The organism is Pseudomonas citronellolis (genome assembly GCF_900112375.1).
Taxonomy (GTDB): Bacteria; Pseudomonadota; Gammaproteobacteria; order Pseudomonadales; family Pseudomonadaceae; genus Pseudomonas; species Pseudomonas citronellolis.
Genome location: NZ_FOLS01000017.1, coordinates 54,727 through 110,822 on the forward strand (window position 1 = coordinate 54,727; position 56,096 = coordinate 110,822).

Below are 56,096 nucleotides of genomic sequence, written 5' to 3' on the forward strand. Positions count from 1 at the left end.
CACAACATAAGCGCATTCATCCTCCATCATTGCTTTGAGGTGGACCTCCTGAATCAGTCTATCGATACCAGGATCGGAAGAAACCAATTTGCTAGCATCCGAGGACGTCCCTAGCAATACAATCTTAAAATTTTTGCAATTAGAGTTTCCGAAACTCTTTATGAACTTGGAGAGATCGCTAGCAAAACTGTCTGAGGCTCGATGCAACTCGTCAATTAACAGAGCGGCACCAACCTCTTCACAAATTTCGATGAGCTTAGAGTCTGTCGGAGAAGTGACTATAAACTGATGTTCGGACTGAGTGGAGTCTGTAGTACTTTGAGTCTTCTTAGTGGCGATTAGTGCATTGAACTTCCCTGCGGCAGCACCGGCCTGCATGCTGCGTTCGGAAGAGCTTGTCTCCGAATTCGTTGTGGAGAACTTTGTTTGAACAGAGTATCCAAGCCTCTCTAAGCACCTGGTGAATACATCTTCTATGCTTTTATCTGCCACACTCTCAATGTTTATCAGCAGTCCTTGCTCATCTTTTTCCCGCAGAACATGGCGAGCCATTGATGTTTTTCCTACACCGTACTCGCCGAAGACAACGGGAATAAGATTTCTCCTCAGTGCCTTACGAAATATCTCCTCTGACTCGCCTCGAGCCGCGTAAATGTTCGTAGGTCGGATTGGAAGAGAGCCTGGTGTGAATACATCGTTTGGCGTGAGCATACTAGATCCTTTAAATTCTTTGTCAGTCTTTCAAGGTTCAATCTTGGAATCAGTCTCACAATATGGCGATTCCTTAAGCGTTTTACACCTGTAGCCAAATATCGATTTTTCGAGAAATGGGAATAGATTTATTTACTCTACTCTAATCCCTGCATTCCCCACCCATCCCCATACCTTAAGCATCTCGCCCAAACTCCTCGCCCCCCGGCCTCGTCTGCCCAACCTCAGGCGCCACCTGTCCACTCGCCAGCCAAAGCGCGTACTGCGGATACAAACGCACCAGCGCTTCCACTTCCTGGGTGCTGATCCGGGTTCGCTTGTCGTAGCGGACCGTGCGCCAGCGGGTGCCGCTGATCTCGGTGCGCTTCACCAGTTCGTCCAGGCCTGTCCTGTCGACAAGCGCTCTCACTCGGTCGTCTATCGAATCCATGTGAAATGGTATTTTACATTTGTAATATACAAATACCTCTATGCTTTTCGTATATTACAAAACGGGTGAGGTAAGCCTTCTGGGTTGAGGGGCCCGGCGCCGCTGAATCACGCCCGAATAGTGCAGCAAAAAGCCATGGAGATGGAAGAACGCCCACAAGGGGGAGTGCTATGAGCCAACCAGACCTGAATCTCGACCTGTGCACCATCGAAGCCTTTGGCGGGATGTGTGTTTTGCCTGATGAGGTGGTAGCCGAGTGGATCGAGGCTGGCGTGTTGCCAAGCCGCACTATCGCTGGCATTCGCTTGGTCGATTTGGGACGGCTGAACGCCGAATGCTTCAACGACAAGGTTTGCCGGCCAAGTGAAAGTGTTGATTAGCAAGCAGCGCTAATTGGCGTCTGTCAGGAAGTGGTGTGGAAGGAGGTTCTGATGGCCAGAAAGTTTTCTGAGCTCAAGGCTAAGATGTCGCAGCAAGCTCAGGCCCGCCTTGAGGCCAAAGCCAAGGCCTTGTTGGACGAAATGTCGTCGACGGACCAGCCAGAGCAAGAATCGCAGGCACAAAAAAGGCACTTGCGTGAGTCGCCAAGTGCCTGATCTGTCTGTTTGGTGGGGCTATAAAAAAATCTGTCCCCTTTTCGGAGCTAGCCGATAGGCTCCGAGATCACTGGAAAGCCAACGGGCCCTTAGTCCGTGCATCACGTCTTTCTGCCGTACCTTAGAGCGCACCACGATTCAGCTACCGGACGGGCAGGCAAGTCATGCGTTGCGCCACACCTTCGCCAGCCATTTCATGAGGAACGGGGGCAACATCCCCGCACTCCAGAAGATCCTGGGACATTCGACGCTGACCATACGCTACGCGCACCTCTCGCTAGATCACCGCTATGCGCCTTGGGTCAATGGCTGCGGTAGCGGGCCAAGCATCTACTACCTTTCGTTTGACGCAGCAAAGAAACGTGATAGATTCTAATAGGAATCTGAATAGATTCTAATTTGAGTCGAGGGCTCGGGAGGTAAGGTATGAGTGACTTTCTCAGTAGGCTGGAAGCGAAACGCAAAAAGAATTCGACAACTGAGTCGATGACCATTCGCGTAAGTGCGGAAGAAGATGCCGCGATCAAGGAGCTGGCCAATTACTACGAGTGCACGAGGCAGGACCTCATACATGAGCTAATAACCGAGTATCTGATGCCCGCATGGCAGGCGCTGCAAAGAGATCCTGTATCGGTAGCGGACTATTCAATCCAGGAGGGTAAGAGGGCTTTCTACGTTTTGAATACCAATAAGGCGAACGTGGCAGCAGATCACGACTTCATGCTGGCGGAGGGCGTAGCTGCAGCCTTTGAGGACGGTTACAAAGAGAAAATCGAGCGCTTCAAGAAGGGCGACGTAATTTTCTTGTATGAGTCTGGTGTAGGTATCGTTGCCTTCGGGGAGGCGTCCGGTGAAACGCTGAAGAAGGAACACCTGGGGCGTCCTGACAAGACTTATTATCAGAAGCTTGATCGGTTTGAGCGGCTTGATGAGCCTCTTGCTCCAAAAGGTATTAATCGCGTGCTTTCTAGAAGCATCAAGTTCGTTCAAACCCTGACGGGCCTGCCGGATGGTGATGTGCTGCTAAAAGCGGTGAAGAAAGCGTAGCCCTGCTGATTAGCGGAAGGGTTGGCACTCGACATTTTTTCGATGCCCAAAGAAAAACCCCTGAAAAACTCTAAGCTTTTCAGGGGTTTGTTTGGTGGAGCCGGGGGGATTTGAACCCCCGTCCGCCAGCTCTCCGCTATCGGTTCTACATGCTTAGCCATCTCTACTGAGTTAACTCCGCGCGGCCCGAGTGGCAGGGCGCTTGGAGCGAGCTGTATGAGTTTTAGCCGTTACGTCTACAGCGAACTTGGCGGCGATCCTGTTCTATCTGACAGACCTAATCTTCGGGTTTACAGGCATCCCCTAGGGTCTGCTGGCGCCCTTAGGCGGCCAGAGCGTAGTTGTCGTCGTTGGCAACTATGAATTGTGGCAGCGGATTTACGAGAACTGTCACCTACTCGGCATGCCCCTCAAGTTTTGTTACCGGCGTCGAATCCTAATCGGCCCCAGAACCTTTGAAGGTCCCGGCCAGTGTACGGTAAAGCCCCCGGCGAGTCCACCAGGGGGCTCTGCAAGCTCCTGTCAGCCCAGGAGTTTCAGCACGGCGGCGGCCACCGCTTCGCTCGAGGCGGGGTTCTGCCCGGTGATCAGCAGTCGGTCCACTTCCACGTGGCTCTGCCAGTCGTCGGCCTTGGCGTAGCGGCCGCCCTTGGCCTTGAGTTCGCTCTGCACCAGGAAGGGCACCACGTTGGTCAGGCCCACGGCTTCTTCCTCGCTGTTGGAGAAGCCGGTGACGTGGCGGCCCTCGACCAGCGGCTTGCCGTCGCCGTTCTTCACGTGGCGCAGCACGCCGGGGGCGTGGCAGACGGCGGCGACCGGCTTGCCGGCGCTGGCGAAGGATTCGATCAGGGCGATGGAGTACTGGTCCTCGGCCAGGTCCCACAGGGGGCCGTGGCCGCCGGGGTAGAAGACGGCGTCGTAGTCGGCCTCGTTCACCTCGGCCAGCTTGCGCGTGTTGGCCAGGGCGGCCTGGGCTTCGGGGTCCTTGCGGAAGCGCTCGGTGGCCGGCGTCTGGGCGTCGGGCTCGTCGCTTTTCGGGTCCAGCGGCGGCTGGCCGCCCTTGGGCGAGGCGAGCGTCAGCTCGGCGCCGGCGTCCTTGAACACGTAGTAGGGCGCGGCGAATTCCTCCAGCCAGAAGCCGGTTTTCTTGCCGGTGTCGCCCAGTTGGTCGTGGGATGTGAGCACTACCAGGATCTTCATGGCCTCTCCTTGCATGCAGCGGTGTGACGGCAGGCGCCGGCCGGGCGCCTGGCGGAACCGTCAGTTTAGGCGCTGCGCCGCGGCTTGCACGGCGGCGCCGGCGTTCAGCGGCCGAGGGTGATGGCCAGGTAGGCGACGTAGAGCGCGCCGTTGCCCAGCAGCACCCAGGCGGCGATGCCGTTGTGGCGGGCGTTGAGGCGCAGCCAGAGCGCCGCGCCGAGGGTCACCAGCACCCCGGTGAGCACTTCGATGCGTGGCTGCCAGGGCGTCAGCAGGATGCCGATGGCCGGCAGCAGGGTGCCCTGGAAGACCATGGCGCCGGTGATGTTGCCGAAGGCCAGGGTGTCCTTGCCGCGGCGCACCCAGAGGATGCTGTTGACCTTCTCCGGCAGCTCGGTGGCGATGGGGATGATCAGCAGCGAGAGCAGCAGGGCGGAGATGCCGAGCAGGTCGGACAGGCCCTCCACGCCGTGGATGAAGCCCTTGGCGCCGAGCACCAGCAGGGCCAGGCCCAGCATCAGTTGCACGAGGACGGTGAAGGCGTTGGTCGGCAGGCCCAGGCGCGACAGCCACATGGGGTTTTCCGCCGCGGTGCCGTGGCCGTCTTCCACCAGGTCGCGGGATGCGCGCAGGGTGAGGCTGATGTAGCCGACGTAGGTGAGCACCAGCAGCACGCTCAGGCCGATGCGGTAGCTGTGCAGTTGCGAGGGCACGAACATCGCCACCGTGGCCAGGCAGAAGGCCAGGAGGAAGAAGTTGAGGTCGCGCAGCAGGCCGCTGCGCTCGGGCACCAGGCGCCCGCGCAGGCCGCGGCCGCGGAGGACGAAGCAGGCCATCAGGCAGGTGGACAGGGTGGAGAGCATCAGCGGCGCGCCGAGGATGGCGCCCACGCCCACTTCTTCGTTGAGCGAGACGTTGCTGGTGCCGGCCAGCAGCGCCAGCAACGGCACCAGGGTTTCCGGCAGGGCGGTGCCGATGGCGGCGAACAGCGAGCCGGTGACGCCTTCGGAGATGCCCAGGCGCTCGCCCAGGTGTTCCAGGGCGTTGGTGAAGAGTTCGGCGGCGATCAGGATCAGCAGCAGCATGCCGAGCAGTTCGAGGACGAACGTCAGCATGGCGTGCGCTCCCCACGGGTGGAGGGCGATTCGGGACGGAGGCGGTGCATCACGGTGGAACTCCCGGCCGGTATGGTACCCATGACCATGCGCCTCCCCGGCCGTTGCGGAGGTTGCATGGTCAAAGGTCTTGCCAGGCTTTGCGCTGGCCACGCCATGGCCTGCCGGCCAAGGATGTTGACGTGGTCCCCGCCGGTGTTCCGGGCGGGCGGCTACTCCCCAATGACGCCGGGCATTCTAGCGGATTGCCCGGCGCGCTCAAGGGGTTGTTTCCTCATGTGTCGATTGCCGCGGCCCGGGGCCGCCGCGTTTCCCTGCTCGCGGCGGCGCCCGCCGGGCGTCGGTTCAGCTGCTGGACGAGGTTTTCAGCAGCTTGAGGGCCTTCTCGGTCATGGCGACGCAGGCCTGGGTATTGCCCTGTTCCTGGGCCTGGGCGGCCTTTTCCTGGAGCCGCATGGCCTGCTCCTGCACGCTGTCGCTGCGGTTGGTGCTCTGCATGCTCTCGTCGATTCTCTGCAGGTTGTCGCTGCAGCGGTCGGCGGCGAACACCGGCGACGCGAGCAGCGCGGCACTGATGAACAGGATGGTGGTTTTCATGATGCGGTACCTGTACGGCTGAACATGTCACAGGCGGCGACTCGCCAGGCGAGCGGGGCCTGAACGGTGGACTGCGCCGGTGCTGCCGGGGTTCAGGAAAGTTGCGCGGACGGCAGTTCCACCCGTACGCCCAGGCCGCGCCCGTCCAGGCCGGGGTGCAGGCTGATGTGGCCCTGGTGGATTTCCACCACGCGCTTGACGATGGGCAGCCCCAGGCCGCTGCCGCCGGTGCCGGAGGCAACGCCGGGGCTGCGGTAGAAGCGGGTGAAGATGGCGGCCTGCTCGGCGGCGGCCACGCCGGGGCCGGAGTCCAGCACCCACAGCTGCACCTTCGCGCCCTCGGTGCCCAGGCGCACTTCCACGTGGCCGCCCTCGGGGGTGTAGCGCAGGGCGTTGCTCACCAGGTTGCCGAGCATGATGCCCAGCCACACCGGCACGCCCATGACCACGGCGCCCTGGCTCTCCAGTGTCAGCTCGATGCCCTTGTCGATGGCCTGGGGCGCCAGGTCGGCGATGGTTTCCTCGCTGAGCTGGCCGAGGTCGACGGGGGTGAAGGTCTCGTGCAGTTCCTCGTTGTCCAGGCGTGCCAGCAGGAGGATCTGTTCCATCAGCGTGCCGATGCGCTCGACGCTGCGGCTGACCTGCTGCAGGCCGTGGGCGAGCACCGCCGGGTCGGAGGAGCGCAGCGCTACCTGGGCATGGGTACGCAGGCTGGCCAGGGGCGTGCGGATTTCGTGGGCGGCGTCGCTGGTCAGGCGGCGCTCGGCCTCCATGGCGGTGCCCAGGCGTTCGAGCAGCAGGTTGAGTTCGTTGACCAGGCTGTGCACTTCCACCGGCGCGCGGTTGAGCGCCAGCGGCTGCAGGCTGCGCGCGCTGCGCTGGTGCAGTTGCGCGGTGAGACTGCGCAGCGGCGCCAGGCCGTTGTTGACGCCGAACCACACCAGCAGGGCCAGCAGCGGCAGGGCCAGCAGCAGCGGGAAGAGGGCGCTGAGCAGTAGCAGGTGCAGGGTGTGGCTGCGGTGGTGGAGGTTTTCCACCACCCAGATGCGCGCGTTTTCGTCGCGGGTGCTCAGTTGCAGGACGCGCCAGGTGATGCCGTCGTGTCTGATTTCGGAGAGGCCGGTCTCCAGGGCTTCCAGGCCGGTGGGTAGGCCGGGCGTGGCGAACAGCGGCTGGCCCTGGTACCAGAGGCTGTAGCCCAGGGCGGACTCGCGCTTGACCAGCGGCAGCCCCTCGATGGCCTTGCGGCTGCGGGCGATCAGCTCGCCCTGGCCGCCGGCGACGTCCACCAGGCGCAGGGCGGCTTCGCCGAAGTCGATCATGTCTTCGTCGTAGAGCCGGTCGACCTGGCGCGAGGCGAGGTGGTAGGTGAGGGTGCCGGCCAGCAGCCAGCACAGCGTCACGCCGCCGATCAGCAGCGCCAGCAGGCGCCGGCTCAGCGAGCCGGCGCGGCGCGTACGGCCGGGCGTGGCGCTCAAGGTGCGTCCTTGGCCGGGCGGTCGATGCCGTAGCCGATGCCGCGCACGGTGCGGATCAGCTCGTTGCCCAGCTTGCGCCGCAGGTGGTGGACGTGGACTTCGATGGCGTTGCTTTCCAGCTCGCCGTCCCAGCCGTACAGGGCTTCCACCAGGCGGGTGCGCGAGAGCACCTTGCCGCGCTGTTCCAGCAGCAGGCGCAGCAGGGCGTATTCGCGCGGGGCCAGTTCCACCGGCTCGCCGCCCAGGCTGACCTGGTGGGTGGCCGGGTCCAGGCGCAGCTCGCCGTGTTCCAGCAGTGGCTGGGCGCGGCCGGTGTGGCGGCGGGTGAGGGCGCGCACGCGGGCCAGCAGTTCGTCGAGGTCGAAGGGTTTGCTCAGGTAGTCGTCGGCGCCGGCGTCCAGGCCGGCCACGCGGTCGGCCACCTTGTCGCGGGCGGTGAGGATCAGCACTGGGGTCATGTCGCCGCGCTTGCGCAGGCCGCGCAGCACTTCCATGCCGTCGCGCCGCGGCAGGCCGAGGTCGAGCACCAGCAGGTCGAACTCGTCGGTGGCCAGGGCCTGGTCGGCGGCCACGCCGTCGGTCACCCAGTCCACGGTGTCGCCTTCCAGGCCCAGCCCGGCGCGGATGCCGTCGCCCAGCAGCGGGTCGTCTTCAGCCAGCAGGATTCTCATCTTCGCCCCCATTCGCATGGTGTCGCCGAGCAGGATAGCCGCAGCGGCGGTTTCGCGGCAGAGGCTGGCAGGGCTCGCTTAACGTGGGGTTAAGACGAGGGGGGGGCTTTCTGTAGGAGTGAGCTTGCTCGCGAACAGACTCGGCAGCGGGGTTTGTTCGCGAGCAAGCTCGCTCCTACGAAGAGCGGAAAGGCGGCAGGGCCGGTTAGTGGCGGCGATGGGTATCGCTTCGCTCAACCCATCCTACGGGGAGCTCGCTGGATTGTGGGCGGAGTCCGCTGTTTTCTGGGTTATTCCCCTTCGGGCCAGCGCAAGCGCTGTTCGCGATGGAGCCGCGTCCCGCGTTCGCGGGAATGACGTCGGAAAATACGACTCTCACCCCGTCATTCCCGCGAACGCGGGAACCCAATAGACAGTTGCTCCTAGCGTTCCCGGAGGCAGAGGCATTCGGGGTTGGCTCCGCTCCCTCTCCCCAGCCCTCTCCCTGAAGGGGGAGGGGGCCGTTCGGTGCGGGCGGATAGGTGGGAGTCAACCTGTAGGAGCAACTGTCTTGCAGGCCGCGCTGGGATGCTCTTCGTAGGAGCGAGCTTGCTCGCGAACACACTCCGCTGCGGGGCTCATTCGCGAGCAAGCTCGCTCCTACAAGAAGCCATGCCCACCGGCGTGGTAAGCGCGGACTTATCCGCGATTCATTGCCTCCACGCGGGGGCGGGTCACGCGGTCCACCAGGTAGACCACGCCGTGGTAGTCGATGCCGCTGTGGGCGCTCAGGCCGATTTCGCAGGTGCGGCTGGTGGAGATGCCTTCTTCGCAGTACTGCACCGCGTCTTTCAGGCTGCGCAGCGAGTGGGCGTTGAGTTCCGGGGTGGTGAAGCCTTTGTCGCCGGCGAAGCCGCAGCAGTGGATGCCTTCGGGGATCACCACTTCGTTCGTGCAGCGGCGCACCAGGTCGATCAGCGCCTGGCTTTCGCCCAGGTGCTGGGTGCTGCAGGTGACGTGCACCGCCACTGGCTTGTCCAGCGGCTGGAAGTCCAGGCGTTCGACCAGGAAGCTGCGGATGAACTTCACCGGGTCGTAGATCCGCAGCCGGCTGTCGGCCAGGTCCTGGACCAGGCGCAGGGTGCAGGGGCTGGTGTCGCAGTAGATCGGGTCGAGCCCGCCGCGGCTGGCTTGCAGCAGCGCGGCCAGCAGTTCGTCGCGCTTGTCGTCGGCCTGCTGTTTGTAGCCCTTGGAGGCGAAGGGCTGGCCGCAGCAGAGGTTGTCGGTGTTGTCCGGGAACACCACCTGGTAGCCGGCTTTCTCCAGCAACTGGCGGGTTTTGTCGATCAGCGGCACCTGTTCCTCGTCGCCGGCCGCCGGGCCCATGGCGCGGGACACGCAGGCGGTGAGGTAGACCACCCGTGGCTTGTCGGTGGCGTCGCTGGCAGCCGGCAGGCTGAAGCGTACCGGCTGCGGCATGGCCGGCGTCCACTGCGGCACGCGGCCCTTGCTGGCGTGGCTGATGGAGGCGCTGAGGCTGGCCAGGCGCGGCGCGCCGAGCAGCCTGCGCGCGCCGTTGGCGGCATGCAGCATGAAGCGCGTGCCTTTCATCGCCATGGCGAAGTTGCGCGCCAGCCAGGTGGCGGTGCCGGGGTGGCGGGTTTCTTCGCCGCGCAGTTTCTTCACCAGCTCGCCGGTGTTGATGTTCACCGGGCAGCGCTGGGCGCACAGGCCGGTGGCGGCGCAGGTGTCGATGCCCTGGTACTGGTAGTCGCGCTCTAGTTGCGTGGTGTCGGCGCCGCTGCGGCGCTTGGCCTGGATGTCGCGCCACATGACGATGCGCTGGCGTGGGCTCAAGGTCAAGCCCTTGGACGGGCAGACCGGCTCGCAGAAGCCGCATTCGATGCACTTGTCGACGATCTCGTCGGCGGCCGGCAGCGGCTTGAGGTTCTTCAGGTGCAGCTGCGGGTCGTCGGTGAGGATGACGCCGGGGTTGAGGATGCCCTGCGGGTCGAGCAGGCGCTTGAGCTGCCACATCAGTTGATAGGCGTCGTGGCCCCATTCCAGCTCGACGAAGGGTGCCATGTTGCGCCCGGTGCCGTGCTCGGCCTTCAGCGAGCCGCCGTATTCCACCGCCACCAGGTGCGCCACGTCGTCCATGAAGGCCGAGTAGCGCGCCACCTGCTCGGGCGAGTCGAAGCCCTGGGTGAAGACGAAGTGCAGGTTGCCCTCCAGCGCGTGGCCGAACAGGATCGCCTCGTCGTAGCCGTGCTTGTCGAACAGCTCGATCAGCCGGTTCACGCCTTCGGCCAGTTGTTCGACAGGGAAGGTGACGTCTTCGATGATCACCGTGGTGCCGGTCTCGCGCACCGCGCCCACCGCCGGGAAGGTGTCCTTGCGGATGCGCCAGAGCTGGTTGTAGACGAGCGGGTCTTCGCTGAAGTCGACCTGCTTCTCCACCGGGAATTCGGCGATGGAGGCCATGATCTGCGCGAGCTGTTCGTGCAGTAGCGTCTGCGTCGCTGCGCGGGATTCGATGAGCAACGCGCAGGCGCCGGCGGACAGGCTCTTCACCCACACCGGCATGCCCTGCATGTTCTCCACCGAGCGCAGGCTGCGGCGGTCCAGCAGTTCCACGGCGGACACCGGCTGCTGCTTGAGCACCGGCACGGCCTTGCAGCAGGTCTCCACGTCGGGGAAGACGATCAGCGCGCTGGCCTTGTGCGGGTGGTCCGGCACGGTGTCGTAGGTCACCGCGCTGATGAAGCCCAGGGTGCCCTCGGAGCCGACCATCAGGTGGGTGAGGATGTCCAGCGGCTGGTCGTAGTCCACCAGGGCGTTGAGGGAGAAGCCGGTGGTGTTCTTCAGGCGGTACTTGTGGCGGATCTTCGCTGCCAGCTCGGTGTTGGCGCGGGTCTGCCGGCCCAGTTCGGCCAGCTGTTCCAGCAGCTCGCCGTGGCTGGCCCGGAAGGCCTCGACGCAGGCGTCGTCCTCGCTGTCCAGCAGGGTGCCGTCGGCCAGCACTAGGCGCAGGCCGGCCAGGGTGTTGTAGCTGTTCTGCGCGGTGCCGCAGCACATGCCGCTGGCGTTGTTGGCGACGATGCCGCCGATCTTGCAGGCGTTGATCGAGGCCGGGTCCGGGCCGATCTTGCGGCCGAAGGGCGCCAGCCAGGCGTTGGCCTGGGCGCCGATGACGCCGGGCTGCAGGCGGATCTGTCCGCCGCTGGCGCGGATGTCGCGGCCGTTCCAGTTGTCGCCCAGCACCAGCAGCACCGAGTCGCTGACCGCCTGGCCGGAAAGGCTGGTGCCGGCGGCGCGGAAGGTCACCGCCACCTGCTGGGCGTGGGCGGCGCGCAGCAGGGTGCGCACCTCGTCTTCGCTCTCCACGCGGATCACCAGCTTGGGGATCAGCCGGTAGAAGCTGGCGTCGGTGCCGAAGGCCAGGGTCGAGAGCGGGTCGTCGAAGCGGCGCTCGCGGGGGATCAGGTGTTCTACCGTGTCGAGGAACGCGGCGGGCAGGCTCATGGCGGCTCCAGTCATCATCGGTGAGCGTGGACCGCTGGACGGCCCATCGGTGTTCTTTTGATTTTGCAGGAGCGAGCTTGCTCGCGAACCCGGCGGGCTCGGAGCCGGGCAGGTTCGCGAGCAAGCTCGCTCCTACAGGGGGCGCTCTCAGGCGCCGAGTTCGCGCACCAGCGAATCGCGGGTGATTTCGCCGATCGACTTGGCGCCGGTGAGCACCATGGCCACGCGCATTTCCTTCTCGATCAGCTCCAGCAGGTTGCGCACGCCGGCCTCGCCATCCACCGCCAGGGCGTAGAGGAAGGCGCGGCCGAGCAGCACGCTGTCGGCGCCCAGGGCGATCATGCGGACCACGTCCAGGCCGTTGCGGATGCCGGAGTCGGCGAGGATGGTCAAATCGCCCTTCACCGCGTCGGCGATGGCCGGCAGGGCGCGGGCGCTGGACAGCACGCCGTCGAGCTGGCGGCCGCCGTGGTTGGAGACGACGATGCCGTCGGCGCCGAATTTCACCGCGTCCTTGGCGTCCTCAGGGTCGAGGATGCCCTTGATCACCATCGGGCCTTCCCAGAAGTCGCGGATCCACTCCAGGTCCTTCCAGGAAATCGACGGGTCGAAGTTGGCGCCCAGCCAGCCGATGTAGTCGGCCAGGCCCGTGGGGTTGCCGCGGTACCTGGAGATGTTGCCCAGGTCGTGCGGGCGGCCCAGCAGGCCCACGTCCAGCGCCCACTGCGGGTGGGTCATGGCCTGCCACATGCGCCGCAGCGGCGCGTTCGGGCCGCTCATGCCGGAGTGCGCGTCGCGGTAGCGGGCGCCGGGCACCGGCATGTCCACGGTGAACACCAGGGTCGAGCAGCCGGCGGCCTTGGCCCGCTCCAGGGCGTTCTTCATGAAGCCGCGGTCCTTCAGCACGTAGAGCTGGAACCACATGGGCCGGTCGATGGCCGGCGCCACTTCCTCGATCGGGCACACCGAGACGGTCGACAGGGTGAAGGGCACGCCCTTGGAGGCCGCGGCGCGCGCCGCCTGCACTTCGCCGCGGCGGGCGTACATGCCGGTCAGGCCGACCGGGGCCAGGGCCACCGGCATCGCCAGGGTCTCGTTGAACAGCTTGGTTTCCAGGCTCAGCTCGGACATGTTCTTCAGCACGCGCTGGCGCAGGGCGATGTCCGACAGGTCCGCCACGTTGCGGCGCAGGGTGTGCTCGGCGTAGGCGCCGCCGTCGGCGTAGTGGAACAGGAAGGGCGGAATCTTGCGTTGGGCCGCGGCGCGGTAGTCGGTGGAGGCGGAAATGATCATCTGGCAGGGCACCGGTTGGGGTGGACGGTGAAGGCCGGGCCCCGTAGCGCTGGGGCCCGGCAGGTACAGCTTAGTGAACGAGCATGCCGGTGAAGACATAGGCCTGCAGCAGGGTGATCACGCCGATCACCGCGGCGAACAGCAGGCTGTGCTTCAGGGTGAAGCGGAACAGGTCGGATTCCTTGCCGACCATGCCGGTGGCGGCGCAGGCCACGGCGATGGATTGCGGCGAGATCATCTTGCCGGTCACGCCGCCGGTGGTGTTGGCGGCCACCAGCAGGGTGTCGTTGACGCCGATCTGGTGCGCGGTGGTGCCCTGCAGGGCGCCGAACAGCGCGTTGGACGAGGTGTCCGAACCGGTCAGGAACACGCCCAGCCAGCCGAGGAACGGCGAGAAGAATGGGAAGGCCGCGCCGGTGCCGGCCAGGACCAGGGCCAGGGTGGTGGACATGCCGGAGAAGTTGGTGACGAAGGCGAAGGCCAGCACCATGCCGATGGACAGCACCGGCCACTTCAGTTCAACCAGGGTTTCCTTGAAAGTGGTCAGACCAGTTTTCGCGGCGATGCGCAGGATGAACATCGAGACGATCGCGGAGATCAGGATCGCGGTGCCGGTGGCGGCCAGCGGGTCGAACTTGAACACGGCCGGCAGCGCGGTGGCGGCGGCAGCGATCGGTGGGCCCTTGAACACCAGTTGGTCCAGGCCCGGGATCGGGAAGTTGAACACCAGGCTGTAGAGCGCGCCGCCGGGCAGGAACATGGCCTTGAACGGCTTCAGCGTCCAGATGGTGACCAGCACGGTGAGCACCAGGAACGGCGACCAGGCCTTGATGATCTCGCCGGTGCTGTAGGGCGAGGGTTCGGCGCGCGGTGCGCTGCCACCGCCGGCGACGGCTGCGCCACCGGAGACGCCGAGCACTTCCACGGCGTGGGCCGGTTGCCAGACCTTGAGGAACAGCGTCAGGCACACCAGGCTGATCAGCGCGGAGGTGATGTCCGGCAGTTCCGGGCCGATGAAGTTGGAGGTGAAGTACTGGCTGACGGCGAAGCTGCCGCCGGCGACCAGCGCGGCCGGCCAGGTTTCCTTCACGCCCTTGAGGCCGTCCATCATGAACACCAGCCAGAAGGGGACCAGCAGCGACAGCAGCGGCAGCTGGCGGCCGGCCATGGCGCCGATCTTGAAGGCGTCGATGCCAGAGACCTGGCCTGCGACGATGATCGGGATGCCCAGGGCGCCGAAGGCCACCGGCGCGGTGTTGGCGATCAGGCACAGGCCGGCGGCGTACAGCGGGTTGAAGCCCAGGCCGACGAGCAGGGCGGCGGTGATCGCCACCGGCGCGCCGAAGCCGGCCGCGCCTTCCAGGAAGGCGCCGAAGGAGAAGCCGATCAGCAGCACCTGCAGGCGTTGGTCGGAAGTGATCGACAGGACCGAGCTGCGGATGATCTCGAACTGCCCGCTCTTCACCGTCAGTTTGTACAGGAACACCGCCGCGACGATGATCCAGGCGATCGGCCAGAGACCGTAGAGGAAGCCGTAGAACGCGGCGCCCAGGGCCTTGCCGACCGGCATGCCGTAGGCGGCGATGGCGACGACGATGGAGAGGATCAGGGTGATGGTGCCGGCGACGTGGCCCTTGAGGCGGAACACGGCGAGGGCGAGGAAGAAGAAGACGATCGGGATCACGGCGACCAGCGCGGACAGGCCGAGGCTGCCGAGCGGGGTATAGATCTGCTGCCAGGTTTGCATGCTGTTTTGGCTCCTAATTGTTTTTTGATTGGAGTCTAGTCTTGCGCCGCGTCGTGGGTTTTGCGCCGCCCCGGGAAGGGTTGGCGGCAGGCTGACGACCGTCTCGGCGTATCTCTCGAAAATTGGTAATACCAATTTACAAAAGCGAGCGCCCAGAGTAAAAGCATCCCTGTAGGCTGTCAATTTGCGGCGCTACAACTTTTGTCGGACCGGGCGATCCAGGCGATCGTCGGGCTTGTTGTGGTTGGCGCCGCTGGTTAGGCTGCCGCCCCTGCGAAACGGGGCCTTCCGCCAGGCGGGCCGAGAGGTGGGGAAAAGATGGCTTTCAATCAGGTACGGCAGCGCCGCTTGTCGGACGATATCGTCGAGCGCCTCGAGGCGATGATCCTCGAGGGCACGCTCAAGGCGGGCGAACGCCTACCGGCCGAGCGCGTGCTGGCCGAGCAGTTCGGTGTCTCGCGGCCATCGCTGCGCGAGGCGATCCAGAAGCTGGTGGCCAAGGGGCTGCTGGTCAGCCGCCAGGGCGGCGGCAACTATGTCGCGCAGTCCCTGGGCTCGACCTTCAGCGACCCATTGCTGCACCTGCTGGAGAGCAACCCCGAGGCGCAGCGCGACCTGCTGGAGTTCCGCCACACCCTGGAAGGCTCCTGCGCCTACTACGCCGCGCTGCGCGCCACCGAGGTGGACCACCAGCGCCTGACCAGCGCCTTCGAGACGCTGCAGGCCTGCTACCAGCACTACGACAAGGTCAGCGACGAGGAGGGGACGGCCGACGCCAGCTTCCACCTGGCCATCGCCGAGGCCAGCCACAACACCGTGCTGCTGCACACCATCCGCGGCCTGTTCGACCTGCTCAAGCACAACGTGGTGACCAACATCGGCGGCATGTACGCCCAGCGCGCGGAAACCCGCGAGCAGCTGATGAGCCAGCACCGCGAGCTGTACGAGGCGATCATGCAGGGCCGGGCGGAAGAGGCGCGGGAGATTTCCCACCGGCACATTGCCTATGTGCGGGAAGTGCTGGAGGAGGCGCAGGACGAAGTGCGGCGCCTGGAGCGGGCGCAGCGCAGGCTGGGGGTTTAACGGCAGGAACCTGTAGGAGCGAGCTTGCTCGCGAACAAGGCCTGGCGCCGTGCCTGCCCTGTTCGCGAGCAAGCTCGCTCCTACGAAAAGCGGGGCTGATGTCAGCTTCGTAGGATGGGTTGAGCCTTGGCGAAACCCATGCTGGCATGGCGATGGGTATCGCTTCGCTCCACCCATCCTACGAAAAGCCTGGCGTCAGTCGTCCTTGCCGTGCCGCATGGCGCGCTGGATCTCGCGATTGGAATCGCGTTCCTTCTCGGTGTCGCGCTTGTCGTATTCCTTCTTGCCCTTGGCCAGCGCGATCTCGCACTTGATCAGGTGCTTCTTCCAGTACATCGACAGCGCCACGCAGGCGTAGCCCTTCTGCTGCACCGCGCCGAACAGCTTGCCCAGCTCGCGCTTGTGCAGCAGCAGCTTGCGTGTGCGCACCGGGTCGGCGATCACGTGGGTGCTGGCGGTGGTCAGCGGGGTGATGTGGCTGCCCAGCAGCCAGGCCTCGCCGTCCTTGAGCAGGACGTAGCTGTCGACCAGCTGGGCCTTGCCGGCGCGCAGGCTCTTGACCTCCCAGCCGGCCAGGGCGATGCCCGCCTCGAAGCGTTGCTCGATGAAGTAGTCGTGCAGAGCCTTCTTGTTCTGCGCGATGGTCCCCTGGGGGTGTTTCTTCTGTTTAGCCATAGGCCGCGCATTATAGGGAGTCGCTCGTCGCGCCGCCATCAGGGTCGGCCAATTCCGGGTGCGGCGGGATGCGCGCTTGAGGGTGGGTGGCTAATCTCGGAGAATGCGCGCTGTTTTTCGTACCGATGGACGCCGGTTCGCCGGCGTCCGCCACTGAAGAAGCGAGACCCCTATGAGCACGCATATCCAGCGTTCGGCCCTGCTGCCCTATCCCGCGAAGGCGCTGTACGACCTGGTCAACGATGTGGCGCGCTACCCGGAGTTCCTGCCCTGGTGCTCGGCGAGCAAGGTGCTGGAGGCAAGCGAAACGGCGATGCGCGCCGAGCTCAGTGTGGCCAAGGGCAACCTGTCGCAGCGCTTCAGCACACGTAACGTGCTGGTGCCCGGGCAGAGCATCGAGATGAACCTCGAGGACGGCCCGTTCTCCGAGCTGCACGGCGTGTGGACCTTCAAGGCCCTGGGCGACAAGGCCTGCAAGATCACCCTGGACCTGACCTTCGACTACGCCGGCGCCCTGGTCAAGGCGACCCTCGGGCCGCTGTTCACCCAGGCGGCCAACACCATGGTCGACGCCTTCTGCCAGCGCGCCAAGCAGCTGTATGGCTGATGCCCGGAGCATCGCCATCGAGGTGGTCTGCGCGCTGCCCGAGCGCCAACGCCTGCTGCGCCTGAGCGTGCCCTACGGCACGCGGGTGCGCGAGGCGGTGCTGCTGTCCGGCATCGCCGCGCAGTTCCCCGAACTGGACGTGCTCAACAGCCCGCTGGGCATCTTCGGCAAGGCGGTCGCCGACCCGGACGGCCGGGTGCTGGAAGAGGGCGAGCGGGTGGAAATCTACCGGCCACTGATCGCCGACCCCAAGGAAGTGCGCAAGCAGCGCGCCGCCCGCGCCAAGGCGGGCAAGAACTGAGCGAAACACGCAGACATGAAAAAGCCCGGTCGATGCCGGGCTTTTTCATAAATGCGCCTGTTACTGCGGGTTGGTTTCCAGCGGCTCCGGCGTGGGCACGGCGACCGGCTTGGCCTCGTCGACTTCGCGCTGCAGCTGTTCTTCCACCGAGCCCGGCTTGGCCGGCTCTTCCTTGGGCTGTTCCGGCTTCTGCTGCTGCGGCTGCTCGGGCGAGGCGGGAGTGGATTCCTTGCCGAGGATGGCCTCGTCGCGGCTGACGCCCGGGCGGAAGTCGCCGTTCAGGCCGATCAACTGGTCGTTGCCGTTGAACATCAGGCTGACGCGCTCCTGCTGGCGCTGGCCGCCGCCGGGCTGGATGCTGTACAGGTAGTCCCAGCGGTCAGCGTGGAAGGTATCCACGATCAGCGGGTTGCCCATGATGAAACGTACCTGCCGACGGGTCATTCCCGGCTTCAGTTGGTCTATCATGTCTTGTGTTACGACGTTGCCTTGCTGGATGTCGATCTTGTAGACCCCCGGGAACGAACAACCGGCGAGTGCGGCTAGTCCCATTGCGAATGCGAGACTGGTCAGCATGAGCTTGGTGTTTTGCATCAGGGGGTGACTTCCACTATCTTGGCTGGGCGACGAAACCCCGATCATACCCGCATTGAAGGATGCTGCGAAGCATTCCGCGCCGAGAAAGCACACATGGTTGAAAATAGCGAACTGCGCAAGGCCGGCCTTAAAGTCACCCTGCCGCGCGTCAAGATCCTGCAGATGCTCGATTCCGCCGAGCAACGCCACATGAGCGCCGAGGATGTCTACAAGGCGCTGATGGAAGCCGGCGAGGATGTCGGCCTGGCCACCGTGTACCGCGTGTTGACCCAATTCGAGGCAGCCGGCCTGGTGGTGCGCCACAACTTCGACGGCGGCCATGCCGTGTTCGAGCTGGCCGACAGCGGCCACCACGACCACATGGTCTGCGTGGATACCGGCGAGGTCATCGAGTTCATGGACAGCGAGATCGAGAAGCGCCAGAAGGAAATCGTCAAGGAACGCGGCTTCGAGCTGGTGGACCACAACCTGGTCCTGTACGTGCGCAAGAAGAAATAAGCCTTGCAACGAACGGAAAACGGCGGCCTTGGGGCCGCCGTTTTCATTTTCAGGGGGGATTTCAGGTGAGATTGGCGCGTAGGAGCAACTGTCTTGCCTACTGCGCCGAATCGCTTTTCGTAGGATGGGTTGAGCTTGCGAAACCCATGCGGTGGTGGTGATGGGTATCGCTTCGCTCAACACCATCCTACGGGCCTTGTGTTTGCCTGGAGTGTAGGTGCGGACAATCTGGCGCGATTCGCGGATGAGATCCGCTCCTACAGGTTGCCCATGCGCCGTGCCCATCTGGGAGCGCGCCCTGCGCGCGAATCGCAGGCAGGGCCTGCTCCTACAGTTGGCCACCGAGCAGCTCTTCGTAGGAGCGAGCTTGCTCGCGAACAGGCTCCGCTGCGGGGCTCATTCGCGAGCAAGCTCGCTCCTACGAGAATACGAGAAGCCGTTTCGTAGGGCTTTGTCCGCGGTCGTTCAGCCCTGCAGCGCCCGGTCCACCATCTTGCGGGCGTGGGCCAGGGATTCCTTGGTCATGTCCACGCCGCCGAGCATGCGGGCGATCTCTTCTATGCGCTCGGCCTTCTTCAGGTTGGCTACCGCGGTGCGGGTTTCGCTGCTGCCGCGCTCCTTGTGTACGAACAGGTGCTGGTGGCCCTGGGCCGCGACCTGCGGCAGGTGGGTGACGGTCAGCACCTGGCCGCCTTCGCCGAGGCGGCGCAGCAGTTGGCCGACCACTTCCGCGGTGGGGCCGCCGATGCCGACGTCCACTTCGTCGAAGACCAGGGTGGGCGTGCGCGAGGTCTGCGCGGTGATCACCTGGATGGCCAGGCTGATGCGCGACAGTTCGCCGCCGGAGGCTACCCGCGCCAGGCCCTTGAGCGGCTGGCCGGGGTTGGCGCTGACCAGGAATTCCAGCTGTTCCAGGCCGTTGGCCTGGGGCTCGTCGGCGGGGGCGTCGTTCAGTTCGATGGCGAAGCGCCCGCCGGGCATGCCCAGGCGTTGCATTTCGGTTTCCACCAGGGTGGCCAGGCGTGGGGCGGCCTGGCGGCGCAGGGCGCTCAGCTCCGCGGCTTTCTCCTGGTAATGGCGTTCATAGGCGGCCAGTTCCTCGCCCAGGCGTTCCGCGGCCTCGTCGTCGGCGTTCAGTGCTTCCAGTTCTTCCAGCAGGCGCTGTTGCAGGGCCTGCAGGTCGTGGGGCTGCACGCGGTGCTTGCGGGCCAGGCCGTAGATGGCGTCCATGCGTTCTTCCAGTAGCTGCAGGCGGCTGGGGTCGGCGTCGAAGTTGTCGACGAAGCGGTTCAGCTCGCCCACCGCTTCCTCTACCTGGATCTGCGCGCTGGACAGCAGGTTGACCGCCTCGGCCAGCGCCGCGGGCTGGCTCTGGAAGGCGGTCAGGCGGTTGAGGCTGGCGGTCAGCACCGAAAGCACGTTGCCGGCGTCGCTTTCGCTGCACATGTCCACGACCTGGCGGCAGGCGCCGAGCAGGGCGCCGGCGTTGCTCAGGGTCTTGTGTTCGGCTTCCAGTTCTTCCAGTTCGTTTTCGCCCAGGGCCAGGTTCTCCAGTTCGTCCAGCTGGTAGCTGAGCAACTGGTGGCGGGCGCGCTGTTCGTCGCTGCTGCGCGACAGGCGGTCGAAGTCGTGGCGCGTCTGCTTCCAGCGCTGCGCGGCCAGTTGCACCTGGCGCGCCAGGTCCTGGCTGCCGGCGTATTCGTCGAGCAGGCGGCGGTGGGTGTCGGCCTTGAGCAGCGACTGGTGCTCGTGCTGGCTGTGGATGTCGATCAGCAGTTCGCCCAGGGCCTTGAGGTCGCCCAGGGTGCAGGGCGTGCCATTGATGTAGCCGCGCGAGCGGCCCTCGGCGGTGATCACCCGGCGCAGGATGCACGGGCCGTCCTGCTCCAGGTCGCGCTCGGCCAGCCAGTCGCGGGCCTCGGCGATGGCGCCGACATCGAAGCTGGCGAGGATGTCGGCCTTGTCCGCGCCGGGGCGCACCACGCCGCTGTCGGCGCGGTCGCCCAGGGCCAGGCCGAGGGCGTCGAGCATGATCGACTTGCCGGCGCCGGTCTCGCCGGTGATCACGGTCATGCCGGCGGCGAGCTCGAGATCGAGGTGCTCGACGATGGCGTAGTTGTGCACGGAGATGTGAACCAGCATGGAGGCGGCTCCGGTGAAAAGGTCTGGTTATTTATACAGTATTTTTTGCCGCTGGCAATTCATCGCCCGCCCCTTGAACCGGCGCAAATGGCCCCCATATAGCCGGCAGAGCCGCGAGCCATTGGGTTCGCTTTGTTTTCAAAGGCTTTTTCTTTTTTAGGAGAGTGGCATGTCTGACGAGCAACAGACTCAGGATTCGCACCTGAACGAGCAGCCGGAACAGGTTGCCGGCGACGACCTGAACGCCCGCGTGCTGGACCTCGAGGAACAGCTGGCCGCGGCCAAGGACCAGAGCCTGCGCGTCGCCGCCGAGCTGCAGAACGTGCGTCGTCGCGCCGAGCAGGATATCGAGAAGGCGCACAAGTTCGCCCTGGAGAAGTTCTCCGGCGACCTGCTGCCGGTGGTCGACACCCTGGAGCGCGCGCTGGAGATGTCCAGCCCGGACGACGAGGCGATCAAGCCGATGCGCGAAGGCATCGAGCTGACCCTCAAGATGTTCCACGACACCCTCAAGCGCTACAACCTGGAGCCGGTCGACCCTCACGGCGAGCCGTTCAACCCCGAGCACCATCAGGCGATGGCGATGGAGGAGAGCGTGCACCTGGAGCCCGGCAGCGTGGTCAAGGTGTTCCAGAAGGGCTACCTGCTCAACGGTCGCCTGCTGCGCCCGGCCATGGTCGTGGTCAGCAAGGCACCCGAGCAAACCCCGCCTTCGATCGACGAGAAGGCTTGAAATCCGCCACCCGGTCCCCATCTGGGTAATCAACCGAGCACAAGGTCCGCAGCGGGATCAGCACGGAATCTAATTTCTGGAGAGTGAATATGGGCAAAATCATTGGTATCGACCTGGGGACCACCAACTCCTGCGTCTCCATCCTGGAAAACGGCAGCGTCAAGGTGATCGAGAACGCCGAAGGCGCTCGCACCACCCCGTCGATCATCGGCTACGCCAACGATGGCGAGATCCTGGTCGGCCAGCCGGCCAAGCGCCAGGCGGTCACCAACCCGAAGAACACCCTGTACGCGGTGAAGCGCCTGATCGGCCGTCGCTTCGAAGAAGACGTCGTGCAGAAAGACATCAAGATGGTGCCGTACAGCATCGTCAAGGCTGACAACGGCGACGCCTGGGTCGAGGCCAAGGGTCAGAAGATGGCCCCGCCGCAGGTTTCCGCCGAAGTCCTGAAGAAGATGAAGAAGACCGCCGAGGACTACCTGGGCGAGCCGGTCACCGAAGCGGTCATCACCGTGCCGGCCTACTTCAACGACAGCCAGCGCCAGGCCACCAAGGACGCCGGCCGCATCGCCGGTCTGGACGTCAAGCGCATCATCAACGAGCCGACCGCGGCTGCACTGGCCTACGGCCTGGATAAGGCCAAGGGCGACCACACCATCATCGTCTACGACCTGGGCGGCGGTACCTTCGACGTCTCGGTGATCGAGATCGCCGAAGTCGACGGCGAGCACCAGTTCGAAGTGCTGGCCACCAACGGCGATACCTTCCTCGGTGGCGAAGACTTCGACCTGCGCCTGATCGACTACCTCGTCGACGAGTTCAAGAAAGAAACCGGCATGGACCTCAAGGGCGACCCGCTGGCCATGCAGCGCCTGAAAGAGGCTGCCGAGAAGGCCAAGATCGAGCTGTCCTCGACCCAGCAGACCGACGTCAACCTGCCGTACATCACCGCCGACGCCAGCGGCCCGAAACACCTGAACGTCAAGGTGTCCCGCGCCAAGCTGGAGTCCCTGGTGGAAGACCTGGTGACCCGCACCATCGAGCCCTGCCGCGTGGCCCTGAAGGACGCCGGCCTGGATGTGTCGAAGATCGACGAAGTGATCCTCGTCGGTGGCCAGACCCGTATGCCGCTGGTGCAGAAGACCGTCGCCGAGTTCTTCGGCAAGGAAGCGCGCAAGGACGTCAACCCGGACGAAGCCGTGGCCATGGGTGCTGCCATCCAGGGCGCCGTGCTGGCCGGCGACGTCAAGGACGTGCTGCTGCTCGATGTCACCCCGCTGACCCTGGGCATCGAGACCCTGGGTGGCGTGATGACCGCGCTGATCGACAAGAACACCACCATCCCGACCAAGAAGTCGCAGGTGTTCTCCACCGCCGACGACAACCAGGGCGCTGTGACCATCCACGTACTGCAGGGCGAGCGCAAGCAGGCCGCGCAGAACAAGTCGCTGGGCAAGTTCGACCTGGCCGACATCCCGCCGGCGCCGCGCGGCGTACCGCAGATCGAAGTGACCTTCGACATCGACGCCAACGGCATCCTGCACGTCGGTGCGAAGGACAAGGCCACCGGCAAGCAGCAGTCCATCGTGATCAAGGCCTCTTCGGGCCTGTCCGAGGACGAGATCCAGCAGATGGTGCGTGACGCCGAGGCCAACGCCGAGGAAGACCGCAAGTTCGAGGAGTTGGCCGCTGCCCGCAACCAGGGCGATGCGCTGGTTCACGCGACCCGCAAGATGGTCACCGAGGCTGGCGACAAGGCCACCGCCGAGGAGAAGGCTGCCATCGAGAAGGCGCTGGCCGACCTGGAAGCCGCCGTGAAGGGCGACGACAAGGCCGAGATCGAAGCGAAGATGAACGCGCTGTCCCAGGCGTCCACCCCGCTGGCGCAGAAGATGTACGCCGAGCAACCGCAGCCGGGCGCCGAAGCCCAGTCCGGCGATGCTGACCACAAGGCCGGCGACGACGTGGTCGACGCCGAGTTCGAAGAGGTCAAGGAGAACAAGTAAGCCTCGTGCAAGCTTGCGCTCCGGCGCACCGACCAGCGTGTCGGTGCGCATGAAACGCCACGCGGGGGCTTGCTCCCGCGTCGGCGTGTCTGGGGGAGAGGTTTTCAAGGTGCAAAGAATTTATGGCCAAACGTGATTTCTACGAGGTACTGGGTGTCGAGCGTGGCGCCAGCGAGTCGGACCTGAAAAAGGCCTACCGCCGGCTGGCCATGAAGTACCACCCGGACCGCAATCCCGGCGACAAGGAAGCCGAGGATAAATTCAAGGAGGCCAACGAGGCGTACGAGATCCTGTCCGACGCCAGCAAGCGCGCGGCCTACGACCAGTACGGCCACGCCGGCGTCGACCCGCAGATGGGCGGCGGCGGTGCCGGCTTCGGCGGCGCGAGCTTCTCGGACATCTTCGGCGACGTCTTCAGCGACTTCTTCGGTGGTGGCGGCGGTGGTCGTGGCGGCCGCGGCGGCCCGCAGCGCGGCGCTGATCTGCGCTACACCCTCGACCTGGACCTGGAAGACGCGGTCCGCGGCACCACCGTGACCATCCGCGTGCCGACCCTGGTCGGCTGCAAGACCTGCAGCGGTAGCGGCGCCAAGCCCGGCACCTCGCCGGTCACCTGCACCACCTGCGGCGGCATCGGTCAGGTGCGCATGCAGCAGGGCTTCTTCTCGGTGCAGCAGACCTGCCCGCGCTGCCATGGCAGCGGCAAGATGATCAGCGACCCCTGCGGCACCTGCCACGGCCAGGGCCGCGTGGAAGAGCAGAAGACGCTGTCGGTCAAGGTGCCGGCCGGCGTCGACACCGGCGACCGCATCCGCCTCACCGGCGAGGGCGAGGCCGGGGCCTATGGCGGTCCGGCGGGCGACCTCTACGTGGTGGTCAACGTGCGCGAGCACGACATCTTCCAGCGCGACGGCAAGCACCTGTACTGCGAAGTGCCGATCAGCTTCGCCGACGCGGCCCTGGGCGGTGAGCTGGAAGTGCCGACCCTCGATGGCCGGGTGAAGCTGAAGATCCCGGAAGGCACCCAGACCGGCAAGCTGTTCCGCCTGCGCGGCAAGGGCGTGGCCCCGGTGCGCGGCGGTGGCGCCGGCGACCTGATGTGCCGCGTGGTGGTCGAGACCCCGGTGAACCTGGACAAGCGCCAGCGCGAACTGCTCGAGGAGTTCCGCAGCAGCCTGCAGGGCGACACCTCCCACTCGCCCCGCGCCAGTGGCTGGTTCGAAGGCATGAAGCGCTTCTTCGACGATTTATAAGTGATGGGCTGGAAGCTCGAAGCTGGAGGCTTGAAGCGGGCCGGCTCGGGCTTCCGGCTTCTGGCTTCCAGCTTGGAGCTTTCTGTTATGCGACGTATAGCCGTAATGGGCGCCGCCGGGCGCATGGGCAAGAACCTGATCGAGGCGGTGCAGCAGACCAACGGCAGCGCCGGCCTGACTGCCGCCATCGACCGTCCGGACAGCACCCTGGTGGGCGCCGACGCAGGTGAATTGGCCGGCTTGGGCCGCATCGGCGTGCCGCTGTCGGGCGACCTGGCGAAGGTGGTCGACGAGTTCGACGTGCTGATCGACTTCACCCATCCCACCGTGACGCTGAAGAACCTGGAAGTCTGCCGCAAGGCCGGCAAGGCCATGGTCATCGGCACCACCGGTTTCTCCGTGGAGGAGAAGGCCCTGCTGGCCGAGGCCGCCAAGGACATCCCGATCGTCTTCGCCGCCAACTACAGCGTCGGCGTCAACCTCTGCCTGAAGCTGCTGGACACCGCCGCCCGCGTGCTGGGCGACGAAGTGGACATCGAGATCATCGAGGCTCACCACCGGCACAAGGTCGACGCGCCGTCCGGCACCGCCTTGCGCATGGGCGAAGTGGTGGCCAATGCCCTGGGGCGTGATCTGGAGAAAGTGGCGGTCTACGGTCGCGAGGGCCAGACCGGCGCCCGTGAGCGCGAGACCATCGGCTTCGCCACCGTGCGCGCCGGCGACGTGGTGGGCGACCACACCGTGCTGTTCGCCGCCGAGGGTGAGCGCGTGGAGATCACCCACAAGGCCTCCAGCCGCATGACCTTCGCCCGTGGCGCGGTGCGCGCGGCGCTGTGGCTGGAAGGGCAGGGCAGCGGCCTGTACGACATGCAGGACGTGCTCGGGCTGCGTTGAGCGCCTGGCTGCGGCATGACGGGGGTAGAAATGACCCAGCGGTAGCGCCACACGTCGTGCAAAAGGTGGACCATTATGTCGCGTTTCTGTAAACTACAGATTTAGTGTGTCCACTAAAAGCAGTGCAGCATGAACCATATAAAAAGCGGGATGACCTCTTCTGATGTCATCCCGCTTTTTTACAACCTGCGTACGCCCAGCCAGGCTTGATTCACGGGAGGTCTTCTTGACTAAGCCAGCCATACTTGCACTTGCCGACGGCAGCATTTTTCGCGGTGAAGCCATCGGTGCCGATGGTCAGACCGTCGGCGAGGTGGTGTTCAACACCGCCATGACCGGCTACCAGGAAATCCTTACCGATCCTTCCTATGCCCAACAGATCGTCACCCTGACCTATCCGCACATCGGCAACACCGGGACCACCCCGGAAGACGCCGAAGCCAACCGCGTCTGGGCCGCCGGCCTGATCATCCGCGACCTGCCGCTGCTGGCCAGCAGCTGGCGCAACAAGCAGTCGCTGCCCGACTACCTGAAGGAAAACGGCACCGTCGCCATCGCCGGCATCGACACCCGCCGCCTGACGCGCATCCTGCGCGAGAAGGGCTCGCAGAACGGCTGTATCCTCGCTGGCGACGACGCCACCGAAGAGAAGGCGCTGGAGCTGGCGCGTTCCTTCCCGGGCCTGAAAGGCATGGACCTGGCCAAGGTGGTTTCCGCCACCGAGCGCTACGAGTGGCGCTCCAGTGTGTGGAACCTGGAAACCGACAGCCACCCGGAAATCCCCGCCGCCGAACTGCCCTACCACGTGGTCGCCTACGACTACGGTGTCAAGCTGAACATCCTGCGCATGCTGGTGGCCCGCGGCTGCCGCCTGACCGTGGTGCCGGCGCAGACCCCGGCCAGCGAAGTGCTGGCGCTGAACCCGGACGGCATCTTCCTCTCCAACGGCCCCGGCGACCCCGAGCCGTGCGACTACGCCATCCAGGCCATCCGCGAGTTCCTCGACACCGAGATTCCGGTCTTCGGCATCTGCCTCGGCCACCAGCTGCTGGCCCTGGCGTCGGGCGCCAAGACCATGAAGATGGGCCACGGCCACCACGGCGCCAACCACCCGGTGCAGGACCTGGATACCGGCGTGGTGATGATCACCAGCCAGAACCACGGCTTCGCCGTCGACGACCAGAGCCTGCCGGGCAACCTGCGCGCCACCCACAAGTCGCTGTTCGACGGCACCCTGCAGGGCATGGAGCGCACCGACAAGGCGGCCTTCAGCTTCCAGGGCCACCCGGAAGCCAGCCCCGGCCCGCACGACGTGGCGCCGCTGTTCGACCGTTTCATCTCGGCCATGGCCGAGCGTCGCTGAGATCTGCGAAGAGGTAAGCGAAGATGATGCCGACCCTGGGAATCACCGACCTCTGGACCTACGTCCTGGGTACGCTGTTCATCGTCCTGCTGCCGGGCCCGAACTCGCTGTTCGTGCTGGCCACCGCCGCCCAGCGTGGCGTCGCCGGCGGCTACCGGGCGGCCAGCGCGGTGTTCCTGGGCGATGCCATCCTGATGCTGCTCTCGGCCCTGGGCATCGCCTCGCTGCTCAAGGCCGAGCCGGTGCTGTTCCTCGGCCTGAAGTACGCCGGCGCCGCCTACCTGTTCTACCTGGGCCTGGGCATGCTCCGCGGCGGCTTGCAGAAGCTGCGCCAGCCGCTGGAACAGGCCGCCCCGGCGAAGGACGTGGACGTCGCCCAGCCGTTCCGCAAGGCGCTGCTGCTGAGCCTGTCGAACCCCAAGGCGATCCTCTTCTTCGTGTCCTTCTTCATCCAGTTCGTCGACCCGGGTTATGCCTACCCCGGCGTGTCGTTCCTGGTGCTGGGCACGATCCTTGAGGTCATCAGCGCCCTCTACCTCAGCTTCCTGATCTTTTCCGGTGTGCGCCTGGCGGCCTGGTTCCGCCGCCGGCAGCGACTGGCGGCCGGCGCCTCGAGCGGCGTCGGCGCCCTGTTCGTCGGCTTCGGCGTGAAGCTGGCCAGCGCAACCCTTTCCTGAATATTGCAACGAGAGTCCCATGCCCAAGCGTACAGACATCAAGAGCATCCTGATCCTCGGTGCCGGCCCCATCGTCATCGGCCAGGCCTGCGAATTCGACTACTCCGGCGCCCAGGCCTGCAAGGCCCTGAAGGAAGAAGGCTTCCGCGTCATCCTGGTGAACTCCAACCCGGCCACCATCATGACCGACCCGGCCATGGCCGACGCCACCTACATCGAGCCGATCAAGTGGCAGACCGTGGCCAAGATCATCGAGAAGGAGCGCCCCGACGCGCTGCTGCCGACCATGGGCGGCCAGACCGCGCTGAACTGCGCGCTGGATCTGGAGCGCCACGGCGTGCTGGAGAAGTTCGGCGTCGAGATGATCGGCGCCAACGCCGACACCATCGACAAGGCCGAGGACCGCTCGCGCTTCGACAAGGCCATGAAGGCCATCGGCCTGGCCTGCCCGCGCTCGGGCATCGCCCACAGCATGGAAGAGGCCTACGGCGTGCTGGAGCAGGTCGGCTTCCCCTGCATCATCCGTCCGTCCTTCACCATGGGCGGCACCGGCGGCGGCATCGCCTACAACCGCGAAGAGTTCGAAGAAATCTGCGCCCGCGGCCTGGACCTGTCGCCGACCAACGAACTGCTGATCGACGAATCGCTGATCGGCTGGAAGGAATACGAGATGGAGGTTGTCCGCGACAAGAAGGACAACTGCATCATCGTCTGCTCCATCGAGAACTTCGACCCCATGGGCGTGCACACCGGTGACTCCATCACCGTGGCCCCGGCGCAGACCCTGACCGACAAGGAATACCAGATCATGCGCAACGCCTCCCTGGCGGTGCTGCGCGAGATCGGCGTGGAGACCGGCGGTTCCAACGTGCAGTTCGGCATCTGCCCGGACACCGGGCGCATGGTCGTGATCGAGATGAACCCGCGGGTGTCCCGCTCCTCGGCCCTGGCCTCCAAGGCCACCGGCTTCCCGATCGCCAAGATCGCCGCCAAGCTGGCCGTCGGCTACACCCTCGACGAGCTGCAGAACGACATCACCGGCGGCCGCACCCCGGCGTCCTTCGAGCCGGCCATCGACTACGTCGTGACCAAGGTGCCGCGCTTCGCCTTCGAGAAATTCCCCAAGGCCGACGCCCGCCTGACCACCCAGATGAAATCCGTGGGCGAGGTCATGGCCATCGGCCGTACCTTCCAGGAGTCGGTGCAGAAAGCCCTGCGCGGCCTGGAAGTGGGCGTCGCCGGCTTCGATCCGAAGCTCGACCTGGCCGACCCGGAAGCCGAGGGCATCCTGCGCCGCGAGCTGACCGTGCCGGGCGCCGAGCGTATCTGGTACGTGGCCGATGCCTTCCGCGCCGGCAAGAGCATCGAAGAAGTCTTCGCCCTGACCAAGATCGACGAATGGTTCCTGGTGCAGATCGAGGACCTGATCAAGGAAGAAGAGAAGGTCAAGACCCTCGGCCTGTCCGGCATCGACGCCGACCTGATGCGCAAGCTCAAGCGCAAGGGCTTCTCCGACGCGCGCCTGGCCAAGCTGCTCGGCGTGACCGAGAAGAATCTGCGCAGCCACCGCCACAAGCTGAAAGTCGTGCCGGTGTACAAGCGCGTGGACACCTGCGCCGCCGAATTCGCCACCGACACCGCCTACATGTACTCGACCTACGAGGAAGAGTGCGAGGCCAACCCGTCCGGCCGCGACAAGATCATGATCCTCGGCGGCGGCCCGAACCGCATCGGCCAGGGCATCGAGTTCGACTACTGTTGCGTGCACGCGGCGCTGGCGATGCGCGAAGACGGCTACGAGACCATCATGGTCAACTGCAACCCGGAGACCGTCTCCACCGACTACGACACCTCCGACCGCCTGTACTTCGAGCCGGTGACCCTGGAAGACGTGCTGGAGATCGTCCGCGTCGAGCAGCCCAAGGGCGTGATCGTCCAGTACGGCGGCCAGACCCCGCTGAAACTCTGCCGCGCCCTGGAAGAGGCCGGCGTGCCGATCATCGGCACCAGCCCCGACGCCATCGACCGCGCCGAGGACCGCGAGCGCTTCCAGCAGATGGTCCAGCGCCTGAACCTGCGCCAGCCGGCCAACGCCACCGCGCGCAGCGAAGACGAGGCCCTGAGCCTGTCGAAGAACATCGGCTACCCGATGGTGGTGCGCCCGTCCTACGTACTGGGCGGCCGGGCGATGGAAATCGTCTACCAGGAAGAAGAGCTCAAGCGCTACATGCGCGAGGCTGTGAAGGTCTCCAACGACAGCCCGGTGCTGCTGGACCGCTTCCTCAACTGCGCCATCGAAGTGGACATCGACGCGGTCTGCGACGGCGAGACCGTGGTGATCGGCGCCATCATGCAGCACATCGAGCAGGCCGGCGTGCACTCCGGCGACTCCGCGTGCTCGCTGCCGCCGTACTCGCTGCCCAAGCACATCCAGGACGAGATCCGCGAACAGGTCAAGAAGATGGCCCTGGAGCTGGGCGTGGTCGGCCTGATGAACGTGCAGATGGCGGTGCAGGGCGAGGACATCTACGTGATCGAGGTGAACCCGCGCGCCTCGCGTACCGTGCCCTTCGTCTCCAAGTGCATCGGCGAATCCCTGGCCAAGGTCGCGGCGCGCGTCATGGCCGGCAAGAGCCTCGAGGAAGTCGGCTTCACCGAAGAGGTGATCCCGCCGTACTATAGCGTCAAGGAAGCGGTGTTCCCGTTCGCCAAGTTCCCTGGCGTCGACCCCATCCTCGGCCCGGAAATGAAATCCACCGGCGAGGTCATGGGCGTGGGCGACAGCTTCGGCGAGGCTTTCGCCAAGGCCCAGCTGGGCGCCAGCGAGATCCTGCCGAACGCCGGTTGCGCCTTCATCAGCGTCCGCGAGGACGACAAGCCGCAGGCCGTGCAGGTCGCCCGTGACCTGGTCGCGCTGGGCTTCGAGGTGGTCGCCACCGCCGGTACCGCCAAGGTGATCGAGGCGGCCGGCCTGCCGGTGCGTCGCGTGAACAAGGTGACCGAGGGCCGCCCCCACGTGGTCGACATGATCAAGAACGACGAAGTCACCCTGATCATCAACACCACCGAAGGCCGCCAGTCGATCGCCGATTCCTATTCGATCCGTCGTAACGCCCTGCAGCACAAGATCTACTGCACCACCACCATCGCGGCGGGGCAGGCGATCTGCGAGGCGCTCAAGTTCGGTCCCGAGAAGACCGTTCGCCGGCTGCAGGACCTGCATGCAGGAATCAACGCATGAGCAAATTCCCGATGACCGTCCAGGGCGCTCGCGCCCTGGAAGAAGAACTGAAGCACCTGAAGACCGTTCTGCGTCCGCAGATCACCCAGGCCATCGCCGAAGCGCGTGAGCTGGGCGACCTCAAGGAAAACGCCGAGTACCATGCCGCCCGCGAGCAGCAGGGCATGTCCGAGGCGCGTATCCGCGACATCGAGGCCAAGCTGTCCAATGCGCAGATCATCGACGTCACCGTCATCCCGCACACCGGCAAGGTGATCTTCGGCACCACCGTGGACATCGCCAACGTCGAGACCGACGAGACCGTGACCTACCAGATCGTCGGCGACGACGAGGCCGACATCAAGGGCGGCAAGATCTCGGTCAACTCGCCGATCGCCCGCGCGCTGATCGGCAAGACCGAGGGCGATGCGGTGCTGGTCCGCACTCCCGGCGGCGACGTCGAGTACGAGATCGTTGAAGTCCGCCACGCCTGAGTCGCGTCCGCTGAAAGCCGCCGCAGCCAGTTGGTTGCTGGCCCAGACCTTCTGGGTCGGCGGCCTCTGGCTGTTGCGTTTCGTGGTCCTGCCGGCGCTGCAGAAGGTCGGCCTGGCGCCGCTGCTGGTGCAGTCGGTGGCCGATGCCCTGACGCCGCTGCTGGTGGGTTTCGCCGGCTTCTGCGCGCTGCTCCAGGTATTGGTGCTGGTGACCGCGCAAGGCTTATCCAGCCTCTGGCGCGAGATGCGCGGGCAATTGCTGCTGACGGTGCTGGCGATGGTGGCGAGCTACCTGGTGGTGAACCAGCTGGCGCCGGATGCCCAGCGCTGGCTGCTGTTCAACTACCTGGTGCTGGCCCTGTGCGGCGTGCTGCTGGTGCTGCAGCCGGTACCTGGGCGGGACGCGGCGCGCTGAGCGCCGGAGGGAGCCTTGGCCGGGCGCCTGGGCGCCCGGCCTGCGCTGTCACAGGCCGCTGTAGCGGCTGACGTTCGACAGGTTGCGGTTCGGCTTGGGATTGCGGCGGTAGACCAGGGCCATCTTGCCGATGGTCTGGATCAGCTCGCAACTGCCGTTCCGGCACAGCTCGTCGATCAGCGCGCGGCGATCGTCGCGCTCGGTGATGCGGAACTGCACCTTGATCAGTTCGTGATCGTTGAGCGCACGCTCCAGCTCGGCCATGACGCCTTCGGTAAGACCGTTTTCGGCAACGGTCAATACAGGCTTCAGGTGGTGGCCGATAGATTTGAACTGTTTCTTCTGCTCCTGAGTGAGCGCCATAATCAGACCCCTGGGAAAAAAGGCGGATATTCTACCCGAGTTTCGGTTTACCGGGTGCCCGCTCAGACGAGGTAACAAGTGGCCCGTTCCAAGACTAGCCATCGCTGGCTGAAAGAACACTTCGACGATCCGTACGTGAAGATGGCGCAACGCGACGGCTACCGCTCGCGCGCCAGCTACAAGCTGCTGGAGATCCAGGAGAAGGATCGCATCCTGCACCCGGGCATGACCGTGGTCGACCTCGGCGCCGCGCCGGGCGGCTGGTCGCAGGTCACCAGCCGGGTGATCGGCGACAAGGGCACGCTGATCGCCTCGGACATCCTGCCGATGGACAGCATCCCGGACGTCACCTTCATCCAGGGCGACTTCACCGAGGACGAGGTCTTCGCCCGGTTGCTCGAGGCCATCGGAGAAAATCCGGTAGACCTTGTGATTTCCGATATGGCCCCCAATATGAGTGGACTGCCCGCCGTGGACATGCCCCGTGCGATGTTCCTCTGCGAGCTGGCGCTGGACCTGTGCACCCGGGTGCTGCGACCGGGCGGCGATTTCCTGATCAAGATCTTCCAGGGCGAGGGCTTCGACACCTACCTGAAGACGGTCCGCGAGAATTTCGAGAAGGTGCAGATGCGCAAGCCGCTGTCCTCCCGCGACCGCTCCCGCGAGCAATATCTGCTCGCACGGGGCTTCCGCGGGGCCTAGACTGCGACGAATGGGCCGTCTGTCCGTCCACTCCACGCAAGTAGGGCTTGTCCCGGCTCGCGCCGGGGTTCATAAAGGGTTACAGACGCCTCCTACGTCGCTAGGGGTTGTGTAGTAATTTGGCCGGAAGGAGTCTGGCCGTCGTGTGAAGCGGTTTCCAGGGCGGAGCCGGCTTCAGAGGGTAATCAATTGAACGACATGGCAAAGAACCTGATCCTGTGGTTGATCATCGCGGCGGTGCTGGTCACCGTGATGAACAACTTCTCCAGTCCGAGCGAGCCGCAGACGCTCAACTACTCGGACTTCATCCAACAGGTGAAGGAAGGCAAGGTCGAGCGGGTTACCGTCGACGGCTACGTGATCACTGGCAAGCGCCAGGACGGGGACACCTTCAAGACCGTCCGTCCGGCGATCCAGGACAACGGCCTGATCGGCGACCTGGTCAACAACAACGTGGTCATCGAGGGCAAGCAGCCCGAGCAGCAGAGCATCTGGACGCAACTGCTGGTCGCCAGCTTCCCGATTCTGGTGATCATTGCCGTGTTCATGTTCTTCATGCGCCAGATGCAGGGCGGCGGCGGTGGCCGCGGCGGCCCGATGAGCTTCGGCAAGAGCAAGGCGCGCCTGCTGTCCGAGGACCAGGTCAAGACCACCTTCGCTGACGTCGCCGGCTGCGACGAGGCCAAGGAAGAGGTCAGCGAGCTGGTCGAGTTCCTCCGTGATCCGGGCAAGTTCCAGCGCCTGGGCGGCCGCATCCCGCGCGGCGTGCTGATGGTCGGCCCGCCCGGTACCGGCAAGACCCTGCTGGCCAAGGCCATCGCCGGCGAGGCCAAGGTGCCGTTCTTCACCATCTCCGGTTCCGACTTCGTCGAGATGTTCGTCGGCGTGGGCGCCTCCCGCGTGCGCGACATGTTCGACCAGGCCAAGAAACACGCCCCGTGCATCATCTTCATCGACGAGATCGACGCCGTCGGCCGCCATCGTGGCGCCGGCCTGGGCGGCGGTCACGACGAGCGCGAACAGACACTCAACCAGTTGCTGGTGGAGATGGACGGTTTCGAGATGAACGACGGCATCATCGTCATCGCCGCGACCAACCGTCCGGACGTGCTCGACCCGGCGCTGCTGCGCCCGGGCCGCTTCGACCGCCAGGTGGTGGTCGGCCTGCCGGACATCCGCGGCCGCGAGCAGATCCTCAAGGTGCACATGCGCAAGGTCCCGCTGGGCGACAACGTCGACGCGGCGGTGATCGCCCGCGGTACTCCGGGCTTCTCCGGCGCCGACCTGGCCAACCTGGTCAACGAGGCCTCGTTGTTCGCTGCCCGTTCCAACAAGCGCATCGTCGACATGCGCGAGTTCGAGCTGGCCAAGGACAAGATCATGATGGGCGCCGAGCGCAAGACCATGGTCATGTCCGAGAAGGAGAAGAAGAACACCGCCTTCCACGAGGCCGGCCACGCCATCGTCGGCCGCCTGGTGCCGGAGCACGACCCGGTCTACAAGGTTTCCATCATCCCCCGCGGCCGCGCCCTGGGCGTGACCATGTTCCTCCCCGAGGAGGATCGCTACAGCCTGTCCAAGCGCGCCTTGGAAAGCCAGATCTGCTCGCTGTTCGGCGGCCGTATCGCGGAAGAGATGACCCTTGGCTTCGAAGGCGTCACCACCGGCGCCTCCAACGACATCATGCGTGCCACCCAACTGGCGCGGAACATGGTCACCAAGTGGGGCCTGTCCGAGAAGCTCGGCCCGCTGATGTACGCCGAAGAGGAGGGCGAGGTGTTCCTCGGCCGCAGCGCCGGCAGCCAGCACGCCAACGTGTCCGGCGAGACCGCCAAGCTGATCGATCAGGAAGTGCGGCGCATCATCGACGACTGCTACGGCACCGCCAAGCGTCTGCTGGAAGAGAACCGCGACAAGCTCGACATGATGGCCGACGCGCTGATGAAGTACGAAACCATCGACGCCGACCAGATCGACGACATCATGGCCGGCCGTGTGCCGCGCGAGCCGCGCGACTGGCAGGGCGGCGGTTCCGGTTCCTCCGGCTCGGCGACAGCCAGCCGCGACGAGGGTGGCCGCAAGGAAAACCCCATCGGTGGGCCCGCCGGCGAGCACTGAGAGCACTAGATGAGTTTCGAGCTGTACCCGACCCGGTTGCCTTGCGGCAACCGGGTTCTTGATTTAGGGCGTACCCATGTCATGGGTATCCTCAACGTCACCCCGGACTCCTTCTCCGACGGCGGCCGCTTCAGCCAGCGCGACGTCGCGTTGCGCCACGCCGTCGCGATGGTCGAGGCTGGCGCCAGCCTGATCGATGTGGGCGGCGAGTCGACCCGTCCGGGCGCGCGCCTGGTGTCGCCGACCGAGGAGCTGGAGCGCGTGGCGCCGGTGGTGGAAGCCATCGCCCGCGAACTGGACGTGGTGATTTCCGTCGATACCTCGACGCCTGCGGTGATGCGCGAGACCGCGCGCCTGGGCGCCGGGCTGATCAACGACGTGCGTTCGCTGCAGCGTGACGGCGCGCTGGATGCCGCGGTGGATACCGGCCTGGCCGTGTGCCTGATGCACATGCGCGGCGAGCCGAGCAGCATGCAGGACGACCCGCGCTACCCCGACATCCTGGCCGAGGTGCATGGCTTCCTCGCCGAGCGCATCGCCGTCTGCGAGGCGGCGGGAATCGCGCGCGAGCGCCTGGTGCTGGATCCCGGCTTCGGCTTCGCCAAGACCCAGGCGCATAACCTGGTGTTGTTCCAGCGCATGGAGCGTCTGCTGGAACTGGGCTGCCCGCTGCTGGTCGGAGTGTCGCGCAAGAGCATGATCGGCCGCGCGCTAGGGCGCGAGGTCGGTGACCGTCTGTATGGCAGCCTGGCGCTGGCGGCCTTGGCCGTGGCCAAGGGGGCGCGCATCATTCGCGTGCACGACGTTGCCGAAACGGTGGATGTGGTCCGCATGATCGATGCGGTGGAACAGGCTAAGGAAGAAGGAATGACAGCATGAGCAGGAAATATTTCGGTACCGATGGCATCCGTGGCCGCGTCGGCACGCCGCCGATCACGCCGGACTTCGTGCTCAAGCTGGGCTGGGCGGTAGGTATGGCTTTCCGCCAGCAGGGCAAGTGCCGCGTGCTGGTCGGCAAGGACACGCGGATTTCCGGCTACATGTTCGAATCGGCCCTGGAGGCCGGCCTGTCGGCCGCCGGCGCCGACGTGATGCTGCTGGGCCCGATGCCGACCCCCGGCATCGCCTACCTGACGCGCACCTTCCACGCCGAGGCCGGCATCGTCATCAGCGCCTCGCACAATCCCCACGACGACAACGGCATCAAGTTCTTCTCCGGCCAGGGCACCAAGCTGCCGGACGACGTCGAGCTGATGATCGAAGAACTGATCGACACGCCCATGACGGTCGTCGACTCCGCGCGCCTGGGCAAGGTCTCGCGGATCAACGACGCCGCCGGCCGCTACATCGAGTTCTGCAAGAGCAGCGTGCCCACCAGCACCGACTTCTCCGGCCTGCGCCTGGTCGTCGACTGCGCCCATGGCGCCACCTACAAGGTCGCGCCCAGCGTGTTCCGCGAGCTGGGTGCCCAGGTTTCGGTGATCGGCGCGCAGCCCAACGGCCTGAACATCAACGACAACTGCGGTTCCACCCACGTCGCCGCGTTGCAGGCGGCGGTCATCGCCGAGCAGGCTGACATGGGCATCGCCTTCGACGGCGACGGCGACCGCGTGATGATGGTCGACCATACCGGCGCGGTGGTGGACGGCGACGAGATCCTCTTCCTGATCGCCCGTGACATGCAGGAGCGCAACCGCCTGCAGGGCGGCGTGGTCGGCACCCTGATGAGCAACCTGGGCCTGGAACTGGCCCTGGCCGACCTGCAGATCCCCTTCACCCGGGCCAAGGTCGGCGACCGCTACGTGATGGCGGAAATGCTCGATCGCGGCTGGCAGTTGGGTGGCGAGAACTCCGGCCACGTGGTCTGCGCCCAGCACACCACCACCGGCGACGCCATCATCGCCTCGCTGCAGGTGCTGATGGCGCTGAAGAGCCGCGGCCAGACCCTCGCCGAGGCGCGCCAGGGCATCCGCAGGTTCCCGCAGGTGCTGATCAACGTGCGCTACCAGGGCAAGGACGTCGATCCCATCGAGCATCCGGCGGTCAAGGAGGCTTGCGCCCGCGTCACCGAAAGCATGGCTGGCCGTGGTCGCGTGCTGCTGCGCAAGTCCGGCACCGAACCGCTGGTGCGGGTGATGGTCGAGGGCGACGAAGAGACCCGGGTGCGTGCCTACGCCGAACAGCTGGCGAAGGTCGTAACCGAGGTATGTGCTTGATTTCTCTTGTCAGTCCGATTTTTGTCGAGTAACATCTGCGCCCACTTTGCTCAGCGAGGTACAGCATGCGTCGACCCTTAGTGGCCGGGAACTGGAAAATGCACGGTACCCGCTCCAGTGTTGCGGAGCTGATCAAAGGCTTGCGACAACTGGCTCTGCCTACAGGTGTCGACGTGGCGGTTCTGCCGCCCTGTCTGTACATCAATCAGGTTCTTCAGGGCCTGGATGGCAAGGCGGTTGCGGTCGGTGCGCAGAACTGCGCTATCGAGCCGATGCAGGGCGCCCTCACGGGCGAGATTGCTGCCAGCCAGCTGGCCGATGCCGGTTGTTCCCTGGTTCTGGTGGGGCACTCCGAGCGCCGCCAGGTGCTGGGCGAAAGCGATGGTGTCATCAGTCGCAAGTTCGCCGCGGCGCAATCCTGTGGCCTGGTTCCTGTGTTGTGCGTGGGCGAGACCCGCGAGCAGCGCGAAGCCGGCAAGACCCTCGAGGTCGTCGGGCGTCAGTTGAGCTCGGTGATAGAAGATTTGGGCGTCGGGGCTTTCTCCCGCGCCGTAGTGGCTTACGAGCCGGTGTGGGCAATCGGGACGGGGCTTACCGCCTCGCCTGAAGAAGCCCAGGAAGTACATGCGGCCATCCGTGCGCAATTGGCGGCAGAGAATGCCGAGGTCGCCCGCGGGGTTCGCCTGCTTTACGGCGGTAGCGTCAAGGCAGCGAACGCGGTCGAACTGTTCGGCATGCCGGACATCGATGGGGGGCTGATTGGTGGTGCCTCCCTGAATGCGGATGAGTTCGGCGCGATCTGTCGCGCCGCGGGAAGCTGAAGATGCTGGAAACAGTTGTAATCGTGATTCACCTGCTGATGGCGCTGGGTCTGGTTGTACTGGTCCTGCTTCAGCATGGCAAGGGTGCGGATGCCGGTGCCTCCTTTGGCGCTGGTGCTTCGGGTACCGTTTTCGGTAGCCAGGGTTCCGCAACCTTCCTCAGTCGTTTTACTGCTGTACTGGCTGCAGTTTTTTTCATTACCAGCTTGGGTTTAGCGTATTTCGCTAAAGAAAAAGCTGATATGATACGTCACATCGGACTTCCTGATCCGGCAGTGATGGAGCAGAAGCAGGAGAAGGTCCCGGCAACCTCCGACGTGCCGGCGACCCAGGGGCAGCAACAAGCCCCGGCAGCTGGCAACGGTGACGTTCCGGCAGCTCCTGAGCAGAAGTAAGGCAAAGGTTTTTGCCGAGGTGGTGGAATTGGTAGACACGCTACCTTGAGGTGGTAGTGGCCATAGGCTGTAGGGGTTCGAGTCCCCTCCTCGGTACCATATACGAAGCCCCGCATGCGGGGCTTTCGTTTCCGGTGCGTCGGTTGACCTGGATAGGGTGTAACCGTATAATTTCGCACCAGCTTTGACGCGGGATGGAGCAGTCTGGTAGCTCGTCGGGCTCATAACCCGAAGGTCGTTGGTTCAAATCCAGCTCCCGCAACCAGTTATGGCAGAGCCCCTTTTCAGGGGCTTTTTGCTAGCTGGACAGTCCGCGCCGCCGTTGCTGGGCGGCCCTTTAGGGATGGGCGTTTCGCCCATTTTTCGTTTCTACGGCATACGCGAGGCGATCAGGTGTCGAGCAAGCTAGAACAGTTGCAGGCCTTGCTGGCCCCTGTGGTAGAGGCGCTCGGCTACGAGTGCTGGGGCCTCGAGTTCCTGTCCCAGGGACGTCATTCCCTGCTGAGGGTTTATATCGACAAGGCCGACGGCATCCTGATCGAGGACTGCGAGACGGTCAGTCGTCAGGTCAGCGGCGTGCTCGACGTCGAGGACCCGATCAGCGGCGAATACACCTTGGAAGTTTCCTCCCCGGGTATGGACCGCCCGCTGTTCACCCTCGAGCAGTTCGCCCGCTACGTTGGCGAGCAAGTGAAGATCAAGTTGCGCGTGCCCTTCGAGCGACGCCGCAACTTCCAGGGCGTCCTCCGCGGTGTGGAGGAGCAGGACGTGGTGGTCCTGGTGGATGACCATGAATACCTGCTGCCGATCGATTCGATCGATAAGGCCAACATCATTCCCCGATTTGAGTGAGCCGCGGATCAAGCGGATTCCAATGGATTGAAAGGCGAGGCGTACGATGAGCAAAGAAGTACTGCTGGTTGTTGAGTCGGTATCCAACGAGAAGGGTGTACCGCCCGGCGTGATTTTCGAGGCGTTGGAACTGGCTCTGGCGACCGCCACCAAGAAGCGTTTCGAGGACGAGGTCGACCTGCGCGTGCAGATCAACCGCACCAACGGCAACTACGACACCTTCCGTCGCTGGACCGTGGTCGAGGACGAAGACTACTCCAACCCGGCCGCCGAGCTGACCGTCGAAGACGTGCAGGAAAGCCATCCGGGCACCAAGGCCGGCGACGTCATCGAAGAGAAGATCGAGTCCATCGAGTTCGGCCGCATCGCCGCCCAGACCGCTAAGCAGGTCATCGTGCAGAAGGTCCGCGAGGCCGAGCGCGCCCAGGTGGTCGACGCCTACCGCGAGAAGGTCGGCGAGATCATCTCCGGCACCGTCAAGAAGGTCACCCGCGACAACGTCATCGTCGACCTGGGCAACAACGCCGAAGCGCTGCTGGCCCGCGACCAGATCATCCCGCGCGAGACCTTCCGCGTCGGCACCCGCGTGCGTGCCCTGCTCAAGGAAATCCGCAGCGAGAACCGCGGCCCGCAACTGGTCCTCTCGCGCACCGCGCCGGAGATGCTGGTCGAACTGTTCCGCATCGAAGTGCCGGAAATCGCCGAGCAGCTGATCGATGTCATGGCCGCTGCCCGTGACCCGGGCTCGCGCGCCAAGATCGCGGTCCGCTCCAAGGACAAGCGCATCGACCCGCAGGGCGCCTGCATCGGCATGCGCGGTTCGCGCGTCCAGGCCGTGTCCGGCGAGCTGGGCGGCGAGCGCGTGGACATCGTCCTGTGGGACGACAACCCTGCGCAGTTCGTCATCAACGCCATGGCTCCGGCCGAAGTGGCAGCCATCATCGTCGACGAAGATACCCACACCATGGATATCGCCGTCGCCGAGGACAACCTGGCCCAGGCCATCGGCCGCAGCGGCCAGAACGTCCGCCTGGCCAGCCAACTGACCGGCTGGACGCTGAACGTGATGACCGAGGCCGACATCCAGGCCAAGCAGCAGGCCGAGACCGGCGACATCCTGCAGCGCTTCGTCGACGAGCTGGATGTCGACGAGGAACTGGCCCAGGTGCTGGTCGAGGAAGGCTTCACCACCCTGGAAGAAATCGCCTACGTACCGATGGAAGAGATGCTCAACATCGACGGCTTTGACGAAGACATCGTCAACGAGCTGCGCTCGCGCGCCAAGGACCGTCTGTTGACCAAAGCCATCGCGACCGAGGAAAAACTTGCCGACGCGCAACCGGCCGAAGACCTGCTCAGCCTCGATGGCATGACCAAAGAGCTGGCCTTGGACCTGGTGCTGCGTGGCGTAACCACCCGTGAAGATCTTGCCGAGCAGTCTATCGACGACCTGCTCGACATCGACGGCATGGACGAAGAGCGTGCCGGCAAGTTGATCATGGCCGCCCGGGCCCATTGGTTCGAGTAAGCATTCGCGGCCTGAGGAGAGAAATGCATGACGCAAGTCACGGTGAAAGAACTGGCCAAAACGGTCGATACGCCGGTCGAGCGCCTGCTGCAGCAGATGCGCGAGGCGGGCCTGCCGCACAGCAGTGCCGAGCAGGTAGTGACCGACAACGAAAAGCAGGCTCTGCTGGCGCACCTCAAGGGTAGCCACGGCGATCGCCTGGAAGAACCGCGCAAGATCACCCTGCAGCGTAAGACCACCTCCACCCTGCGGGTGGCCGGCAGCAAGACGGTGAGCGTCGAGGTCCGCAAGAAGAAGACCTACGTCAAGCGCAGCCCCGACGAGATCGAGGCCGAGCGCCAGCGCGAGCTGGAAGAGCAGCGTGCCGCGGAAGAAGCCGCACGCCTGAAGGCCGAGGAAGAAGCTCGTCAGAAAGCCGAGGCCGAAGCCCGTCGCGCAGCGGAAGAAGCGGCTCGCCGCCAGCCCGAACAGGCTCCCCAGTCGGCGGCGCCCGTGGCGGTTGCCGCCCAGGCTCCGGCTGCGGCTCCCGCTGCCCCCGTCGCGGCCCCGGCCGCTGGCGAGGAGCGCAAGAAGGAAGCCGAAGTACGCCGTCCGCCGAAGCGCGAAGAGGAAGACGAGCGCCGCGATCGCAAGCATGCCCAGCATCGCCCGTCGATCAAGGAAAAGGAAAAGACCACCGCTCCGCGCGTTGTCCGCTCCGGCGTGGATGACGATGACAGTTTCGGTCGTCGTGGCGGCGGTCGCGGCAAGGCGAAGCTGAAGAAGCGTAACCAGCACGGGTTCCAGAGCCCGACAGGACCGATTGTGCGTGAAGTGAGTATCGGCGAGACCATCACAGTTGCTGAGCTGGCTCAGCAGATGTCGGTGAAGGGCGCCGAAGTCGTCAAATTCATGTTCAAGATGGGCACCCCGGTGACCATCAACCAGGTGCTCGACCAGGAGACCGCCCAGCTGATCGCCGAGGAACTCGGCCACAAGGTCAAGCTGGTCAGCGAGAACGCCCTGGAAGAGCAACTGGCCGAGTCGCTGAAGTTCGAAGGCGAGGCGGTAGCCCGTGCGCCGGTAGTGACCGTGATGGGTCACGTCGACCACGGCAAGACCTCGCTGCTCGACTACATCCGCCGTGCCAAGGTGGCCGCGGGCGAAGCCGGCGGCATCACCCAGCACATCGGCGCCTACCACGTGGAAACCGACCGCGGCATGGTCACCTTCCTCGACACCCCCGGCCACGCCGCGTTCACCGCGATGCGTGCCCGTGGCGCCCAGGCGACCGACATCGTCATCCTGGTGGTGGCGGCCGACGACGGCGTCATGCCGCAGACCCAGGAAGCCGTCCAGCACGCGAAAGCCGCTGGCGTGCCGATCGTGGTCGCGATCAACAAGATCGACAAGCCCGACGCCAACCCGGACAACATCAAGAACGGCCTGGCCGCGCTCGACGTGATCCCGGAAGAGTGGGGCGGCGACGCACCCTTCGTGCCGGTCTCGGCGAAGATGGGTACCGGTGTCGACGAGCTGCTCGAAGCCGTGCTGCTGCAGGCCGAAGTCCTGGAACTCAAAGCCACCCCGTCGGCCCCCGGCCGTGGCGTGGTGGTCGAATCGCGCCTGGACAAGGGCCGTGGCCCGGTAGCCACCGTGCTGGTTCAGGACGGTACCCTGCGCCAGGGCGACATGATCCTCTGCGGCGTGAACTACGGCCGCGTGCGCGCCATGCTCGACGAGAACGGCAAACCGATCAAGGAAGCTGGCCCGTCCATTCCGGTCGAAATCCTCGGCCTGGACGGCACGCCGGACGCCGGTGACGAAGTGACCGTGGTCGCCGACGAGAAGAAGGCCCGCGAAGTCGCGCTGTTCCGCCAGGGCAAGTTCCGCGAGGTCAAGCTGGCTCGCCAGCAGTCGGCCAAGCTGGAAAACATCTTCGAGAACATGGGCCAGGAAGAGAAGAAGACCCTCAACATCGTCCTCAAGGCCGACGTGCGTGGTTCTCTGGAAGCCCTGCAGGGCTCGCTCAGCGGCCTGGGCAACGAAGAAGTGCAGGTCCGCGTGGTCGGCGGCGGCGTCGGTGGCATCACCGAATCCGATGCCAACCTGGCGCTGGCCTCCAATGCGGTGCTGTTCGGCTTCAACGTCCGTGCCGACGCCGGTGCGCGCAAGATCGTCGAGGCCGAAGGCCTGGACATGCGTTACTACAACGTGATCTACGACATCATCGAAGACGTCAAGAAGGCCCTGACCGGCATGCTCGGCAGCGATGTCCGCGAGAACATCCTGGGTATCGCCGAAGTGCGTGACGTGTTCCGTTCGCCGAAGTTCGGCGCGGTCGCCGGCTGCATGGTCACCGAGGGCCTGGTGCACCGCAACCGTCCGATCCGCGTACTGCGCGACGACGTGGTGATCTTCGAAGGCGAGCTGGAATCGCTGCGCCGCTTCAAGGACGACGTGGCCGAAGTCCGTGCCGGCATGGAGTGCGGTATCGGCGTGAAGAGCTACAACGACGTCCGCGTCGGCGACAAGATCGAAGTGTTCGAGAAGGTCGAAGTCGCTCGTACCCTGTAAGGGCCGACGAGCGTAAACGCAGCGCCCGGGTCAGCCTTGCTGATCCGGGCGTTTGCCGCTTATTCGTCCGGTGCCCATGGGCCACCGGAAGCAGGTTAGGAAAATGGCAAAAGAGTACAGCCGTACCCAACGTATCGGCGATCAGATGCAGCGCGAACTGGCGCTGCTGATCCAGCGCGAGGTCAAGGACCCGCGCCTGGGCCTGGTGACCATCACTGGCGTCGACGTGGCGCGCGACCTGTCCCACGCCAAGGTGTTCATCACCGTGATGGGGCAGGACGACAACGCCGAGCTGATCAAGCAGAACGTCTCGATCCTCAACGACGCTGCCGGCTTCCTGCGCATGCACCTGGGCAAGGCGATGAAGCTGCGCACTGTGCCGCAGCTGCATTTCAGCTATGACGCCAGCATCCGCCGCGGTGCCGAGCTGTCGGCGCTGATCGAGCGGGCGGTGGCGGAAGACCGTCGTCACGGTGGCGGTTCCGAGGAGTAAGGCGTGGCCCAGGTGAAACGTATCCGCCGTGCGGTCAACGGCGTGCTGGTGCTCGACAAGCCGCGCGGCATGAGCTCCAACCAGGCCCTGCAGAAGGTGCGCTGGCTGCTCAATGCGGAAAAGGCCGGGCACACCGGCAGCCTCGACCCCCTGGCCACCGGCGTGCTGCCGCTGTGCTTCGGCGAGGCCACCAAGTTCTCCCAGTACCTGCTGGATGCCGACAAGGGCTACGAGACCGTGGCCCAGCTCGGCGTCACCACCACCACCGGCGACGCCGAGGGCGAAGTGCTCGAGGAACGCCAGGTGACCGTCGGTCGGGAGGCCCTGGAGGCCGTGCTGCCGCGTTTCCGTGGCGAAATAGAGCAGGTGCCGCCGATGTATTCGGCACTGAAGAAGGATGGCCAGCCGCTGTACAAGCTGGCCCGTGCAGGAGAGGTAGTGGAGCGCGAGGCGCGTTCTGTTACTATTGCGCGCCTGGAACTGCTGGCCTTCGAGGCGCCCTGCGCCACCCTGGCCGTTTCCTGCAGCAAGGGCACCTACATCCGCACCCTGGTCGAGGACATCGGCCGCGAGCTGGACTGCGGTGCCCACGTGGCCGCGCTGCGGCGTACCCAGGCGGGGCCCTTCGGCCTGGCCCAGGCGGTGACGCTGGAGGAACTGGTGCAGGCCCATGCCGAGGGCGGCAACGAGGCCCTCGACCGCTTCCTGCTGCCGGTGGACGCCGGCCTGGAGCACTGGCCGCTGCTGCAGTTGTCCGAGCACAGCGCCTACTACTGGCTGCACGGGCAGCCGGTGCGGGCACCCGAGGCACCGAAGTTCGGCATGCTGCGGGTACAGGATCACGAGGGTCGCTTCATCGGTATCGGTGAAGTGACCGACGACGGGCGCATCGCGCCGCGTCGACTGATTCGGTCGTAAGGCCGGAAACCCGAGGGTGGCTGTCAACAGGCACGGTCACACCTCCTTTATGAACACAGGGAAAAGTCCCTGGCCTGTTACCTCAGAGGAAAGCCCATCATGGCACTGAGCGTCCAAGAGAAAGCCCAGATCGTAAACGAGTACAAGCAAGCTGAAGGCGACACCGGTTCCCCGGAAGTGCAGGTTGCACTGCTGTCCGCCAACATCAACAAGCTGCAGGACCACTTCAAGGCCAACGGCAAAGACCACCACTCCCGTCGTGGCCTGATCCGCATGGTCAACCAGCGCCGCAAGCTGCTGGACTACCTGAAGAACAAGGACACCGCTCGTTACAGCGCCCTGATCGGTCGCCTGGGCCTGCGTCGCTAAGACGGCAAGCCTGAAGTGGGAAGCTGGGAGTCTGGGGTCGACGGTCGGTGCAAACCGGCCGTTGGCTTCGGGCTCCCGGCTTCTCGCTTTTTAGGGAATGTCATCGGGTCCGACTCCCGGCATTTCCACGATTTCCCCCAAGGCAACTAAGTGAAGGTAAAGACACCGTGAACCCGGTAACCAAGAAATTCCAGTTCGGTCAATCGACCGTAACCCTCGAAACCGGCCGCATCGCGCGCCAGGCCACCGGCGCCGTGCTGGTCACCATGGACGACGTCACCGTGCTGGTCACCGTCGTCGGTGCCAAGCAGGCCGACCCGAACAAGGGCTTCTTCCCGCTCTCCGTCCACTACCAGGAAAAGACCTACGCAGCCGGCCGCATCCCCGGTGGCTTCTTCAAGCGTGAAGGCCGTCCTTCGGAGAAGGAAACCCTGACCTCGCGCCTGATCGACCGTCCGATCCGCCCGCTGTTCCCCGAAGGCTTCATGAACGAAGTGCAGGTCGTCTGCACCGTCGTCTCCACCAACAAGAAGTCCGATCCGGACATCGCCGCCATGATCGGCACCTCCGCCGCCCTGGCGATCTCCGGCATTCCCTTCGCCGGCCCGATCGGCGCCGCCCGCGTGGGCTTCCACCCGGAAGTCGGCTACATCCTCAACCCGACCTACGAGCAACTGCAGAGCTCCAGCCTCGACATGGTCGTGGCCGGCACCTCCGACGCCGTGCTGATGGTCGAATCCGAAGCCGACGAGCTGACCGAAGACCAGATGCTGGGCGCCGTGCTGTACGCCCATGAAGAATTCCAGGCCGTCATCCGCGCCGTCGCCGAGCTGGCCACCGAAGCCGGCAAGCCGACCTGGAACTGGAGCGCCCCGGCCGAGAACACCACCCTGGTCAACGCGATCAAGGCCGAGTTCGGCGCCGCCATCTCCGACGCCTACACCATCACCGTCAAGCAGGATCGCTACGCGGCCCTGGACGCCCTGCGCGAAGAGATCGTCGCCAAATTCGCCGGCGAAGGCGAAGGCCAGTTCCCGGCCGGCGAAGTCAAGGACGTGTTCGGCCTGCTGGAATACCGCACCGTTCGCGAGAACATCGTCAACGGCAAGCCGCGTATCGATGGCCGCGACACCCGCACCGTGCGCCCGCTGAAGATCGAAGTCGGCGTGCTCGGCAAGACCCACGGCTCGGCCCTGTTCACCCGTGGCGAAACCCAGGCCCTGGTGGTCGCCACCCTCGGCACCGCCCGCGATGCGCAGCTGCTCGACACCCTCGAAGGCGAGCGCAAGGACCCCTTCATGCTGCACTACAACTTCCCGCCGTTCTCGGTGGGCGAGTGCGGCCGCATGGGCAGCCCGGGCCGTCGCGAAATCGGCCACGGCCGCCTGGCCCGTCGCGGCGTCGCCGCCATGCTGCCGTCGCAGGACGCGTTCCCCTACACCATCCGCGTGGTTTCCGAGATCACCGAATCCAACGGCTCCAGCTCCATGGCTTCGGTGTGCGGCGCCTCCCTGGCGCTGATGGACGCCGGTGTGCCGGTCAAGGCGCCGGTGGCCGGTATCGCCATGGGCCTGGTCAAGGAAGGTGACAAGTTCGCCGTCCTGACCGATATCCTGGGTGACGAAGACCACCTGGGCGACATGGACTTCAAGGTCGCCGGTACCGACAAGGGCGTCACCGCCCTGCAGATGGACATCAAGATCAACGGCATCACCGAAGAGATCATGGAGATCGCCCTGGAGCAGGCCCTGGAAGCGCGCCTGAACATCCTCGGCCAGATGAACCAGGTCATCGCCCAGCCGCGCGCCGAGCTGTCGGAAAACGCCCCGACCATGCTGATGATGAAGATCGATCCGGACAAGATCCGCGACGTCATCGGCAAGGGCGGCGCCACCATCCGCGGCATCTGCGAAGAGACCAAGGCCTCGATCGACATCGAGGACGATGGCAGCGTGAAGATCTACGGCGAAACCAAGGAAGCTGCCGAGGCCGCCAAGCAGCGCGTCCTGGGCATCACCGCGGAAGCCGAGATCGGCAAGATCTACGTCGGCAAGGTCGAGCGCATCGTCGACTTCGGCGCCTTCGTCAACATCCTGCCGGGCAAGGACGGTCTGGTGCACATTTCGCAGATCAGCGACAAGCGCATCGACAAGGTCACCGACGTGCTCAAGGAAGGCGAGGAAGTCAAGGTCCTGGTTCTGGACGTCGACAACCGCGGCCGCATCAAGCTGTCGATTAAAGATGTAGCAGCTGCCGAAGCCTCCGGCGTCTAAGAACCTGCCCACGATCTGCTGCGCGTCGGCATAACTGCGTTAAAAACAGGCGAGTGATGCTCATTTAGTGGACTAAACTGCGCTCCCTCGCCTGTTTGACTCGCTGCGCTCGCCCTTCGGGCCAGCCTTCGGCTGTTACTCCCGTTGGTCGTTGCGCCTTGTTCTGCTCTAGCTCGCGAGATCGTGAACAGGTTCTAAGCGGTAGCAAAATGAAAGAGGGCCCCTTGCGGGCCCTCTTTTTTTGCCTGGAAAATGGCGCCTCGCCAGCATGCAAGGACAGCCAGGCCGATGGACAAGCAATACTGCCACTACCACCAGGCGCAGCCCGCCACCTGGTTCTGCCTGCCCTGCCAGCGCCACTACGGCGACTGCTGCGTGCCGCTGAACGCCGAAGCGCCGGAATACGCCCCGGCCTGCCCGCTGTGCCGCAACGGCCTGCAGTACCTGGGCGCGGCCAACAGCGCCCAGCCGTTCTGGGAGCGCCTGCCGAAGTTCTTCGCCTACGCCCTGCAGCCGGGCCCGCTGATGTTCGCCGCGGCGCTGGCCCTGGCCAGCCTGTTCATGCCCGGCATGCTGCTGCTGTGGCTGGCCCTGCTGAGCGTGGCCACCAAGTACCTGCACAGCGTCATCGAGGTGGTCAGCCTGGGCAGCAACGAGGCGCCCGGCCTGGGCGAGGCCTTCGACCTCTCCAGCCTCGGCGCCTTCCTGCGCCAGCTGGCGGTGTTCGTCGTGGCCGCGGTGCTGCTCTGGCTGGCCGCGGACTTCGACAATCCCTCGCTGTTCTGGGCGGTGAACGTCGCCCTGGTGCTGGTGCTGCCGGCCAGCGTCATCCGCCTGGCCCTGGACAAGAGCCTGGGCGCGGCGCTCAGCCCGGTGGAGGTCGGCCAGGTGATCGGCGCCATGGGCTGGCGCTACCTGATCCTCTGCGTGTTCCTGTTCATCCTCTGGCAATCGCCGAACTACCTGGCCTGGCTGCTCGGCTTCGGCCTGCCCAAGGTAGTGCTGATGCCGGTGATGGTGGCGCTGCTCGGCTACTTCGGCGTGGTGATGTGCGCAATGATGGGTTACGCCGTGTTCCAGTACCAGGGCGCGCTGGGCTACGCGGTGGCCGGCGATGACCTCGTGCAGGGCTTCCCAGAGGCCGAATGGCGCCGGCGCAGGGCGCTGGCCGAGGCCGAGGTGCGGGTGAAGGAAGGGCAGGGCGGCGCCGCCGTGGAAACCCTGGCCGCGGCCCTGCGCCAGGACCCCGAGGACCTGCGCCTGAACGAGCGCTACCACCAACTGCTGTACGGGCTGAACGAGCGCGAGGCCTGCCTGGCCCACCTGGCGGACTACCTGCCCCTGGCGACGCGGCTGAACCCGCAACTGGCGGCCGGCGCGCTGCTCGATGCCCGGCAGTTGCAGGCCGACTACCTGCCGGACGACCCGCTGGTGTGCGAACGTATCGCCGAGGTGCTGCTGCAGCGGCACAAGGCCCGCGAGGCCCTGAGTCTGCTGCGCAACCTGCACCAGCGCTTCCCGCAGTACCCGCAGATTCCGCGGGCGTACCTGCTGGCCGCGCGCGGCTTCGCCGAAGGCCTCGGGCAACTGGAGCCGGCCAGCAAGCTGCTGGCGTTCATCCGCCAGCGCTACCCGGACACGCCGTTGCTCGCCGAGGTGGCCAGCCTGGAACAGGTGCTGGAGAAGATGGCCCGCCAGGGCGGTTAGCCCGTGCAAATTGCACGGCGCCTTGGCCCCCAGTGTGCAATTTGCCGGTCCAGGGGCCCCGGGCGATTTTGCTAGGTGTTTGATTTAAAAGGAATTAGCCTTCGCGGAAAAACTGGCCCGGAGCTTGCGATATCCCTTGTGAAACTGCCGCCAGGCATGGTCGCAGTTCCTTGCAAAGTACAGGAGAGATCGCCATGAAACACCGTTTCAGCAAACTGGCCCTTGCCGCTGCCACCGCTTCCGCCCTGAGCTTCTCGCTCGCCAGCCCGGTGTTCGCGCAACCGACGACCCTCGCTGCGAATGACACCGTGCAGAAGACCGAGGAAGCGGTTTCCGATACCTGGATCACCAGCAAGGTGAAATCCAGCCTGATCGCCAACAAGGACATCAGCGGCACCAGCATCAAGGTGGAAACCAACCAGGGCGTGGTCTCCCTGTCCGGTACCGTGAAGACCGACGCCGAGCGTGACCTGGCGATCGAAACCACCAAGGGCATCAAGGGCGTCAAGGCGGTATCCGCCGACGGCCTGAAGGCCGTGGACTGACAATGGCGGCCCGGCTCGCGCCGGGCCTGCCCATCGAACGAGGAATAGCGTGATGAATTCCGACGTGATCAAGGGCAAGTGGAAGCAGCTGTCCGGCACCCTGAAGGAAAAGTGGGGCAAGCTGACCGACGACGACCTGCAAGTGGCGGACGGACATGCCGAATACCTGGTCGGCAAGCTGCAGGAACGCTACGGCTGGAGCCGCGACCGCGCGGAGCGGGAAGTCCGCGACTTCAGCGACCGCCTGTAATCCAGCGCGAGGTTTCACTGGGCCCCGCCGGCGCAAGCCGGCGGGACCTTTTCGTCAGCGCGCCAGTTGCTGCTGGTAGAGCGCCAGCTGCCGCGTCTGCTCGGCTTCGGGGTAGCGCTGGCGGAGGAACTGCGCCAGCTCGCGCAGGCCCTGGCTGTCGCGCTGGGCGCCGAGGCGCTTGGCCAGTTGCAGCGTCATCTGCGGCAGCTGCGCCGGGTGCTGGCTGCTTTTCGCCAGGCGCCGCCAGGCACCCAGGGCGCGCGGCCCGTCTTCCAGTTGCAGGAGCCGTTGCAGCAGGTGCAGCTGCACCGCGGGGTGGGCCAACTGGCGCTGTTTCTCCGCGGCGCTGTCGTCGGCCAGGCGGCGCAGCAGTCCGGTGGCCTCGCTCGGCGGCAGGGCGAACAACTGCTTGAGCACGGCACCGAGCAGCGCGGCGTCCTGGCGGGAGACGGCCACACCGTACAGGCGTTCGATCAGCAGCAGGCGCCCGGGGTGGCGCTGCAGCAGGTCCTGCCCGCGGCTCGCCGCCTGGTCCAGGGCGAAGCGGCCGATCAGCGCGTCGAGGGCGGCCAGGTCGCGCTTGAAGCCGGCGTCGGGGTCTTCCTTGGCCAGGTAGGCCTCGTCGACCTTCAGCCGCCCGAAGCGGCGCGGCAGCCACACCAGCAGGAAGCCCGAGGCCAGGCCGCCGAGGTGGGCGTAGTAGTTGACGTGGTCGGCGGCGCGCAGCAGGCCGTAGAGCTCCTTGCCCATCCACAGCGGCAGTATCCACAGCGCCGGCGCGCTGAAGTAGCCGAGCAGCGGCCCCAGCCAGTAGAAGAAGCGGATGCGCCGCAGCCCGTAGACGCCAATGTACATGCCCATGAGCCCGGAGATGGCGCCGGAGGCGCCGATGCCGGTCACCCACACCGGGTCCAGCGCCCACCACAGCAGGCCGGAGCACAGCCCGCTGGCCAGGTACAGGGCGAGGTACTTGAGGCGGCCCAGGGCGATTTCCAGGGCGAAGCCGAAGATGAACAGGAACACCATGTTGCCGGCCAGGTGCCAGAAGTCGCCGTGCAGGAACATGGAGCCGAACAGCCCCTGCAGGCTGAACTGCGCCGGGATGAAGCCGAAGCGCAGCGAACTCAGGCGGTCGCGCGCGGCCTCGGCGCTGGCCCGCGCCGACTGCCAGGCCGGGTCCTGCTGGAAGGCCGGCTGGCCGCGCAATTCATGGCCGAACTCCAGGTCGCGGAGGATCAGCCAGGCCAGGTCCTGGCGGCGCAGGCCGTCGATGGCGCGCTTCTGGTTGTCGTCCAGCTTCTCGCGGCGCGCCAGCGATTCGCCGAACAGCGCGCGCTCGCGGCCCAGCAGGTCCAGCTCCAGGTAGACGCCGACGGCCTGTTCCTGGCGCGCCCGGTCGCCACCCTGGTAGACGAAGAAGATCAGGCAGTTGAGCAGGATCAGCAGCAGCGTCACCAGCGGCGGTTTCTTCCAGTCCAGCGGGTGTTCGGCGGGCACGATGAGCATGGGCGACCTGTCCTTGGCGGTGATGGCGCGAGACTATCACCGGCACCGGGCGCTGTCTGTCAGTTGCTGCGCTTGCTCTGGATGGCGTCGACGCGGTTGCCGCGCAGGCGCACGAAATACAGCATGCCGTTCCAGGGCCCGTAGATCCATTCCTCCACCCGCACCTCCTCGCGCTGGCCCCAGTCGCCGACGACGATGCGGTTGCCCAGGTAGGAACGGTCCACCGGCTGGCCGCAGCGTTCGAGCACGTCGCTGCTGGTGTCGCCGCTGCTGATCAGGCGGCTGCCGCAGCGCAGGCTGTCGGCCAGCGCCGGGGCGGCGGCGAGCAGCAGCAGGGGGAGGAGGAACAGGCGCATGGCGGCTCCGCTGCGCTCAGTCGCGCTTGAATTCGATACGCTTGAGGCGGTTGGCTTCGAAGGTGAGGATGTAGGTGGCGCCGTTGCGCGGGCCGTACACCCATTCCTCGACCTTGAACTCGCGGCGGTCGTAGCCGCCGAGGGTGTAGCCGACGTCGTCGCGATGGTCCGGCGCGCCGCACTTCTGCTCCACTTCCCAGGCACGGTCGCCGACGCTGACCAGGGCGCTGCCGCAGCGCATGCTGTCGGCCTGGGCACCGGCACTGGCCAACAGCAGGGCGCCGGCCAGCAGGGGAAGGGACTTCATCGGGGCGTGCCTCATTCGCTGTCGAGGTGGAGCTGGGTGATGACCTCGCCGCCCTTTTCCGCCTCGGCCTGGCTGACGTCGATCAGGTAGATGCGATCATCCCCCAGTCCGCCCTTGGTGACCAGATAGTCCTTGATGTGCGCGCCGCGCTCCTGGGCCAGCTTGCGCAGCAGCAACTGGCTGCCGCTCCAGGAGTCGACCACCGCCTGGCGCAGCTTGGCTGTGCGCTCGTCCTTGCCCAGTTCCTGCCACTCGGCCGGCGGCTGTTTCTTCAGGCGCGTGCGGTAGATGCCTTCGAGCAGGGCCGGCTGCAGGTCTTCCGGCACCTCCAGCTGGCTGGCGTCGCTGGGCACCTTGTCGCCGCGGCGCTGCAGCATCTTGTAGTAGTTGCTGCGGAATTCCTGCTGCAGGCGCTGCTCGGCCAGCAGCGGGCCGTCGGCCGCGGCGGCGCTCACGCCCTCGACTTCCAGCTTCAGCGCCGGGCGCTGCTTGAGCGCGGCGGCGAGCTTGTCGAGGTTGCCTTGCGCCGCGGGCGTCAGCTCGCTGGAGCCCGCGGCGAAGGGCACGTTGCCCAGGTCCTCGTCGCCACCACCGGCGGCCAGGCCGGCGATGAACTTGAAGGGTGCCTGCACGGCGCGCAGCACCAGGTTGCGCAGGGTCTGCCAGACGATGGGCATGACGCTGAACTGCGGGTTGTTCAGGTCGCCTTCCACCGGCAGCTGGATGTCGATGTTGCCGTTGGTGTCCTTGAGCAGGGCCACCGCCAGCTTCACTGGCAGGTCGACGGCGTCGGGGCTGTCGACCTTCTCGCCCAGCTGCAGGTGTTCCACCAGCACCTTGTTGTCGGCCTTCAACTGGCCCTTGGTGATCTGGTAGTGCAGGTCGAGGTTGAGCCGGCCCTTGCGGATGCGGTAGCCGGCGAACTTGCCGGAGTAGGGCGTCAGGGTGGTCAGCTCGACGCGCTTGAAGCTGGTGGCGATGTCCAGCTTCTCTAGCGGCGAGAAGGGGTTGAGGCTGCCCTTGATGGTGACCGGGGCGTACTTGTCGACCTTGCCCTTGATGTCGACGCTGGCCGGCTGCGGGTTGCGGTTGTCGAGGGTGCCGATCTCGCCGCCCAGTTGCTGGATGGCGGTGGCGAAGTCCGGGCGCAGGGTCAGGTCGGCGAAGTTGGCCGAGCCGTCGTTGATGCGGATGCCGCCGATGTGGATGCCCAGGGGCTTGTCGCTGCCGGCCTTGGCCGGGCTGGCGGCGCCCTTGGCCGCCGGCTGTTCGGGCTGGGCGATGATCAGCTCGCTGACGTTGGTGCTGCGGTCCTCGTTGATGATGAAGCGCGCGTAGGGCTGCTCGAAGGACACGCTCTGGATCACCAGGCTGTCGCCATGCTTGTAGGCCAGCCCGTCGAGGGTGAGCTTCTGCCATTTGACGAAGTCGCGGTTCTTCAGGGTGTCCAGGGTGTGCAACTGGCTGACCTCGGCGCTGCCGCCGACGCTGAAGGCCAGCGGCTCGGTGCTCTTGAGGTCGACGTCGAGTTTGCTGGCGAGGAAGCCGCTGCGCAGCTCCAGGCGGATGAAGGGTTCCAGGTACGACTGCGCCAGGCGCAGGTCGATGTCGCGGGTGGCGACCTTGAGCCTGGCGCTGACAGGGTTGGGGATGACGCTGCCGCTGGCCTCGATCAGCCCGCGGTTGCCGATGCCGGTCTTGAGCTTGAGCTGCAGCGCCTGGGTCAGCGAGCTGTCGAGGTCCTGCAGGTCGAGGTCCAGCGGGCCGACGTCCAGGGCCACCGATCTGGCCGGTACGCGGTCGGCCAGGTGCACCTTGTAGCCGCGCAGCTGGGTGTCGCGCAGGACCACGTGCCAGGGCTTCTGCGGCTCGGTCGGCTTGGCCGGTTCCGGCGGCGGGCTTGCCGGCTTGTCGGCGGCGGCCGCAGCCTGGTCGGCTTGGGCTTGGGCTTGGGCTTGGGCTTGGGCTTGGGCTTGGGCTTGGGCTTGGGCTTGGGCTTGGGCTTGGGCATGGGCTTGGGCCTCTGCTTCAGGTTTGGCCTCGGGCTTCGCCGCGGCCTGGGTTGCGGTCTTGTCCGCCGGGGCCGCATCGGTCTTGGCGGGCGCAGGGCTGGCCGCGTCCGCTACGGGCTTGGCGGCCGGCGCGGTGTCGGCGGGTTGCGCTGCCGCATCGGCGGCGGGTTCCGGCTGCTCGGCAGGGGCCGGCTTGCGCGCGGGCTTCTGGAAGTCGGCGAAGAGTTTCTGCCAGTCGAGCTGGCCGTCCTTCTCGCGGGCCGCCCAGGTTTCCAGGCCCTGGCTGCGGATCTGGCCGACCAGCACTTCGCGCTTGGCCAGGTCCAGGCTGGTCTCGGCCACGTCGAGGCTGGCCAGGGTGACCAGCGGCTTGCCGGCCGGGCTCTTGAGGTCGAGGTCACGCAGGTTGGCGCTGGTCTTTTCCAACTGCAGCTGGGTGTCCTTGCTCAGGTCCAGCTTGTACTCGGTGGCAACGCTGAGGATGCCCTTCTGCAACTCCAGCGGCGCGTTGTCGCGCACATAGGGCCACCAGGCCTTGAGCGGAATGCCCTGGATCGACAGGCTGCCGCTGGAGGCGAATGGGGTCAGGCTGAGGTCGCCCTTCCAGTCGACCTTGCCGCCGTGGGGGCCGGTGCCGCTCAGGGTCATCTGCGCGCCGCTGTCGGGCAGGGTGCTGAGGTTGTGCAGCTCGAAGCCCAGCGGGTCGAAGACGAAATCCACCTGCTCGCTCGGGCGGTTGTCCTGGAAGTGCACGCTGCCCTGGCTCAGGGCGACGCGCTCGATGCGCAGCGGAAAGGGCTTGCTGTCCGGCTGCTCGGGCTTGGGCTCGCTGGGCGGCAGCTTGAACAGGCGGCTGAGGTTGAGGCTGCCGTCCTCGGCGAACACCACTTCGCCATGGGGCTTGTCCAGTTGCACGTCGGCCAGGTGCAGCTGGCGCGTCCACAGGCTGTCGAGCTGCAGGTTGGCGTACAGGCGCTCGAAGGCCACCTGCTCCTGGCCGGGCTGGCCGATGCGCAGGCCCCAGACGTTCAGCTCCAGGCTGAAGGGGTTGAGTTCGATGCGCTCGATGTGCGCCGGCACGGTGGCGTACTGGGCCAGTTGCTGGTTGGCCACGCGCAGGGCGATGCCGGGGAGGATCAAGAAGCCCAGCAGGCAATAGAGGAGGAACAGCAGCACCAGGGTGCCGATCGCGCGAATCAATCCTTTGGGCATAGCGGGAGTCATTTTCCGTCGTGGCGTACCTCGGAGTATGGCACGCGTGCAAAGTTCCAAGTCTTGAGCCGTGGCAGCGCGGCCGCGGCGCTCAGGCCTGCAGGTTGTGCTGGCGGGCGAACTCCACCAGGTCCACCAGGCTGTTCAGCTGCAGTTTCTCGAGGATGCGCGTCTTGTAGGTGCTGACGGTCTTCTGGCTGAGGAACAGCTCCTCGGCGATCTGCTTGTTGCTCAGGCCGCGCACCAGGCTGCGCAGCACCACCAGCTCGCGCGGGGTGAGCGCCGCCACCGGGTCGTCGCCGGGCTGCCCGGGCGCGCCCAGGGGGCGCTCGGGGAAGCAGCGGTAGCCGGCGACCAGCATGCGCGCGGCGTTGAGGATGGCCGTGGTGTCCTTGTTCTTGCTGACGAAACCGTGCCCGCCGGCGGCTTCCACGCGGTTGGCGTAGAGCCGCTCGTCCTGGGAGCTGAGCACCAGCAGGCGGATGTTCTCGTCGAAGATGTGCACCCGCGCCAGCAGGTCCATGCCGTCCATGCCCGGCAGGTTGAGGTCGAGGATGACCAGGTCGGGCTTGTGCTGGCGCACCAGGTTGAGCCCGGCGTTACCGTCGTCGGCTTCGCCGACGATTTCGAACTGGGGGTCCTGGGCGAGCAGCGAGCGAATCGCCAGGCGCATGGCCGGGTGATCCTCCACCACGATGACGCGTTTGTTCATGGGCAATCCTTTAAGGCGCGATCCGCCCAATGAAGATAGCCCAGTTGGCGCGACCTTGCGGCCGCGCCCGGCGAGGCTCAGCGTTCCAGGGCCAGCGCGACGCCCTGGCCACCGCCGATGCACAGGGTGGCGAGGCCCTTCTTCGCGTCGCGGCGGAGCATTTCGTGCAGCAGGCTGACCAGCACGCGGCAGCCGGAGGCGCCGATGGGGTGGCCGAGGGCGATGGCGCCGCCGTTGACGTTGACCTTGGCGGTGTCCCAGCCCAGTTCCTTGCCCACCGCCAGGGATTGCGCGGCGAAGGCTTCGTTGGCCTCGATCAGGTCCAGCTCGGCCAGCTGCCAGCCGGCCTTGTCCAGGCAGCGGCGGGTGGCGGAGACCGGGCCGATGCCCATGATCGCCGGGTCGACGCCGGCATTGGCGTAGGCGGCGATGCGCGCCAGCACCGGCAGGCCCAGTTCGGCGGCCTTGGCGGCGCTCATCAGCAGCACCGCGGCGGCGCCGTCGTTGAGGGTGGAGGCGTTGCCGGCGGTGACGCTGC

The 56,096-nt window shown here is 65.6% G+C and carries 52 protein-coding genes, 2 tRNA genes, 1 other RNA gene, 1 pseudogene and 1 riboswitch (2 of these 57 only partly in view); of the genes and pseudogenes, 35 read left to right on the forward strand and 21 right to left on the reverse strand.

Features of this window, described 5'->3' with window-relative positions:
* On the reverse strand, positions 1-711 hold the 5' portion of the coding sequence (locus BM060_RS17020; protein WP_074981279.1) for an AAA family ATPase. It extends 531 nt beyond the left edge of the window; 711 of the gene's 1,242 nt are visible here — the first part of the coding sequence; it begins with the start codon at positions 709-711; its stop codon lies beyond the left edge, outside the window.
* A 175-nt stretch (positions 712-886) separates the two neighbouring features.
* Positions 887-1,141: a hypothetical protein gene (locus BM060_RS17025; RefSeq protein WP_074981281.1), complete on the reverse strand. Its 255-nt coding sequence runs from the start codon at positions 1,139-1,141 to the stop codon at positions 887-889.
* A gap of 170 nt (positions 1,142-1,311) precedes the next feature.
* Here BM060_RS17025 and BM060_RS17030 point away from each other — a divergent pair, with 170 nt between their 5' ends.
* The 4 genes and pseudogenes from BM060_RS17030 to BM060_RS17040 all read left to right on the forward strand — a co-directional run bounded on the left by BM060_RS17030 (position 1,312) and on the right by BM060_RS17040 (position 2,784).
* Positions 1,312-1,521 carry a hypothetical protein gene (locus tag BM060_RS17030; RefSeq protein ID WP_074981283.1) on the forward strand — a complete coding sequence of 70 codons (210 nt, stop codon included), beginning with the start codon at positions 1,312-1,314 and terminating at the stop codon, positions 1,519-1,521.
* Positions 1,522-1,572: 51 nt separating this feature from the next.
* Positions 1,573-1,737, forward strand: coding sequence for a hypothetical protein (locus BM060_RS32995; RefSeq protein WP_159458823.1), 165 nt, complete (start codon positions 1,573-1,575; stop codon positions 1,735-1,737).
* Between the two features lie 97 nt (positions 1,738-1,834).
* Positions 1,835-2,113: pseudogene (locus BM060_RS33355) on the forward strand (tyrosine-type recombinase/integrase); the annotation flags it as partial.
* A 50-nt stretch (positions 2,114-2,163) separates the two neighbouring features.
* A complete protein-coding gene (locus tag BM060_RS17040) occupies positions 2,164-2,784 on the forward strand; it encodes a hypothetical protein (RefSeq protein WP_074981286.1) in 621 nt (206 codons plus the stop codon).
* Between the two features lie 92 nt (positions 2,785-2,876).
* Here BM060_RS17040 and ssrA read toward each other — a convergent pair.
* From ssrA to BM060_RS17085, 9 genes are all read right to left on the reverse strand, one after another.
* Positions 2,877-3,232, reverse strand: a transfer-messenger RNA (tmRNA) gene (ssrA, locus tag BM060_RS17045).
* Between the two features lie 74 nt (positions 3,233-3,306).
* Complete coding sequence (locus BM060_RS17050; RefSeq protein ID WP_074981289.1) at positions 3,307-3,984, reverse strand: type 1 glutamine amidotransferase domain-containing protein; 678 nt, start codon at positions 3,982-3,984, stop codon at positions 3,307-3,309.
* A gap of 104 nt (positions 3,985-4,088) precedes the next feature.
* Positions 4,089-5,099 carry a sodium:calcium antiporter gene (locus BM060_RS17055; protein WP_074981291.1) on the reverse strand — a complete coding sequence of 337 codons (1,011 nt, stop codon included), beginning with the start codon at positions 5,097-5,099 and terminating at the stop codon, positions 4,089-4,091.
* 63 nt (positions 5,100-5,162) lie between these two features.
* A riboswitch (yybP-ykoY riboswitch) is annotated at positions 5,163-5,332 on the reverse strand.
* Between the two features lie 112 nt (positions 5,333-5,444).
* A complete protein-coding gene (locus tag BM060_RS17060) occupies positions 5,445-5,696 on the reverse strand; it encodes a PA2433 domain-containing protein (RefSeq protein WP_074981293.1) in 252 nt (83 codons plus the stop codon).
* A 92-nt stretch (positions 5,697-5,788) separates the two neighbouring features.
* Positions 5,789-7,174 carry a sensor histidine kinase gene (locus BM060_RS17065; RefSeq protein WP_074981296.1) on the reverse strand — a complete coding sequence of 462 codons (1,386 nt, stop codon included), beginning with the start codon at positions 7,172-7,174 and terminating at the stop codon, positions 5,789-5,791.
* Positions 7,171-7,845: a response regulator gene (locus BM060_RS17070; protein WP_043268986.1), complete on the reverse strand. Its 675-nt coding sequence runs from the start codon at positions 7,843-7,845 to the stop codon at positions 7,171-7,173. Before BM060_RS17070 ends, BM060_RS17065 begins: the two co-directional genes overlap by 4 nt.
* Before the next feature lie 678 nt (positions 7,846-8,523).
* Entirely contained in the window at positions 8,524-11,349 is a 2,826-nt protein-coding gene (locus tag BM060_RS17075; RefSeq protein ID WP_074981298.1) for an FAD-binding and (Fe-S)-binding domain-containing protein, read from the reverse strand.
* Between the two features lie 147 nt (positions 11,350-11,496).
* Positions 11,497-12,642: an FMN-dependent L-lactate dehydrogenase LldD gene (lldD, locus tag BM060_RS17080; RefSeq protein WP_074981300.1), complete on the reverse strand. Its 1,146-nt coding sequence runs from the start codon at positions 12,640-12,642 to the stop codon at positions 11,497-11,499.
* A gap of 70 nt (positions 12,643-12,712) precedes the next feature.
* The gene (locus BM060_RS17085) at positions 12,713-14,389 is read right to left on the reverse strand and encodes a lactate permease LctP family transporter (RefSeq protein ID WP_074981303.1); all 1,677 of its coding nucleotides are present in this window, start codon (positions 14,387-14,389) and stop codon (positions 12,713-12,715) included.
* Between the two features lie 318 nt (positions 14,390-14,707).
* Here BM060_RS17085 and BM060_RS17090 point away from each other — a divergent pair, with 318 nt between their 5' ends.
* Complete coding sequence (locus tag BM060_RS17090) at positions 14,708-15,472, forward strand: FCD domain-containing protein (protein WP_074981305.1); 765 nt, start codon at positions 14,708-14,710, stop codon at positions 15,470-15,472.
* 195 nt (positions 15,473-15,667) lie between these two features.
* Here BM060_RS17090 and smpB read toward each other — a convergent pair whose 3' ends face one another.
* A complete protein-coding gene (gene smpB / locus BM060_RS17095) occupies positions 15,668-16,147 on the reverse strand; it encodes an SsrA-binding protein SmpB (protein ID WP_043268990.1) in 480 nt (159 codons plus the stop codon).
* A gap of 172 nt (positions 16,148-16,319) precedes the next feature.
* Between smpB and BM060_RS17100 the strand changes: the two genes are divergently transcribed.
* The gene (locus tag BM060_RS17100; RefSeq protein WP_058488394.1) at positions 16,320-16,754 is read left to right on the forward strand and encodes a type II toxin-antitoxin system RatA family toxin; all 435 of its coding nucleotides are present in this window, start codon (positions 16,320-16,322) and stop codon (positions 16,752-16,754) included.
* Positions 16,747-17,055, forward strand: coding sequence for an RnfH family protein (locus BM060_RS17105; protein ID WP_074981307.1), 309 nt, complete (start codon positions 16,747-16,749; stop codon positions 17,053-17,055). Before BM060_RS17100 ends, BM060_RS17105 begins: the two co-directional genes overlap by 8 nt.
* Positions 17,056-17,115: 60 nt before the next feature.
* Here BM060_RS17105 and BM060_RS17110 read toward each other — a convergent pair whose 3' ends face one another.
* Positions 17,116-17,649, reverse strand: coding sequence for an outer membrane protein assembly factor BamE (locus BM060_RS17110; protein ID WP_074981309.1), 534 nt, complete (start codon positions 17,647-17,649; stop codon positions 17,116-17,118).
* A gap of 96 nt (positions 17,650-17,745) precedes the next feature.
* Between BM060_RS17110 and fur the strand changes: the two genes are divergently transcribed.
* Positions 17,746-18,150 (forward strand): ferric iron uptake transcriptional regulator, encoded by a 405-nt coding sequence (fur, locus tag BM060_RS17115; RefSeq protein WP_009613072.1) that lies wholly within the window; start codon positions 17,746-17,748, stop codon positions 18,148-18,150.
* Between the two features lie 465 nt (positions 18,151-18,615).
* On the opposite strand, the gene recN is transcribed toward fur, so the two are convergent.
* The gene (gene recN, locus BM060_RS17120) at positions 18,616-20,292 is read right to left on the reverse strand and encodes a DNA repair protein RecN (protein ID WP_074981311.1); all 1,677 of its coding nucleotides are present in this window, start codon (positions 20,290-20,292) and stop codon (positions 18,616-18,618) included.
* A 169-nt stretch (positions 20,293-20,461) separates the two neighbouring features.
* Between recN and grpE the strand changes: the two genes are divergently transcribed.
* From grpE to BM060_RS17165, 9 genes are all read left to right on the forward strand, one after another.
* Complete coding sequence (grpE, locus tag BM060_RS17125) at positions 20,462-21,025, forward strand: nucleotide exchange factor GrpE (RefSeq protein ID WP_009613068.1); 564 nt, start codon at positions 20,462-20,464, stop codon at positions 21,023-21,025.
* A gap of 89 nt (positions 21,026-21,114) precedes the next feature.
* Positions 21,115-23,031 carry a molecular chaperone DnaK gene (dnaK, locus tag BM060_RS17130; protein ID WP_074981313.1) on the forward strand — a complete coding sequence of 639 codons (1,917 nt, stop codon included), beginning with the start codon at positions 21,115-21,117 and terminating at the stop codon, positions 23,029-23,031.
* Between the two features lie 122 nt (positions 23,032-23,153).
* Positions 23,154-24,284 (forward strand): molecular chaperone DnaJ, encoded by a 1,131-nt coding sequence (gene dnaJ / locus BM060_RS17135; protein WP_074981315.1) that lies wholly within the window; start codon positions 23,154-23,156, stop codon positions 24,282-24,284.
* Between the two features lie 87 nt (positions 24,285-24,371).
* A complete protein-coding gene (gene dapB / locus BM060_RS17140) occupies positions 24,372-25,178 on the forward strand; it encodes a 4-hydroxy-tetrahydrodipicolinate reductase (protein WP_009613065.1) in 807 nt (268 codons plus the stop codon).
* A gap of 226 nt (positions 25,179-25,404) precedes the next feature.
* A complete protein-coding gene (carA, locus tag BM060_RS17145; protein ID WP_074981317.1) occupies positions 25,405-26,541 on the forward strand; it encodes a glutamine-hydrolyzing carbamoyl-phosphate synthase small subunit in 1,137 nt (378 codons plus the stop codon).
* Positions 26,542-26,567: 26 nt separating this feature from the next.
* On the forward strand, positions 26,568-27,218 hold the full coding sequence (leuE, locus tag BM060_RS17150) for a leucine efflux protein LeuE (protein WP_135499941.1): 651 nt from the start codon (positions 26,568-26,570) through the stop codon (positions 27,216-27,218).
* A gap of 19 nt (positions 27,219-27,237) precedes the next feature.
* Positions 27,238-30,459 carry a carbamoyl-phosphate synthase large subunit gene (gene carB, locus BM060_RS17155; protein ID WP_074981321.1) on the forward strand — a complete coding sequence of 1,074 codons (3,222 nt, stop codon included), beginning with the start codon at positions 27,238-27,240 and terminating at the stop codon, positions 30,457-30,459.
* Positions 30,456-30,932: a transcription elongation factor GreA gene (gene greA / locus BM060_RS17160; RefSeq protein WP_074981323.1), complete on the forward strand. Its 477-nt coding sequence runs from the start codon at positions 30,456-30,458 to the stop codon at positions 30,930-30,932. The genes carB and greA overlap by 4 nt, the downstream gene beginning before the upstream one ends.
* A 10-nt stretch (positions 30,933-30,942) precedes the next feature.
* Entirely contained in the window at positions 30,943-31,347 is a 405-nt protein-coding gene (locus BM060_RS17165) for a hypothetical protein (protein WP_024128096.1), read from the forward strand.
* Between the two features lie 48 nt (positions 31,348-31,395).
* Here the strand turns inward: BM060_RS17165 and BM060_RS17170 are convergent, their stop codons facing one another.
* Positions 31,396-31,710, reverse strand: a complete 315-nt coding sequence (locus BM060_RS17170) for a YhbY family RNA-binding protein (RefSeq protein WP_043318578.1) — start codon at positions 31,708-31,710, stop codon at positions 31,396-31,398.
* A 78-nt stretch (positions 31,711-31,788) separates the two neighbouring features.
* Between BM060_RS17170 and rlmE the strand changes: the two genes are divergently transcribed.
* The 18 genes from rlmE (at position 31,789) to BM060_RS17260 (ending at position 49,453) form a co-directional block, all read left to right on the forward strand.
* A complete protein-coding gene (gene rlmE / locus BM060_RS17175) occupies positions 31,789-32,412 on the forward strand; it encodes a 23S rRNA (uridine(2552)-2'-O)-methyltransferase RlmE (RefSeq protein WP_074981325.1) in 624 nt (207 codons plus the stop codon).
* Positions 32,413-32,610: 198 nt separating this feature from the next.
* Complete coding sequence (gene ftsH / locus BM060_RS17180) at positions 32,611-34,530, forward strand: ATP-dependent zinc metalloprotease FtsH (protein ID WP_074981328.1); 1,920 nt, start codon at positions 32,611-32,613, stop codon at positions 34,528-34,530.
* Positions 34,531-34,539: 9 nt separating this feature from the next.
* Positions 34,540-35,409, forward strand: a complete 870-nt coding sequence (folP, locus tag BM060_RS17185; RefSeq protein ID WP_074981330.1) for a dihydropteroate synthase — start codon at positions 34,540-34,542, stop codon at positions 35,407-35,409.
* Positions 35,406-36,746 carry a phosphoglucosamine mutase gene (gene glmM / locus BM060_RS17190; protein ID WP_074981333.1) on the forward strand — a complete coding sequence of 447 codons (1,341 nt, stop codon included), beginning with the start codon at positions 35,406-35,408 and terminating at the stop codon, positions 36,744-36,746. Before folP ends, glmM begins: the two co-directional genes overlap by 4 nt.
* Before the next feature lie 65 nt (positions 36,747-36,811).
* Positions 36,812-37,567, forward strand: coding sequence for a triose-phosphate isomerase (tpiA, locus tag BM060_RS17195; protein WP_009613048.1), 756 nt, complete (start codon positions 36,812-36,814; stop codon positions 37,565-37,567).
* Positions 37,568-37,569: 2 nt separating this feature from the next.
* Positions 37,570-37,962, forward strand: coding sequence for a preprotein translocase subunit SecG (gene secG, locus BM060_RS17200; RefSeq protein WP_074981335.1), 393 nt, complete (start codon positions 37,570-37,572; stop codon positions 37,960-37,962).
* Between the two features lie 13 nt (positions 37,963-37,975).
* A tRNA-Leu gene (locus BM060_RS17205) sits at positions 37,976-38,061 on the forward strand.
* A gap of 89 nt (positions 38,062-38,150) precedes the next feature.
* A tRNA-Met gene (locus BM060_RS17210) sits at positions 38,151-38,227 on the forward strand.
* A gap of 128 nt (positions 38,228-38,355) precedes the next feature.
* Positions 38,356-38,814: a ribosome maturation factor RimP gene (gene rimP, locus BM060_RS17215; protein ID WP_009613046.1), complete on the forward strand. Its 459-nt coding sequence runs from the start codon at positions 38,356-38,358 to the stop codon at positions 38,812-38,814.
* A gap of 46 nt (positions 38,815-38,860) precedes the next feature.
* Positions 38,861-40,342, forward strand: a complete 1,482-nt coding sequence (gene nusA / locus BM060_RS17220; RefSeq protein WP_074981337.1) for a transcription termination factor NusA — start codon at positions 38,861-38,863, stop codon at positions 40,340-40,342.
* 27 nt (positions 40,343-40,369) lie between these two features.
* A complete protein-coding gene (infB, locus tag BM060_RS17225; protein ID WP_074981339.1) occupies positions 40,370-42,898 on the forward strand; it encodes a translation initiation factor IF-2 in 2,529 nt (842 codons plus the stop codon).
* 103 nt (positions 42,899-43,001) lie between these two features.
* Positions 43,002-43,391, forward strand: a complete 390-nt coding sequence (gene rbfA, locus BM060_RS17230) for a 30S ribosome-binding factor RbfA (protein ID WP_074981341.1) — start codon at positions 43,002-43,004, stop codon at positions 43,389-43,391.
* Between the two features lie 3 nt (positions 43,392-43,394).
* Complete coding sequence (gene truB, locus BM060_RS17235; protein WP_074981343.1) at positions 43,395-44,309, forward strand: tRNA pseudouridine(55) synthase TruB; 915 nt, start codon at positions 43,395-43,397, stop codon at positions 44,307-44,309.
* A gap of 99 nt (positions 44,310-44,408) precedes the next feature.
* A complete protein-coding gene (gene rpsO / locus BM060_RS17240) occupies positions 44,409-44,678 on the forward strand; it encodes a 30S ribosomal protein S15 (RefSeq protein WP_009613036.1) in 270 nt (89 codons plus the stop codon).
* Positions 44,679-44,845: 167 nt separating this feature from the next.
* Positions 44,846-46,951 (forward strand): polyribonucleotide nucleotidyltransferase, encoded by a 2,106-nt coding sequence (gene pnp / locus BM060_RS17245; RefSeq protein WP_074981345.1) that lies wholly within the window; start codon positions 44,846-44,848, stop codon positions 46,949-46,951.
* 288 nt (positions 46,952-47,239) lie between these two features.
* Entirely contained in the window at positions 47,240-48,658 is a 1,419-nt protein-coding gene (locus BM060_RS17250; protein WP_074981347.1) for a hypothetical protein, read from the forward strand.
* 194 nt (positions 48,659-48,852) lie between these two features.
* On the forward strand, positions 48,853-49,203 hold the full coding sequence (locus BM060_RS17255) for a BON domain-containing protein (protein ID WP_009613032.1): 351 nt from the start codon (positions 48,853-48,855) through the stop codon (positions 49,201-49,203).
* Between the two features lie 52 nt (positions 49,204-49,255).
* A complete protein-coding gene (locus tag BM060_RS17260; RefSeq protein WP_061562801.1) occupies positions 49,256-49,453 on the forward strand; it encodes a CsbD family protein in 198 nt (65 codons plus the stop codon).
* Between the two features lie 54 nt (positions 49,454-49,507).
* Here the strand turns inward: BM060_RS17260 and BM060_RS17265 are convergent, their stop codons facing one another.
* The 6 genes from BM060_RS17265 to BM060_RS17290 all read right to left on the reverse strand — a co-directional run.
* A complete protein-coding gene (locus BM060_RS17265; RefSeq protein ID WP_074981349.1) occupies positions 49,508-50,959 on the reverse strand; it encodes a rhomboid family intramembrane serine protease in 1,452 nt (483 codons plus the stop codon).
* A gap of 59 nt (positions 50,960-51,018) precedes the next feature.
* Complete coding sequence (locus BM060_RS17270) at positions 51,019-51,315, reverse strand: DUF2845 domain-containing protein (protein WP_074981351.1); 297 nt, start codon at positions 51,313-51,315, stop codon at positions 51,019-51,021.
* Between the two features lie 16 nt (positions 51,316-51,331).
* Positions 51,332-51,622 (reverse strand): DUF2845 domain-containing protein, encoded by a 291-nt coding sequence (locus BM060_RS17275; RefSeq protein ID WP_043269023.1) that lies wholly within the window; start codon positions 51,620-51,622, stop codon positions 51,332-51,334.
* A gap of 11 nt (positions 51,623-51,633) precedes the next feature.
* Positions 51,634-54,846, reverse strand: a complete 3,213-nt coding sequence (locus BM060_RS17280; RefSeq protein ID WP_074981353.1) for a DUF748 domain-containing protein — start codon at positions 54,844-54,846, stop codon at positions 51,634-51,636.
* Between the two features lie 91 nt (positions 54,847-54,937).
* Positions 54,938-55,558, reverse strand: coding sequence for a response regulator transcription factor (locus BM060_RS17285; protein ID WP_074981355.1), 621 nt, complete (start codon positions 55,556-55,558; stop codon positions 54,938-54,940).
* 77 nt (positions 55,559-55,635) lie between these two features.
* Positions 55,636-56,096 carry the final stretch of an acetyl-CoA C-acetyltransferase gene (locus tag BM060_RS17290; protein WP_074981357.1) on the reverse strand. It continues 718 nt past the right edge of the window, so the window shows 461 of its 1,179 coding nt (coding positions 719-1,179); its start codon lies beyond the right edge, outside the window; the stop codon is at positions 55,636-55,638.

What these genes read in the sequence shown, in the direction of transcription:
- BM060_RS17075 (WP_074981298.1), bottom strand. Translation starts at nt 11,349, where the DNA reads ATGAGCCTGCCCGCCGCGTTCCTCGACACGGTAGAACACCTGATCCCC.
- BM060_RS17110 (WP_074981309.1), bottom strand. Translation starts at nt 17,649, where the DNA reads ATGCAAAACACCAAGCTCATGCTGACCAGTCTCGCATTCGCAATGGGA.
- folP (WP_074981330.1), top strand. Translation starts at nt 34,540, where the DNA reads ATGAGTTTCGAGCTGTACCCGACCCGGTTGCCTTGCGGCAACCGGGTT.
- BM060_RS17060 (WP_074981293.1), bottom strand. Translation starts at nt 5,696, where the DNA reads ATGAAAACCACCATCCTGTTCATCAGTGCCGCGCTGCTCGCGTCGCCG.
- BM060_RS17255 (WP_009613032.1), top strand. Translation starts at nt 48,853, where the DNA reads ATGAAACACCGTTTCAGCAAACTGGCCCTTGCCGCTGCCACCGCTTCC.
- BM060_RS17250 (WP_074981347.1), top strand. Translation starts at nt 47,240, where the DNA reads ATGGACAAGCAATACTGCCACTACCACCAGGCGCAGCCCGCCACCTGG.
- smpB (WP_043268990.1), bottom strand. Translation starts at nt 16,147, where the DNA reads ATGGCTAAACAGAAGAAACACCCCCAGGGGACCATCGCGCAGAACAAG.
- BM060_RS17055 (WP_074981291.1), bottom strand. Translation starts at nt 5,099, where the DNA reads ATGCTGACGTTCGTCCTCGAACTGCTCGGCATGCTGCTGCTGATCCTG.
- dnaK (WP_074981313.1), top strand. Translation starts at nt 21,115, where the DNA reads ATGGGCAAAATCATTGGTATCGACCTGGGGACCACCAACTCCTGCGTC.
- BM060_RS17100 (WP_058488394.1), top strand. Translation starts at nt 16,320, where the DNA reads ATGAGCACGCATATCCAGCGTTCGGCCCTGCTGCCCTATCCCGCGAAG.
- dapB (WP_009613065.1), top strand. Translation starts at nt 24,372, where the DNA reads ATGCGACGTATAGCCGTAATGGGCGCCGCCGGGCGCATGGGCAAGAAC.
- fur (WP_009613072.1), top strand. Translation starts at nt 17,746, where the DNA reads ATGGTTGAAAATAGCGAACTGCGCAAGGCCGGCCTTAAAGTCACCCTG.
- BM060_RS17170 (WP_043318578.1), bottom strand. Translation starts at nt 31,710, where the DNA reads ATGGCGCTCACTCAGGAGCAGAAGAAACAGTTCAAATCTATCGGCCAC.
- rpsO (WP_009613036.1), top strand. Translation starts at nt 44,409, where the DNA reads ATGGCACTGAGCGTCCAAGAGAAAGCCCAGATCGTAAACGAGTACAAG.
- nusA (WP_074981337.1), top strand. Translation starts at nt 38,861, where the DNA reads ATGAGCAAAGAAGTACTGCTGGTTGTTGAGTCGGTATCCAACGAGAAG.
- carB (WP_074981321.1), top strand. Translation starts at nt 27,238, where the DNA reads ATGCCCAAGCGTACAGACATCAAGAGCATCCTGATCCTCGGTGCCGGC.
- ftsH (WP_074981328.1), top strand. Translation starts at nt 32,611, where the DNA reads ATGGCAAAGAACCTGATCCTGTGGTTGATCATCGCGGCGGTGCTGGTC.
- BM060_RS17030 (WP_074981283.1), top strand. Translation starts at nt 1,312, where the DNA reads ATGAGCCAACCAGACCTGAATCTCGACCTGTGCACCATCGAAGCCTTT.
- recN (WP_074981311.1), bottom strand. Translation starts at nt 20,292, where the DNA reads ATGCTGGTTCACATCTCCGTGCACAACTACGCCATCGTCGAGCACCTC.
- BM060_RS17275 (WP_043269023.1), bottom strand. Translation starts at nt 51,622, where the DNA reads ATGAAGTCCCTTCCCCTGCTGGCCGGCGCCCTGCTGTTGGCCAGTGCC.
- BM060_RS17285 (WP_074981355.1), bottom strand. Translation starts at nt 55,558, where the DNA reads ATGAACAAACGCGTCATCGTGGTGGAGGATCACCCGGCCATGCGCCTG.
- BM060_RS17105 (WP_074981307.1), top strand. Translation starts at nt 16,747, where the DNA reads ATGGCTGATGCCCGGAGCATCGCCATCGAGGTGGTCTGCGCGCTGCCC.
- BM060_RS17280 (WP_074981353.1), bottom strand. Translation starts at nt 54,846, where the DNA reads ATGCCCAAAGGATTGATTCGCGCGATCGGCACCCTGGTGCTGCTGTTC.
- rbfA (WP_074981341.1), top strand. Translation starts at nt 43,002, where the DNA reads ATGGCAAAAGAGTACAGCCGTACCCAACGTATCGGCGATCAGATGCAG.
- grpE (WP_009613068.1), top strand. Translation starts at nt 20,462, where the DNA reads ATGTCTGACGAGCAACAGACTCAGGATTCGCACCTGAACGAGCAGCCG.
- dnaJ (WP_074981315.1), top strand. Translation starts at nt 23,154, where the DNA reads ATGGCCAAACGTGATTTCTACGAGGTACTGGGTGTCGAGCGTGGCGCC.
- BM060_RS17270 (WP_074981351.1), bottom strand. Translation starts at nt 51,315, where the DNA reads ATGCGCCTGTTCCTCCTCCCCCTGCTGCTGCTCGCCGCCGCCCCGGCG.
- BM060_RS17070 (WP_043268986.1), bottom strand. Translation starts at nt 7,845, where the DNA reads ATGAGAATCCTGCTGGCTGAAGACGACCCGCTGCTGGGCGACGGCATC.
- glmM (WP_074981333.1), top strand. Translation starts at nt 35,406, where the DNA reads ATGAGCAGGAAATATTTCGGTACCGATGGCATCCGTGGCCGCGTCGGC.
- BM060_RS17025 (WP_074981281.1), bottom strand. Translation starts at nt 1,141, where the DNA reads ATGGATTCGATAGACGACCGAGTGAGAGCGCTTGTCGACAGGACAGGC.
- BM060_RS17085 (WP_074981303.1), bottom strand. Translation starts at nt 14,389, where the DNA reads ATGCAAACCTGGCAGCAGATCTATACCCCGCTCGGCAGCCTCGGCCTG.
- tpiA (WP_009613048.1), top strand. Translation starts at nt 36,812, where the DNA reads ATGCGTCGACCCTTAGTGGCCGGGAACTGGAAAATGCACGGTACCCGC.
- greA (WP_074981323.1), top strand. Translation starts at nt 30,456, where the DNA reads ATGAGCAAATTCCCGATGACCGTCCAGGGCGCTCGCGCCCTGGAAGAA.
- BM060_RS17260 (WP_061562801.1), top strand. Translation starts at nt 49,256, where the DNA reads ATGAATTCCGACGTGATCAAGGGCAAGTGGAAGCAGCTGTCCGGCACC.
- BM060_RS17265 (WP_074981349.1), bottom strand. Translation starts at nt 50,959, where the DNA reads ATGCTCATCGTGCCCGCCGAACACCCGCTGGACTGGAAGAAACCGCCG.
- BM060_RS32995 (WP_159458823.1), top strand. Translation starts at nt 1,573, where the DNA reads ATGGCCAGAAAGTTTTCTGAGCTCAAGGCTAAGATGTCGCAGCAAGCT.
- lldD (WP_074981300.1), bottom strand. Translation starts at nt 12,642, where the DNA reads ATGATCATTTCCGCCTCCACCGACTACCGCGCCGCGGCCCAACGCAAG.
- infB (WP_074981339.1), top strand. Translation starts at nt 40,370, where the DNA reads ATGACGCAAGTCACGGTGAAAGAACTGGCCAAAACGGTCGATACGCCG.
- BM060_RS17040 (WP_074981286.1), top strand. Translation starts at nt 2,164, where the DNA reads ATGAGTGACTTTCTCAGTAGGCTGGAAGCGAAACGCAAAAAGAATTCG.
- secG (WP_074981335.1), top strand. Translation starts at nt 37,570, where the DNA reads ATGCTGGAAACAGTTGTAATCGTGATTCACCTGCTGATGGCGCTGGGT.
- BM060_RS17090 (WP_074981305.1), top strand. Translation starts at nt 14,708, where the DNA reads ATGGCTTTCAATCAGGTACGGCAGCGCCGCTTGTCGGACGATATCGTC.
- leuE (WP_135499941.1), top strand. Translation starts at nt 26,568, where the DNA reads ATGCCGACCCTGGGAATCACCGACCTCTGGACCTACGTCCTGGGTACG.
- BM060_RS17050 (WP_074981289.1), bottom strand. Translation starts at nt 3,984, where the DNA reads ATGAAGATCCTGGTAGTGCTCACATCCCACGACCAACTGGGCGACACC.